Raw genomic sequence first — 56,847 nt, forward strand, 5'->3', positions numbered from 1 at the left:
GATCGACCGCGCCGAGTTCCCCGTGGTCCGCCCCGACCTCCAGGCCGGCGACCTGCTGATCTTCAACGGGCTGCTGGCGCACGGCGTGGCACCGAACCACTCCGCGGGCACTGTCCGGGCCGTCCAGTACCTGTCGATGATGCCCGCCCTGGAGGAGCACACGGAGCTGCGGAGGTCGCGCGTCGAGTCCTGGCGCACGCTCGGCACCCCCGACTGGAACGGCACGCTGCTCGGCGACGCGCGCAGGCCGGAGGCCCTCCGGTACGGCCCCGCCGAACTGGACGACCTGGGCCGCAAGCTGCTGGGCCTCGACTCCTGGGCGGCACGGTGAACCGGATCTGCCTGTGCCTGCCCACCAACCGGGCCTGCTCCGCCACCATCACCGCGATCCACCGGGAAGCCGCCTACGCCGCCGAGCAGTTCGGCGCGGACGTCCAGCTCCTGATCCTCGACTCCTCCTACGACCTCACCCGCGCCGAGCACGCCCGCGTCGTGGCGGCACTGCCCCCGGCGGCGAACGTCACCGTGCACCACCTCGGCGAGGACCCGCAGCGCGACTTCCTGCGCCGGGTGATCCGGCGGGCCGGCCTGGCAGAGCCGGACCGGATGTCGACCCTCCTGCTCCCCGACGGTGTCTCCTACGGCTCCTGCACCGACCGCGCCTTCCTGCTGGCCACCGCCCTCGGCTGCCACTCGGTGCACCGCAGGGACTCCGACAGCACCTACCAACTCCTGGACAGGCAGCCGGTCTTCCCCGTCCACCACGAACTCCCGTGGCTGGGCAGGCCCGCCGGGGAGGCCTCGGCCTCCGTCACCCGCACGGACCTCGACCCGGCCCACGCGGAGCGTCCGGTGTCGCTGGCCGGTGCCTCCTTCATCGGTGAACTCTCCGTCGACATAGCCGAGATACGGCGCCTGGACGAGGGCGTCTACCACGACGTGGTCGGCCTGTGGGCGCCCGCCGACGCGTCGCCGCAGGACCGGCGGCAGCTGGTCGAGGAGTCCTTCACCGGAGCGGGCACGGCCCCCTTCACCGGCGACCACGCCACACTGACCCTCGTGGACCCGATGCGGGTCGACATGTGCAACATCGCCTTCCACCGCGACGTGTACGAGCGGATCCCGCTGCCCCCGGCCACCGACACCATCGGCAGCGACTACTTCCTCATCCACCTCGTCCACGACGCCACGCTGCCCGGCATCCTGCACAACCGGCACATCGAGAACTTCTACACCCCCGAACGCCGTACCGACGCGGGCTTCCTGGCCTACCAGACCCGGTTCGTGAAGTTCCTGCTGTCGATGCACTACTTCCACCACGTCTACGACCGGATGACCGCCGAGGGCGCCCGGCTCCTCGACGACCGGCAGCACGTACGGGCCGACCGGATCGTGGAGTTCCTGCGCGAGAGCACCGCCCTGGACCGCGCCGAGAACGTGTGGCGCCTGGACCGCGTCGACACCGCCTACCGCAAACTGGGCGGCCGCTACGAGGAGTTCGCCGAGCGACTGGCCGGGCGCCGCCCGCAGCTGCTGGCCGAGGCCTGCCGGGACATCGAGGACTTCGCCCTGCTGACCGAGGCCTGGCCGCACCTGGTCGAGGCGGCCGGACACGAGGGCTGGTGAGCGTGGAGATCAGCCCGCGGCTGGCCGCCGCACTGGCCGCCGCCCCGGCGGACCGCATCGTCTACGACCTCGACGGCATCGAGGCCCAGTACGACCGGCTGCTGGCCGAACTGCCCGGCGTCCAGGTCCGCTTCGCCCTGAAGGCCTGCCCCGTGGACGAGGTGCTGCGGTGCCTCGCACGCCGGGGCGCCGGCTTCGACGCGGCCGGCCCCGCCGAGATCGTCCAGGCCCTGCACACCGGCGTGCCCGTGGACCGGATCCACTACGGCAACACCGTCAAGTCCGACACGGACATCGCCGCGGCCCACCGGCTGGGCGTGCGCACCTTCGCCACCGACAGCGTGCAGGACGTCCGGGCGATCGCCGAACACGCCCCCGGCGCCCGGGTGTTCTGCCGCCTCGCCACCAGCGGGGACGGCGCCCTGTGGGGCCTGAGCCGCAAGTTCGGCTGCTCGGCCGAGGACGCGGTCGAGGTCCTGACCACGGCTCGCGCGTCCGGACTCGTCCCGGCCGGCCTGTCCGTGCACGTCGGATCCCAGCAGCTGACCGGCGAGGCCTGGCAGCAGGCCCTCGACTCCATCGCCGAGGTGCTGGTGACGCTGGACGGGCTGGGGATCGTACCGGAGCACGTCAACCTCGGCGGCGGCCTGCCCGCGCTCGGCTACCTCGACCGCTACGGCAACCCCCTCGAACCGCCCCTGGACAAGATCTTCGCCGTGATCCGGGAGGGCATGGAGCGCCTGAGCGGCCTCAGCGCCGCCCCGCTCGACTTCGTCCTGGAACCGGGGCGGCACCTGGTCGCCGACCACGGTGCGGTCCGCGCGCACGTGTACCGGCTGACCGGCCGAGCACAGCCGGACGGGACGCACGCCCGCTGGCTGTACCTGAGCGTCGGAAAGTTCAACGGCCTCTACGAGATGGACCAGTTGAGCTACCGGCTGGTCTTCCCCACCCAGGCCGACGAGGACGAATCGGAGGGCGACGACGAGTACGTCTTTGCCGTCGTCGCGGGCCCGACCTGCGACAGCGACGACGCCTACGGCGGCGGCCGGCACCCGGTGCGCGTCCCGCGGGACCTCGTCTCCGGCGACCCGGTCTGGATCCTGTCCGCCGGCGCCTACGCCACCAGCTACACGACCCAGGGCTTCAACGGCATCCGCCCGCTGCCGTGCGTCTGCACCCGCGGCCCGGAAGGACAACACTGAGATGAGAGACCTCGTACGGGGCATCGCCGAGGCCGACTGGCCCCAGGTCGCCGCCCTGGAGGCCGGGGCGTACGCGGACACCGCGCTGACGGAGGGCGAGGCCGCGCTGCGGTCCCGCGCCGCGGCAGGCACCTGCTTCGTCCTGGACCTCGACGGCCGGATCGCGGGCTACGTCCTGGCCCTGCCGTACCCCATGTTCCGCTACCCGGACCTGACCCGGCCCGAGCGCGTGGCCCACCACTCGGCCAACCTCCACCTGCACGACCTCGTCATCAGCGCGCCCCTGCGGCGCAGGGGTCTGGGCAGCCGGCTGGTGCGCCACCTGACGGACGCGGCCGGCGCCCGCGGCTTCCGGACCATGTCGCTGATCGCGGTCGGCGGCAAGGAGCCCTTCTGGCGGGCCAACGGCTACCGGGCGCACCGCGAGGCCCGGCTGCCGTCGAGCTACGGCAGCGACGCGGTGTACATGTCGGCCCGGGTGGCCGCCTACCGGGAGGCGAGCTGATGGAGAACTCCGACTTCCGCCGCGCCAAGTGGGCGATCGCGGCGCTGTTCTGCTTCCTCGGCTTCCAGTACGCCACCTGGGCCGCCCGGCTGCCCGCCCTGAAGACCAGGCTGGACCTGGACGCAGGGGAACTCGGGCTGCTGCTGATGGCCTGCGGCGCGGGCGCGGCGGCCTCCTTCCCGCTCGTCGCCGTCCTGATGCGCAGACTCGGCTCCCGGCGGCTGTCCCTCGCCTCCGCCCTGTGCCTGGTGGCGCTGCTGGCGGCCCTCTCGGTGGTGCCGACCTACCCGCTCGCCCTGCTGGTCATCTGCGGTGACGGTGTCGCCGTCGGCTGCCTGAACGTGGCCATGAACGCCCAGGGCGCCGCCCTGGAGACGGCGTACGGCCGCACCGCCATGTCCCAGCTGCACGCCACGTTCAGCGCGGGCCTGCTCGCCGCCGCCCTGCTGGCCTCCGGCATCACCGCAGCCACGGCGTCCGTTCCGGCCCACTTCGCGGTGGCCGCCGTACTGTTGCTGCTCCTGCTGGGCTACGGGCGCCCGGGCCTCCTCCCGCACCCGGACGCCGGTCCCGCCGACCCGGAGAAGGCACCGAAACAGCGCGCACGCCTGACCCTGCCGTCCGGAAAGACCCTGCTGATGGGCTGCGCCATGGCGTTCGGCACCATCACCGAGGGCGCCATGAACGACTGGTCGACGCTTTACATGCGGGACGTCGTCAAGGCCTCCTCGACGGTGGCGCCGCTGGGCATCGCGGTCGTCTCGGTCATGATGCTGCTCGCCCGGGTGCGCGCGGACCGCTGGCGCAGCCGCTGGGGCGACGGACGCGTGGTGCGCACCGGCAGCGCCGTGGCCGGCCTCGGCCTGGCCCTGGCCCTGCCGGCCGGCGGGGTGGTGCCCACCCTGCTCGGATTCGCCTGCGTCGGACTCGGCGCGGCCACCGTGACGCCGTGCGTGTACGTCGCCGCCGCCGAACGCGGCTCGGACGCGCTGTCCCTGGTCGCCGCGATGGGGACGACGGGACTGCTGGCCGGCCCCGCCGTGATCGGCTTCGTCGCGGGCGCGGGCGGTCTGACCCTGGGCATGGCCACGGTCGCGGCCTCGGCGCTGATCGTCACCCTGGCCGCCACCCGCATCCCGTGGCGGGACCGGGTCCCGGTGCCGGCCGGGTGACGTACCGGGGTACCGGTCGGAGTGCCGGAACCGGCTCCGGTACTCCGTCGGTGTCGTGTCGAGCCAGCGGTGGAACGCGCGGATGAGCGTGTCGACGGTGTGGAAACCGCAGGCGGACGCGACGCGTTCGAGGGTGTCGTCCGTCGTCTCGAGCCGGTTGCGCGCCGCCTCGACGCGGGCGGACTCGACGTAGACCGCGGGGGTCATGCCGAGTTCGGTCCTGAAGATCCGGCTGAGCTGCCGCTCGCTGACGTGGGCGTGCTCGGCGAGGTCGGCGGGCCGGCTCCTGCCCGGCCTGCTTCAGCAGGCCGGGCCCGGAGTGACGAAGTGGCGCTACATGTCCGGGAGTTCCGCCCGTACCGGTTTGATGATCTCGTCCGTCAGCCACTGGGCGACGCCCTGCGGGTAGCCGCGGGGCAGGCTCAGGACGATGTGGTCGAGGCCGGCGTGGATGAGTTCGAGCACCTGCCGGCGGGAGGTCTCGATGTTGTCGTAGGACATGACTACCTGGACGGACCTGCTGATCTCCGACGGGTCCCGCCCGATGGCCGCGCAGTGCTCGTCCAGGACGCGGGAGCGTTCGGTGATGTAGTCGATCTGGTTGTGCGGCGGGCCGGGGATGTTCCAGATGTCGGCGTGCTCCGCCACGAGCCGCAGCGTCTTGTTGCCCCAGCCGCCGATGAGTAGCGGCGGACCCGACGGCTGGACGGGCTTGGGCTCGTTGCGGTTGCCCTTCAGCGTGTAGTAGCGGCCCTCGAAGTCGAACTCCTTCTCGGTCCACATCCGCTTCAGAATCGTGACGGTCTCCTCCAGCCGCTCGATGCCCTCACGCGGCGGCACCAGGGTGAGCCCGTACGCCTCGTACTCGGCGATGGCCGGGTTGTCACCGGCGATGCCGCCGGCGCCCGTGGGCTGGTGCGTCCCACCCACGCCGAGGCCCATCACCAGCCGGCCCCGAGACACCACGTCGACGGTGGTGGCGATCTTGCCGAGCACCGCCGGCTGGCGGATGCGGTTGCTGGTGACCAGAAGTCCGAGCCGCAGGCGCCGCGTCTGCGCGGCCAGCGCGGCCAGAAGCGTCCAGCCCTCGTAGATCTTGCCGTCCTTCGGGCCGGCCAGGGGCAGCATGTGGTCCCACAGCCAGGCGTGCTCGATCTCGGGAATCTCGTCCGCCTCGAGCCACACCCGCAGGATGTCGTCGTAATCGACATGCATGGGGGTGGTCTTGAGGCCGAAGCTCACTCGTTTGGGCTCACTCATCTGCACGTGCGTCTTTCATGTCAGGGCAGGGGGGCGGCAACTGCGGTGCGGTGTACCACGGTTACCGCGATTCCTGGTTGCTCGACCGATCACTTCCGGCCGGGGTGAACCCATTGGTCCGCGCGCTGCTGGACTCAAGCGGGAATGCACCGCTCGTGGGCGATCCCCTTTCTGAGGACTGCCGGATTGTGGTAGATCGAGATGTCGGACGGGTGGTTTCCGGCGGGCAGTTCGTCGTCCTCGGCGAGCTCGCAGCGGTGCAGGTCGTCGATCAGATCTTTGAGCGGACCGGTCGTGGTCGCCGACGACCCCGGCGGCATCTCGCCGCCGGACTCCGGCCAGTACGCGGTGTGCAGGTCCTCGATGACGTAGAAGCCGCCGGGCCGCACATAGGGGAACAGGGTCTCGTAACTGGCGCGAACGTGCTCGTTCACGTGGCTGCCGTCGTCCACGATATCGAACGGCTCCTCCTGCTCGGCGAGTTCACGCAGGAACGCCGGGCCGTTCTGGTCGCCGACCACGGCCCGGATGCGGGGACCCGTCACACCGGGCTTGGCGAAGATGCCGAGACCGTAGACCAGGCCGCGCGGGAAGTACCGCTGCCACATGTAGAGCGACTCGCGCCCAGCGTCTCCGAGTCGTACCCGCCGATGCCGATCTCCAGGATGCGGACCGGCTCGTGGCGCAGCGGACCGAAGTGGTTCGCGTAGTGCGGGGTGTAGAAGCGCAGGGCACCCCACTTGTCCGAGCCGTAGCGCGCGGCCAGTTCGTCGAGGCTCACCGGTCCGTTGGACGTGGCCGCGATCACCGCCTGCACCGCCCGGAACAGGATGGCCATCCGCGACATGCCGAGCGCCGCGCGCTGCTCCTGGGAGAGGGCGGCACGGTCGACGCCTCGGACCGCAGGACCCCGGTGGGAGCGGAGAGCGCACGCGCCGTCCTCCGGCAGGACGCCGGCGGCCTAGTCTCCTTCGGCCGACTGTTCGTCTCCAACCCCGACCTGCCGCGGCGCCTGCGCGACGGGCTCCCGCTGACGGACCCCGACCCCGCCACCTTCTACGGCGGCGACGCCCACGGCTACGTCGACTACCCCGCATACCCGGGGTAGTCGACCGAGGCACGGTCCGTACGGGTCACGGAGCCAGGGCATCCTCCTTGAGGATGTCCTGATGGATCCGCTGCAGGCCTCTCTCTCCCTACGGCGGCTCCTCCCGAGCCTCCCCCACGCTCGGCTGCGCTCGCGCGGGCGGTACCCCCACGCGGATCCGCTCGGCCAGCCCCTCGTCGTAGGTCATCGGACACCTCGGTGCCCTCGGCGACCGCGGTGTCACAGTCGGCGACATGGAAGACCGGATGTCAGTACGGCCGTCCGTGCGTGCATGTTGCCTTCGCCGATCATGTTGTCGTTCGCGGATGGTTGATTACAGGGCGGGCGATGAGTGTTTGGCGGTCCGGCGGTCGCCGGTCGACGTCACCGTTGGTGACATTACGGGACCCCACCGAGGCTCGATGGCACAAAGGAGCGGGATCCCCGAAATGAGATCCCGCTCAGCATCTGCCTTGTCAGTGCTTGAAAACGTCCTTCGTCTTCTCCTTGGCCTGACGGGCCGCACCCTTCGATTTCTTGGCCTGCCCTTCGGCCGCCATCCGCTCGTTGCCCACGGTACGGCCGACCGTCTCCTTGGCCTTTCCCGTGGCCTCTTCCATCTTGCCCTTTGCCTTTTGCTCTCCGGCCATTATCGTTCACTCTCCTACGCCCGTGGAAAATCGTGCACCCATTTCGAGTACCCCATATGGGGCAGTAAAACCGTTCCCAGCGGGCCGAGGTCCAGGTTGAGGTCCTCCATGGTCAGGCCGTAGCTGGCGCACAGGTCGGACATGCGGTCGTGGAGGATCATGAGGTGGAGCCCAGCCGGTCGTCGCCGACGCAGTAGCAGCTGTGGCTGGCCGAGTCTGGTGGGCGGGTAGTGGCCCTCTGAACTCGTGCTGCCCCGCCGTGCGCTCCGCTGCGGCAGCAACGGCTGATGAGTCACATGGATGTGCTCGGCGGCCGCAGGCTGGAAGGGTGTGCCGACGGCGGGCTACCCGGTGACGGCCGACCCCGAAGGCGCGGGCGAACGGAAAAGCCGCCGCATGCCGGCGGCCTTTCCGTCATGCCGTCCCGCGTGGCCAAGAACGCGGGTGCTCGAGAAGCGGCAACCGGCGGTCAGGCGACCGACGGTCAAGAGGCGTCTCCGGTCGGGACCTCGGGCTCGTCCTCATCCTTGGCCTTGTCCCGGACATCTCGCGGTGTGGGGGCGGTGACATTCCGCTGCTCCGCGGACCGTTGTCGCGTCTTGTCGTCGGCCGGAGGTCTGTTGTTTTCACCGGGGGTGTGCATGAGGTTCTCCTCTCTCGGGTTTGCGGCGCTTCTGGGACCGGATGAAGTGCTGGAACTTCATCGGATCCTTTACGAAGAAGATCGGCGTATTGTTGCCGACCATGTCGTAATTGCCTTCGCTGGTGTAGAACTTCACCGGAGCGCCCGAGTGGGTTGTGGTGGCGGTGTGGATCTCTGCCATGACGCTCCTCCTGTCGTCGGGTTTCGCAGTCGTCTCGCAGTCGTCATGCGGGACGGGCACCCGCCGGAGCGCCGGCCGGTACGGTGGCGCCGCGCCCTCGCCGACACGCGCCGCACATCGGGCAGACAAGCCGGCGTCGGTTTCGGTGGCCCTCTCGGCACCCACAAGGCGCGTGACCCCGAGCAGCCGCGTCAAACGTCGTCTGTGGGACAGACCCTCTGGAGGCATGCCGACCTCGGCCTGTCCGGCCCCGCGCCCCGACGGCCCTGGGCCGCTGCTCGCCGAAATTCTCTCCGTCGCGGTGGTCGTCGTGTTGATCGCCCTGGCCCTGGCTCTCTTCCGGCGACGCAGGGCTCAGCGTGAGCAGTTCGGCCTGGCCACGTCACGATGGAGCTGCGTAGCAGCGGATGGCGACCGTCTGATGCGGGCTCCATTGCTGCTCGACTGTAGCCATCAGCTCCCAGCCCAGCCGCTCGTACAAGGCTGCCGCGGCAGTATCGGATGTGACGACGTCGAGCACCGGATGCAGGCCACGACGCCGTGCTTCCTCCACTGCTTGGCCGATCAGCAGTGCACCGATCCGATGTCCCCTCGCCTGCGGGGCAACGAACAGTCTCCCGACCACGGCGGCCATGGCCCGCGTCGCCCCGTTCCGCTCGCTCCACAACGTCGGGGCCAGATCGCCTTCGCCGACGTGCGACAAACTGACATGCCCGACCAGGCGGCCTTCGAGGTCGGCAACCCAGGAGCCCAGCAGAGGACCGCGTGACAGCCACTCGCCGGGCTGATCGGGCCAGTTCACCGGATAGCCGTCAAACCGATGGACCTCCGCGAGGACGCACACACTCCTCAACATCGCCATCAGCCCTCTGCCGGACGCAGAGGCTCGGCCTCGCATCAGGCACCCCGGAGCTCTTGATGTTCACTCCGGAATAGAAACACAGGCCACAGAGCCACAACCAGGCACTTTCGATACACGCCCCAGGTCTTTGCGGGCAACACGGTCAGCAGCGGTTCCTTCAGCCCGGGCAGGGCTGCTGCTCGAACGGCGTATGACCAGGTCAGCGATGATGGGGCCACCCAAGCGTCAGCGCTTGCTTCGCGGCTCAACGTCGCTGCTTCCTCGCAGCTGGTACGGATGATCGGCTGTCCTGCCCGGTTTCAGGTGGGCGCCGCGCGGCACTCTCCTCCGGCCTGGGTGAGATGCGAGGGCATTCGAGTACGCGCACCATGGCCGTGACACCGCATGGCGGATGAAGACGTCAGCCGTGCCCGAGTGTTCCAGCCCTGTGCGAGCGCCGGTACGTACACAGGCAGGCGCTCCGAGTGCAGCTTGACGCGGCTGTGCGACACCTCGTCCGCCACCCACAGAAGGGGCTCCTCCGTGGCCGTCCGTCATCAGCTGATCCGGCGTCCCCCGCACGCGGTATGGGCGGTGCTGGCCGACCCGACTCGTTACGGAGAGTGGGTGGTAGGGCCCACCAGGTCCATCCCGCTCGACCGGACCTGGCCCGCTGTCGGATCCAGGCTCCGCTACACCCTGCGGCTGGGTCCCTGGTCGGCCGACGGGGTGACGACGGTCCGTCACCAGGAATCCGGAAGCGAGCTGGAACTGGAAGCTTCGTTCAAGCCGCTGGGCACTGCGAGGATCTTCCTCCAGCTCCGGCCGTGGGGCGAGGAGGAAACCCTCGTCATCTGTGACGAGCACCCCCTGCGCGGCCTGGGAGGCCCCCTCCACAACGCCGCGAGTGAGGCGGTGTTCCAGCTACGGCACCGCGGCATGCTGACCCGCCTGGCCAGACTCGTGGAACAGGATCCCGTCGGAAAGGATCACGCCGGGGCTCGCCATGCCTGACGCGGTGGTGATCGGTGCCGGACCCAATGGGCTGGTGGCTGCCAACCTGCTGGCGGACGCCGGGTGGGGCGTGGAAGTCCTGGAGGCTCAGCAGGAGCCCGGCGGCGCCGTGCGCAGTGACCGCGGTGTCCATCCCGACTACGTATCCGATCTCTTCAGCGCCTTCTACCCGCTGGCTGCCGTGTCGCCGGTCCTCGCCTGCCTCGATCTTGCGGCGGAGGGACTGCGATGGAGCCACGCCCCGCGCGTGCTGGCCCACCCGCTCAGGGACGGGAGGTGCGCCGTGCTGGAGCGTCGCGTGCAGGAGACCGCATCCGGGCTGGAGGAGTTCGCGTCGGGTGACGGTGATACCTGGCGGGACATGTACGAAGTGTGGAGCCGTATCGGGCGGGACCTGGTGCAGGCCATGTTCACGCCGTTCCCGCCGGTCCGCTCCGGGCTCCGTCTGGCGGCGAAGGTCCGGGCCGCGGGCGGACTGCGGCTGGCCCGGAAGCTGGCCCTGCCGGTGCGCCGCCTGGGCGACGAGGAGTTCCGGGGCGAGGGCGGACGGCTTCTGCTGGCCGGGAACGCCCTGCACGCCGACCTGGCTCCCGAGGCGGTGGGCAGCGGCGGATTCGGCTGGCTGATGTCGATGGTCGGACAGAGCCACGGCTTCCCGGTCCCCGTCGGCGGGGCCGGTGCCCTGACCGCGGCGCTCGTGAGCCGCCTTCGGCACCGTGGCGGCGTCCTGCGCTGTGGGGAGCGCGCCGTGTCCGTCGTCGTACGGGGTGGTAGGGCGGTGGGCGTCAGGACGGCCGGCGGCGAGACCGTCAGCGCGCGGCGCGCCGTGCTCGCGGACACGTCGGCGCCTGCGCTGTACCGGGAGCTTGTGGGCGAGGAACACCTTCCGTCCCGCCTCCTACGGGACCTGGAACGCTTCCAGTGGGATTTCGCGACCTTCAAGGTCGATTGGGCGCTGACCGGCCCGGTGCCGTGGACGGCCCCGCAAGCCGCCGACGCGGGCACGGTCCACGTGGCCGACGGCATGGACAGCCTGACCCGGTTCGCCTCGCAGATCGCCATGGGACATGTCCCCGACGAGCCGTTCGCCCTGTTCGGACAGATGACCACGGCGGATCCCAGCCGCTCACCCGTCGGCACGGAATCGGCGTGGGCCTACACCCACGTCCCACAGCACATCACCTCCGACGCCGGCCCCGACCGCATCACCGGCCGCTGGGACGCCCGCGAACAGGAAGCGATGGCGGACCGCATCGAGGCCCAGGTGGAGCGGTTCGCGCCCGGCTTCCGTACCCGGATCCTCGCCCGCCGGATCCTGGCCCCCACCACCCTCCAGGCCATGAACGAGAACCTCCACAACGGCGCCATCAACAACGGCACCGCCGCCCTGCACCAACAGGCCGTCTTCCGCCCTGTCCCCGGCACAGGCCGACCCGAGACCCCCCTCAAGGGCCTCTACCTCGCCTCAGCGGCCGCTCACCCCGGCGGAGGAGTCCACGGAGCTCCCGGAGCGAACGCCGCCCGAGCCGCGCTACGGCCCTACGCACTGCACACCCTCCTCCACCGCGCACAACGGATATGAACGAGGGGAATCGCTTGGCGGGCCGCGTCAGCGCTCGTCCCCGTCGGCCTCCTCGTCGTACTCGTCCTCTGGCTCCTCTTCGTCGTACTCCTCTTCCTCTTCCTCTTCGGGTGCCTCCGCGTCTTCTTCGTCGTACTCCTCCTGGTCCTCGTCCTCCCCTGCCGCTTCCTCCTCTTCCAGTGCCTCCTCGTGGCTGCGAACCACCTCGCCGTCGCGGATCTCTCCGCGCCAGCCCTCGACTTCCTCGTCGGCGAACGTGACGTAGCGCTGGAAGTTCTTGAAGTCCAGCCGCAAACGGCGGCCTTGGGCGCGCCACAGGTTGCCGGTCTTCTCGAAGAAGCCCGAGGGGTAGTACTCGACGACGAGCACGATGCGCGTCAGGGTGGGTGTGAGTTCGTGGAAGCTGACACAGCCGTGAGTGGTGCCTTTCGCGCCCTCGGAGCTCCATACGATGCGCTCGTCCGGCACTTGCTCCTCAACCGACGCCTTCCAGCCGCGAGTAGAGGGGCCGACCTTCACCTTCCAGGTGCTGGCAACCTCGTCGTTCTTGGACACACTGCGCACGCCTTTGGTGAAGCCGCTGAACTCCTCGTACTGGGTCCAGTAGTTGTACGCCGTGCGGATCGGGACACCCACGTCCAGCACTTCGATGATGTTCATGACCTTGGTGCTGCCGGCCTTGCCACCGCTCCCTCCGCCGAAAACGCTTTTGGCCTTGTCCATCACGCTGTCCTTGAGCCCCTTGGCCTTCTGACCCACGAACGCCTTCAGCGGGGAGTCGCCCTGGAGTATCCGACTGCCGACGCCGGCGAGTGTTCCCCCGTTCTCGGCCACGTCGAGAAGCTGGTCGGTGACATCCCCCAACTTGTCCCCTGCCTTGTCGACGAGATGTTCCATCTGAGCGCCGAGGTAGTCGATGAACTCTTCGCGCAGCAGGTCCAGACCCGAAGTTTCTTCGTGGTTGGTGTCACGCACTGTGCCGGCCATGATCTACCTCCGCCGCGCGGTCGTCTTCTTGGCAGTGGTCTTCCGCGCCGGGGCGGTCTTCCTGGCGGGGGCCTTCTTCGCGGCCGCCCTCTTCGTCGAAGTCTTCTTGGCAGTGGGCCTCTTCGCAGCGGCCTTCTTGGCAGTGGGCCTCTTCGCAGCAGCCTTCTTGGCGGGAGGCGGAGACTTCTTCGCAGTCTTCTTCGCCGCCGCCGCCTTCTTGGTGGCGGGCCTGCGCGCTGCGGTCTTCTTCGCCCGGGCCGCCTTCCTTCCAGGAGCAGCCTTCTTGGCGGCCGCCTTACGGGGAGCGGGTTCGGCCGGGCGCTTCCGCGCCGCGGTTCCCGTCCGCCGATGGCGACGCTGTGGCGCCGGCGGTTCCTCCTCGGCCTCTTCCTCAGTCTCTTCCTCTTCGGGTTCCTCCTCCTCGGGCTCTTCCTCCAGTTCGTCCTCCGGCTCTTCCTCCTCTCCCTCTTCTTCCTCCTCGTACTCGTCTTCGTCCTCTTCGTCCTCGTCCTTTTCCTGGCCAATGCGCAGCGTCCGCTCGTGGAGCGAGTCGGCGAGGTCGGCGAGGCGCCGATCGGCAGCGGCTGCCAGGGCTTGGCGGCCGGCGCCCAGCAGTTCGCCGCGCACCTGCTCGTTCAACTCGGCGACCCCTGGAACATCACCGATCTTGCGGAGTCCGGTCGTCAGCAGCTGCTGAGGGTCGAGCCCAAAGCGGCGGCCGGCAAGGTAAGTTGCGATGGTGAAGGCAAGGCGCGCCTTCTTCGTGCGTCCGAGCACATAGCCCGCTGCGACGGCGGCGGCGAGGCCGACCTTGGTCGTGTCGTTCATGAGCGGTTCCCTTCGGAAAGGGCAGATGAAAAACGCCCGCGTCCGGACCAACGCCCCGGTCCCGAACCTGCGATGGAGACAGAAGGCGGATCGCACGCACCGTGCCTCACAGCCCGCTGTGTCACAGACACACCATGCAACCACCGGGCAGGTCGCCGCGAAGTCGTCCACGCAAGGGCGATATATGTCCCTATGTGATGAAATTATAGGGTGCGTGGGTGAGATATGGCGCCCGCTCCGACCACCGGAGAGACCATGGCCGCACCAGAACCCCGAAGGCGATCCAGCGGTCGGAGCCGCGGCTCCGACCGGGACGGCACGAGCGGTTCCCGTCGCCGCTCCGGCAAGGGCAACGCCGGCTGGGCCATACGCTCCGCCGTCGGACAACTTCAGGAGTTGCTCGGCCGTGCTCCCGAGTCCGTCTCGGCAGTGAAACCGACCGAGACCGGTTGGGAGGCCGATGTCGAGGTACTCGAATTGGAGCGCGTCCCCGAAACCACCAGCGTGATGGCCACCTATCGAGTGACGCTCGACGAGGAAGGCGATCTGGTGGGTTACGAACGGAAGCGCCGCTATACGCGTGGCCAAATCGACCGGCGGGGCTGAGGCGGCACAGCCGGTGAAGGGAGGCGCCATGACAGTGGTGCCGCAAAGTGGAGGCGGTGTCGCTCGCGGTGGCGGGACCAGCAGCCTCTACGACGTTCTGGAACTCATTCTTGACCGCGGGCTTGTCATCGACGTGTTCGTCCGCGTGTCGTTGGTGGGGATCGAAATCCTCAAGATCGACGCTCGCATCGTCGTGGCCAGCGTCGACACCTATTTGCGCTTCGCCGAGGCGTGCAACCGCCTTGACCTCGAATCCGGGAGGAAGGCGCCCGCCCAGTTGACCGACATCGTCGGAGATACGGTCGAGAGCGGAGCCAAAGGCAAATCCAAGGGGGCCCTCTCCGGCGCGGCGGAAGCGGTCACCGATTCCCTCAAGGGGATCACCGGCCGTGACGACGCCGAGGAAGCCGAAGAAGAGCCCGAGGAAGAAGACGAGGGCAAGGAAAGGGAACCCGTGGAGAGGCGACGGCGGCCGGTTCGGCGCGCCTCCCGACGTGAGCGCGAATGAGGCTCGCCGCGCGAGAAGGAATGAGCCATGGGCGTATACATCTACTCCATCACCGGCAAGCAGCATCCGCTCCGCCTCGACGGTCTCAACGGCGTCGGTGAACCCCCGGCGGGCCTGCGGACAGTGACGGCCGGACCACTGTGTGCTGTGGTCAGCGACGCGCCAGAGGATCTGCGCCCCAAGCGCCGCGACGTCATCGCGCACCAGCAGGTACAGGAGCGCCTCATGGCCGACGGCACCGTGCTCCCCATGCGGTTCGGTCTCATCGCCGAGAACGACGAGGCCGTCCAGGTGGCCCTGGAGCAGAATGCCTCGGACTATACGGACCGGCTTCAGGCACTGGAGGGGTGCAGCGAGTACCACCTCAAGGCGTCGCAGGACGAGGACGCGCTGCTGCGGCAGATCCTGCGGGAGTCGGACGTGGCACGAGAGCTCAATGACGAGATCCGTGGCGGCACCGCTGCCCCCGACGCATCGCTGCGACTCGGTGAGCTGGTCGCCCAGGAGGTACAGGCACGGCAAGAGGCGCTGGCGGCGGGTGTGGTCGAAGCACTGCGGCCCTTCGCCCGGACGCTTGAATCATCCCAGCCGACGGGTTCGGACTTTCTCAACGTGTCGTTCCTGGTGACCGGGGACCAGGAAGAGGCTTTCCTCACCACGGAGTTGAGCGTCGCCCATCAGATGGGCGACGACGTCGACTTCCGGCTCAACGGCCCCCTGCCCCCCTACAGCTTCGTCTGAAGGAGTTCTCATGGGCCTGTTCACCCAGCTCGTCACCCTCCCCCTGGCCCCCGTGCGCGGCGTCGTATGGGTCGTGGAGCGGGTCCGGGAGGAAGCCGAGAACCAGTACTACGACCCCGCACCGGTGCACCGAGAACTCGCCGAGCTCGAGCGTCTCCTCGTCGCGGGGGACATCGACGAGGAGACGTTCGACCAGCGCGAGGACGAACTGCTCGACCGGCTGGAGGAGATCCGTGCCTACCGGCAGGGCTGACATTCCTGATCCGGTACGAGGGAATTCGAGGCCGCAACCGTGACTGAACCCCTGGCCAACAGGCTTGGTTCCTACCCGTCCCGAGCGGCGCAGCCCTACGGGCAGGGCTCCTCCGCCAATCTCGCCGACATCCTTGAACGGGTACTCGACAAGGGCATCGTCATCGCGGGCGACATACAGATCAACCTTCTCGACATCGAGCTGTTGACCATAAAACTGCGCCTCCTGGTCGCCTCCGTCGACAAGGCGAAGGAAATGGGCATCGACTGGTGGGAGCACGATCCCGCGCTCTCCTCCCGGGCCCGCGGTGAACGGTCACTGGCCGAGGAGAACCGCCGGTTGCGGGCCGAGATCGATGCTCTCCGCCAGGGCAAGGCCCTCCCCATGGAGGAGGAAGCGCCCCGGGCCACGGGCGGCCGTCGCCGGGAAAGTGCTCGCGATGAGTGACCTGCTGACGTACGCGTATGCGGTGCTAGGCGCCGCTGAGGGACTGCAGGAGGCGGCCGCTCCGCTCCGGGGCGTCGCCGACGCCCCGGTCGGCCTCGTCACCGACACCGGCGACGATCAGCTGGGGCTCGTGGTGAGTCATGTGCCGGCGCAGGACTTCGGGGAGGACGCTCTCAAGCAGCATCTCGAGGACCTGGAATGGCTGGAGGCGGTGGCCCGAGCCCACCACGGCGTCATCGAGGCCCTGGCAGAGCGCACCACCGTCCTTCCCCTGCGCCTGGCAACCGTCTACCTCGACGACCAGCGGGCCCGGGAGGTCCTGGAAGCCGGGCGGACCGTGTTCGCCGAGCGCCTGGCCCGGCTCTCCGAACAGGTCGAATGGGGGGTCAAGATCTATGTCGAGCCGTCCGCGGTCCCCGCGGCCCCGGCCGTTCCCGCGGCAGACCTGCCCCCCGGGCGCGCCTATCTGCGGAACCGCCGGCAGCAGCAGAGTGTGCGCGACACCGTGTACCAGGCGGCGCAGAAGGCCGCCGAGCGGGTGGAGACCGCGGGCCGCAAGCACGCCTCCGACCGGGTCCGGCACCGCGTACAACAGGGTTTTCTCGCAGAAGCCGCCGGCAGCGCCGCCGGTGGCGGCGAGAACGTCGTCAATGATGCGTACCTTGTGCCCCTGATCCGTTGCGACGACTTCCTGGCCGACGTGACGCGCGCCGCCGACGGGCTGGACGGGGTAAGGGTCGAGGTCACCGGCCCCTGGGCTCCGTACTCCTTCGCCATGCCACCCGGTGAGTCCGGCGGTACCGCGGAGGGAGCACCCCCGTGAGCACGCCCAGCCCGCCACCGCAAGCGGAGCGCCTGCCTCAGCGGCAGGTCGCTCTGATCGATCTGCTGGACCGGCTGCTGACCGGTGGGGTCGTCCTCACCGGTGACGTCGTGCTGTCCATCGCGGACATCGATCTGGTACGCGTCTCACTGCGTGCCCTGATCGTTTCCGTCAGCGAGCAGAACCCTTCGCCATGGACGAGCACCAGCCCGCTGCGAGGCGGCGACCATGACAGCTGAGGGTGAGAGCCGGCCGCCGTGCCGCGCCGACGAGGTCGCGGAGGCCGCCGCACGCGCCTTCCGGCTGCTGCCCGCCGCCCCGCGCGACCTGGACCCGCCGGCCGGCAAGGGCCCACGTTCCCCGGCTCGGCGGATCAGCTCCGACCGTGACACCGTCGAACGGGACCTCCTCAGGCTCGTCCTCACCCTCGTGGAACTGCTGCGCCAGCTCATGGAACGACAGGCCCTGCACCGCGTCGACCAAGGAGACCTCACCGACGAACAGGAAGAACGCCTGGGCGCGACACTCATGCTCCTCCACGACCGCATGAGCGATCTGTGCGCCCAGTACGGACTGACCATGGAGGACCTCAACCTCGACCTCGGGCCGCTGGGCACACTGCTTCCGCCCTCCGACTGAACCCCCGGCAACGCGGCAATACCGCTGTCCGTGCGGTGGATCGAGGGCGTAGAGGTGGAGGTACCACAGTTCACTCGGTGACCGTCGAGGGCCGAAAACGAGACAGCGCCTGAGCCGACCGAAGCCGAGTCGGGCGCTGCACGGCAGGTCGGAGGGGTACACCCGGCTACCCGCTCCGTAGGCCGTGTGGGACTTCCTGCCGCCCCTTGCCATCGGGGCAGGCGCGCGGGCACGTGGGGCGATCACCAGTAGTGGCGTCGACCGGCGACGGCGTGTCCCATCGCGCCGAGGATCCACAGGATGGCTCCGACGACCAACAGGATGATCCCGATGGTCCACAGGATGGATATCCCGGTGAGGAAGCCGACGACGAGCAGAATGATGCCGAGGATGATCATGGTCTCTCCCTTGGGGGAGTGGTGCCGATGCCCCTGTGAACTGCGAGAGAGCGCAAGGGAATCGCCTGAGCCATTCCCTCACCATACCCACAGGTGACCTGCGCAGGTGACGGTTCGATGACCAACGCCCCGCTCCTCCGGTGCACTTGGGCGCAGCGCTCATCCATATGTCATCGCCGGACGTCTTAGAGCGGTCATGCGCCCGGCCCGAGACTCGACGGCATGACAAGGACTCGCAGACTTCAGGCCACGGCCGCTGCGGGCGGATCCTCGGCCGCCCTCGGCACTGCCGCCGCGACGACCCACACCCCCTGGCTGTACGGACTGGCCGTCGTCAGCGCCGCCATGCCCTGGCTGGCGTCACTGACCTGGCGGATGGACTTCGCCGCGAAACCGCCGGCGGTACGCAAGGACCTGCTGGAACTCGCCCGGATCGAGGAGAAGAACTGAACCTGTCGGGTCGCGCCCCGGCCGGTGTCGGCACCGGCTGGGACCCACGGTCCACCTACCCGGTCCACAGGTGTTCCGGAAGAGACCAGTCCGTCCCGTGACCGGCCGCGCGGGCCACCATGAGAACGGCTAACGGCCGATGGAGAACCGGGCGTAGCACGGTGCTCGGCCTTTGCCGTGTGTAACGGTGTCATGCCGGCCGTCAGCAAGAGCGGTGGAGATGCCCACGTGGAGGCCACTGCGGCCAGCCAGTACCACCTTCGGTATGGCTGTTGTCCCGACGAACCGCGTTCGCTGAACCGCGGCGGACAAAATGAGGGCTCTGAAGTGTTTCGAGCAGATCCAGGAGGACGACGCGGACCCCTGGCGCGTTCTAGCGGAACGGCTGGAGACCGTGGGGCAGCCGAACACCCCGGTCCGGGTGGAACGCGCGGCCTGGACACTCAGCCGGCTCTACCTGAACGTTCCCTACGCCGAGAAGGACGAGATGCTTGCCGAACCGTCCTGACGGCGATTCCTGAGCGCGCATTCGACTTTGGCCGGCCGCGGTCAACTTGGAGCACATCGATCGAGGCCGGAAGGCCCTGAGAAATCCCAGAGACGCCGCCGCATCTGTCCCGACCCATGTTCGTGCTGGTCGGAATGGGTGCGGCGGCGCTCATCCGGAGGGGGCTCAGATGTCCCGGAAGATCTCGATCTGCGCCCCGATCGAGTTCAGGCGCTCCGCGAGGTCCTCGTAACCCCGGTTGATGACGTACACGTTGCGCAGCACCGACGTGCCCTCGGCCGCCATCATCGCCAGCAGGACGACCACGGCGGGCCGCAGCGCGGGCGGGCACATCATCTCGGCGGCGCGCCAGCGGGTCGGGCCCTCGACCAGGACCCGGTGCGGGTCGAGCAACTGCAGGCGGCCGCCGAGACGGTTGAGGTCGGTCAGGTAGATCGCGCGGTTGTCGTAGACCCAGTCGTGGATCAGCGTCTGGCCCTGCGCGACCGCCGCGATGGCCGCGAAGAAGGGGACGTTGTCGATGTTCAGGCCCGGGAAGGGCATGGGGTGGATCTTGTCGATGGGTGCCTCCAGCTTGGAGGGGCGGACCGTGAGGTCCACCAGGCGCGTACGGCCGTTGTCCGCGAAGTACTCGGGGCTACGGTCGTGGTCGAGGCCCATCTCCTCCAGGACCGCCAGCTCGATCTCCAGGAACTCGATGGGGACGCGGCGGACGGTCAGTTCCGACTCCGTGACGACCGCGGCGGCCAGCAGGCTCATCGCCTCGACCGGGTCCTCGGAGGGGGAGTAGTCGACGTCGACGTCGATGTTCGGCACGCCGTGCACGGTGAGCGTGGTGGTGCCGATGCCCTCGACCTTGACGCCGAGCGCCTCCAGGAAGAAGCACAGGTCCTGGACCATGTAGTTGGAGGAGGCGTTGCGGATGACCGTCACGCCGTCGTGCCGGGCGGCGGCCAGCAGCGCGTTCTCGGTCACGGTGTCGCCGCGCTCGGTCAGCACGATCGGGCGGTCGGGGCGGACCGTGCGGTCGACCTGCGCGTGGTACTGGCCCTCGGTGGCCGCGATGTCCAGGCCGAACCGGCGCAGCGCGATCATGTGCGGCTCGATGGTCCGGGTGCCGAGGTCGCAACCACCGGCGTACGGCAGCTTGAAGGCGTCCATACGGTGCAGCAGCGGGCCCAGGAACATGATGATCGAGCGGGTGCGTACGGCAGCCTCCGCGTCGATCGCCGCCATCTCCAGCTCGGCCGGCGGCACCAGTTCCAGGTCGACCCCGTCGTTGATCCAGCGGGTGCGCACGCCGATGGAGTTGAGCACCTCCAGCAGGCGGTACACCTCCTCGATCCGGGCCACCCGGCGCAGCACCGTGCGCCCCTTGTTCAGCAGTGACGCGCACAGCAGGGCGACGCACGCGTTCTTGCTGGTCTTCACGTCGATGGCGCCGGAGAGCCGACGGCCGCCGACCACCCGCAGATGCATCGGACCCGCATAGCCCAGGGACACGATCTCGCTGTCGAGGGCCTCACCGATGCGGGCGATCATCTCAAGGCTGATGTTCTGGTTCCCGCGCTCGATGCGATTGACCGCGCTCTGGCTGGTGCCGAGCGCCTCCGCGAGCTGCGTCTGTGTCCAGCCACGGTGTTGCCGGGCGTCACGGATGAGCTTGCCGATGCGTACGAGGTAGTCGTCTGCCATGAGGTTGAGGCTATCTCAGATATGAGATGGCGCCTGTTGGGGGGTCCATTCGGGTGACGGGACGTCAATGACCAGCGGAGATGCGGGTTATATGGGACTATGTGGGGGATTCGCTCGGTACTCGTCCACTGTCCTGGTTTCACCAACAATCACACGTTCGCCGCACACATCCTCGCGTACCCGTGGGCGAAGAACAGTGCCGGCTCGAAGTGGACCGCCGGTACGGGGTCCGTGGCGTGCACCGGCACGGCGGGTGCAACGGTGTAATGGACCCGCTCGACGCCGCCGTACTCGTCGCGCACCTCCAGCACTCCCGACTCCGGGCAGTGCCACACGAACTCCGTGACGTCCTCCTCCAGGGCGTTGGCCAGCGTGCCGGTGCCCCGCCCGTCGTCGAGGAACGCCAGCTCCGACGCCTCCATCACTCCGTAGTCGAAGGGGGAGCTGTCCCAGTGGCCGATCAGTGCGGTATCGAGTGGCATGTGGCGATCTTCGCCCATCGTCCTGTGGTCGACACCACCGAAAAACGGCAGGGCCGGGTCCGGTCGGACATGACCAGCCAGCCCCCATGTACTAGAGTTATCTCGACATCGAGATATCTGCCGAGGCGCACCGCAGCCGCCACCTTGGTAAGGGTTACCTAACTTAGCCTGACCTTAGCGGATCGGCCAAGATGACGTGGCGGCAGGATTGCGGTGGTACGCGCACATCAATGAAGGAGACTGTCGTGTCGGCGAACAGCTTCGACGCCCGCAGCACGCTGCAGGTGGGCGACGAGTCGTACGAGATCTTCCGGCTGGACAAGGTGGAGGGCTCCGCTCGCCTGCCGTACAGCCTCAAGGTCCTGCTGGAGAACCTGCTCCGCACGGAGGACGGCGCGAACATCACCGCCGACCACATCCGCGCCCTCGGCAACTGGGACTCGCAGGCCCAGCCCTCGCAGGAGATCCAGTTCACGCCGGCCCGCGTGATCATGCAGGACTTCACCGGCGTTCCCTGTGTCGTGGACCTCGCGACCATGCGTGAGGCCGTCGCGGCGCTCGGCGGTGACCCGGCGAAGATCAACCCGCTCTCCCCGGCCGAGATGGTCATCGACCACTCCGTCATCGCCGACAAGTTCGGCACGAGCGACGCCTTCAAGCAGAACGTCGAGCTGGAGTACGGTCGCAACCGCGAGCGCTACCAGTTCCTGCGCTGGGGCCAGACCGCGTTCGACGACTTCAAGGTCGTCCCGCCGGGCACCGGCATCGTCCACCAGGTGAACATCGAGCACCTGGCCCGGACCGTTATGGTCCGTAACGGGCAGGCGTACCCCGACACCCTCGTCGGCACCGACTCGCACACCACCATGGTCAACGGCCTCGGCGTCCTCGGCTGGGGCGTCGGCGGCATCGAGGCCGAGGCCGCCATGCTCGGCCAGCCGGTCTCCATGCTGATCCCGCGCGTCGTCGGCTTCAAGCTGACCGGCGAGCTGCCCACCGGCACCACCGCCACCGACCTCGTGCTCACGATCACCGAGATGCTGCGCAAGCACGGTGTCGTCGGCAAGTTCGTCGAGTTCTACGGCGAGGGTGTGTCGGCCACCTCCCTGGCCAACCGCGCCACCATCGGCAACATGTCGCCGGAGTTCGGCTCCACCGCCGCGATCTTCCCGATCGACGACGAGACCATCAAGTACCTGAAGCTGACCGGCCGCTCCGAGCAGCAGCTCGCGCTCGTCGAGGCCTACGCCAAGGAGCAGGGCCTCTGGCTGGACCCGAAGGCCGAGCCGGACTTCTCCGAGAAGCTCGAGCTGGACCTGTCGACGGTCGTCCCGTCCATCGCCGGCCCGAAGCGCCCGCAGGACCGCATCGTCCTCGCCAACGCCGCCCAGCAGTTCACCCAGGACGTCCGCAACTACGTCGACACCGTGGACGAGGCGGGCCAGGAGTCCTTCCCGGCCTCCGACGCCCCGGCCATCCACCCCAACGGCGCCCCGTCGAACCCGGTCACCGTGACCGCCCCCGACGGCACGACCTACACCATCGACCACGGTGCGGTGACGGTCGCGGCCATCACCTCCTGCACCAACACCTCGAACCCGTACGTCATGGTCGCCGCCGCGCTCGTCGCGAAGAAGGCCGTGGAGAAGGGCCTGACCCGCAAGCCGTGGGTCAAGACCACCCTCGCCCCGGGCTCCAAGGTCGTCACCGACTACTTCGACAAGGCGGGCCTGACCCCGTACCTCGACAAGGTCGGCTTCAACCTGGTCGGTTACGGCTGCACCACCTGCATCGGCAACTCCGGCCCGCTGCCGGAGGAGGTCTCCAAGGCCGTCAACGACCACGACCTCGCGGTCACCTCGGTGCTCTCCGGCAACCGGAACTTCGAGGGCCGGATCAACCCCGACGTCAAGATGAACTACCTGGCCTCCCCGCCGCTGGTCGTCGCGTACGCCATCGCGGGCTCCATGAAGGTGGACATCACCAAGGACGCCCTCGGCACCGACCAGGACGGCAACCCGGTCTACCTGACCGACATCTGGCCGACCGAGGCCGAGGTCAACGACGTCGTGGCGAACGCCATCGGCGAGGACATGTTCAGCAAGTCCTACCAGGACGTCTTCGCGGGCGACGCCCAGTGGCAGTCCCTCCCGGTCCCGACCGGCAACACCTTCGAGTGGGACGCCGAGTCCACCTACGTCCGCAAGCCCCCGTACTTCGAGGGCATGACCATGGACCCGGCCCCGGTCGCCGACATCACCGGCGCCCGCGTCCTGGCCAAGCTGGGCGACTCGGTCACCACCGACCACATCTCCCCGGCCGGCGCCATCAAGGCCGACACCCCGGCGGGCAAGTACCTGACCGAGCACGGTGTCGAGCGTCGTGACTTCAACTCCTACGGCTCCCGCCGAGGCAACCACGAGGTCATGATCCGCGGTACGTTCGCCAACATCCGCCTGCGCAACCAGATCGCGCCGGGCACCGAGGGCGGCTACACCCGCGACTTCACCCAGGCCGACGGCCCGGTGTCGTTCATCTACGACGCCTCCCGCAACTACATCGAGCAGGGCATCCCGCTGGTCGTCCTGGCCGGCAAGGAGTACGGCTCCGGCTCGTCCCGCGACTGGGCCGCCAAGGGCACCGCGCTGCTCGGCGTCAAGGCCGTCATCGCCGAGTCGTACGAGCGCATCCACCGCTCGAACCTCATCGGCATGGGCGTCCTGCCGCTGCAGTTCCCGGAGGGCGCCTCCGCCGAGTCCCTCGGCCTGACCGGTGAGGAGACCTTCTCCTTCGCCGGCGTCACCGAGCTGAACAACGGCACCACGCCGCGCACGGTCAAGGTCACCACCGACACCGGTGTCGAGTTCGACGCGGTCGTCCGCATCGACACCCCCGGTGAGGCCGACTACTACCGCAACGGCGGCATCATGCAGTACGTCCTGCGCAACCTGATCCGCAAGTAAGCGGCAGCGCACGGCGGTACAGGGCCGCATCCCCGGTGACGGGGGTGCGGCCCTTCGCCGTGCCCTGACCAGGTACGGCGAAGGGCATCACCAAGGGCGTCACGAAGGTCATCAGCCACCCTCAGACGGAACACAGGCTTCCCCCAGCGAACCGGGACAGGATCGGTACATGAGCCGCCGCCCGTGGGCCCGCTCGCTGCGCACACGCCTGCTGGTCCTCATCACCGTCACCCTCGCGGGTGTGTGCGCCGCGCTCGCCCTCACCACCGTCCTCGCCCAGCGCGCCTATCTCATGGGCACCCTGGACGACCGGGTGAGCGACGCCGCCGAACGCAGCGTGGGCGGAGCCGCACTCCACCCCGAACGCCCCGCCGACCTCGCCTTCCTCGGCGAGGGCGGCCACACCGAGGGGCTGCTCGCCGCCCGGCTGGATGCCGCGGGGCACCTCGTCTCCGCCGCGGTCGTCACCCGGGACGCGGCCCCGCGCACCCTCACCTCCGCCCAGCGCGCCGCCCTCACCGGCATCCGGGCCGACGGCTCGGTGCACACCCGGACGGTGCCCGGACTCGGCACCTACCGCGTCACCGCCCTCGACGCGAGCGGCATCCGCGTCCTCACCGGCCTGCCCATGGACGACGTCCGGGCCACGCTCGGCCGGCTGGTCGAGATCGAGGCGATCGTCGGGGCCGCCGGACTCGCGCTCGCCGGCGGCGTCTGCGCGGTCGTCATCCGCAGGCAGCTGCGCCCGCTCGACCGGGTCGCCGCCACCGCCGTCGAGGTCGCCCGGGTCCCGCTCGGCCACGGACAGGTCAGCGCGCTGCCCCGGGTGCCCGCACGCGACACCGACCCCGGCAGCGAGGCCGGCCAGGTCGGCGCCGCCCTCAACCGGATGATCGACCACGTGGAGGCCTCGCTCGCCGAACGCCGGCGCGGCGAGGAACGCATGCGCCGCTTCGTCGCCGACGCCAGCCACGAACTGCGCACCCCGCTCACCTCCATCGCCGGATACGCGGAGCTGATGAACCGCGTCGCCCCCGACCTCGCATGGCGCAGCGTCCTCGCCGAGTCGGCCCGTATGACGGACCTGGTCGAGGACCTGCTGCTGCTCGCCCGCCTCGACGAGGGACGCCCGCTGCAGACCGCCGAGGTGGACCTCGCCGCCGTGGTCGCCGAGGCCGTGTGGGATGCCCGGGCGGCCGGCGCCGATCACGTCTGGCGGCTCGAACTGCGACCGGACACCCCGGCCTCGGTCGCCGGGGACGCGGCCCGGCTGCACCAGGTGGTGGCCCACCTGCTGGCCAACGCGCGCACGCACACCCCGCCCGGTACGACCGTCACCGCCACCGTCGAGTCCACCGCCGGCCGCCACCTGATCCGCGTCCGCGACGACGGCCCCGGAATCCCGCCCGACCTGCTGCCGACCGTCTTCGAACGCTTCACCCGGGCCGACACCTCACGGTCCCGGGCGCCCGGCTCCCAGGGCGGTTCGGGCCTCGGGCTCGCGATCGCCGCGGGGATCACCGCGGCACACGGCGGCGACATCAGCGTGACCAGCGCCCCGGGCCGGACCGAGTTCACGGTCGAACTCCCCGCGACCGCTCGGCAGCTCCACGTCGAGCCCCTCACTCCTCAAACAGCGTGAAGTCCGGCAGCGCCACCTCGGCCCAGATCACCTTGCCCTGGGGTGTGTACCGGGTGCCCCAGCGCTCGGTCATCTGCGAGACCAGGAACAGGCCCCGGCCGCCCTCGTCGGTGGTCGCGGCGTAGCGCAGATGCGGCGAGGTGCTGCTGCCGTCGGCCACCTCGCAGACCAGCGTGCGGTCACGGATCAGCCGGACATGGATCGGGTCGGAGCCGTAGCGGATGGCGTTGGTGATCAGCTCGCTCAGCACCAGTTCCATGCCGAAGCCCAGCTCGGCCAGGCCCCACTCCTCCAGCTTCTCGGACACGGCGCCACGCATCCCCGAGACGGCGGCCGGGTCGCGCGGCACGTCCCAGTCGGCCACGTTCTCGGGCGGCAGCGCCCGGGTACGCGCGATGAGCAGGGCGACGTCGTCCTTGGGCCGCTCGGGCAGCAGCTCGTCCAGCACCGCCTGGCAGCTGTCCTCCGGCGTCCGGTCGGGGTGCCCCGCCAGCGCCTGGCGCAGCAGCTCCATGCCCACGTCCAGGTCGCGCCTGCGGTCCTCGATGAGCCCGTCGGTATACAGGACGAGCTGGGTGCCCTCGGCCAGCTCCAGCTCGGCCGTCCGGAACGGCATGCCGCCGAGGCCCAGCGGCGGGCCGCCCGGCAGGTCGGGGAAGGAGACGCTGCCGTCGGGGTGGACCAGCGCGGGCGCCAGGTGCCCCGCACGCGACATGACACAGCGGCGCGTCACCGGGTCGTAGATCGCGTACAGACAGGTGGCGCCGACAATGTCCCCGGACGGCTCCGCGCACGCCGACTCGTCCTGGTCGATGCGGCCCACCAGGTCGTCCAGATGGCTGAGCAGCTCGTCGGGCGGCAGGTCGAGCGTGGAGAAGTTGTGCACCGCGGTCCGCAGCCGGCCCATCGTCGCGGCCGCGTGCAGACCGTGCCCGACCACGTCGCCGACGGCCAGCGCCACCCGGCTCCCCGGCAGGGGGATCACATCGAACCAGTCGCCGCTCACGCCCGAATGGGCCGGGAGGTAGCGGGAGCCGACCTCCAGGGCGCTCTGCTCGGGCAGCGCCCGCGGCAGCAGGCTGCGCTGGAGGGTGACCGCCAGGGCGTGCTCGCGGGTGTACCGGCGGGCGTTGTCGATGCTGACGGCGGCCCGGGCCACCAGCTCCTCGGCGAGCGACAGCTCCTCCTCGTCGAAGGCGTCCTGCTTGGACCGCCAGAAGTTGACCACGCCCAGGACGACACCGCCGGCCTTGATCGGGGCGGCGATGAGCGAGTGGATGCCGAAGTCGATGATCTGCCGGGCCCGCTTCGGGTCCTGTGCCTGCCAGCCCAGTGCGGCCGACAGGTCGGTCACCAGCTCGGAGCGGCCGGCGCCATAGCCGCGCGCCTGCGGGGTGGAGGGCAGGAAGTCGATCAACCGGCCCTTCTCGTAGAGCGGGTGGTCGTCCCGGATGCCGTTCACGGCGACGCGCCGCATGTCCGTAGCGGTGGGGGCCGGCTCCTCTCCGTGCAGCACGGGGTCGGCCACGTCCACGGTGACGAAGTCGGCGAAGCGCGGGACGGCGAGCTGCGCCAGCTCCTCGGCCGTACGGACCACGTCGAGGGTGGTGCCGACGCCCAGTCCCGCGTCGTACAGCAGCTCCAGCCGCTCCCGGGCGGCCTCCGCCCTGCCGGACACCGCCTGCAGCTCGGTGGAGTCCCGGAGCGTCACCACGGTTCCCCTGGGGCCTCCCGCGCGGTCCGTCGGCCGCTGGTTGACCGCCAGCAGCCGTCCTTCGGCGAAGTGCACCTCGTCGGTGGCCTCGCGCCCGGAGACCAGCAGCTCCACCATCTCCGGGTCGAGGACCGACAGCTCCCGCACGTTGCGCCCCTCGGCCTCGGGGGGCAGCTCCAGCAGCCGCCTGGCCTCGTCGTTGGCCAGCAGCAGACGCCCGTCCTCGGTGACGATCAGCACGCCTTCCCGCACCGAGTGCAGCACCGTGTCGTGGTGCTCGTACATCCGGGTCATCTCGGCCGGAGCCAGGCTGTGGGTCTGCCGCCGCAGCCGCCTGCCCACCAGGGCCGTCCCGCCGGTCGACACCACGAGTGCTCCGGCCCCGGCGGCCAGGATGATCGGCAGCTGCCGGTTCACCTGGCTGGTCACGTTCTTGACCTTCAGCCCGGCGGAGACGAGGGCGACCACCTTGCCGTGGTCGTCCCTGATCGGCACGGTCGCCTGCACCTCGTGGCCGAGCGGGCCGTGGACGCTCTCGGTGTAGACCTTCCCGGCCAGGGACGGTGCGATCTCGCCCACGAACCGATGGCCGATCTTGCTCGGCAACGGGTGGGTGTAGCGGATCCCCTTGGTGTCCATGACGACGATGAAGTCGACGCCGGCGCTCTTGCGCCCCGCCTCGGTGAGCGGCTGCAGCACCTTCGAGGGTTCGGTGGTCTGCAGGGCCTGGAGGACGCCAGGCGAGTGCGCGAAGGTCTGTGCGACGGCGATGGACCGCCGCTTGGCCTCCGTGCTGGTGTCACGCTCCGACTGCAGGACAAGGGCGATGACGGCGCAGACCACGAGCACCACCACCAGCGCCACCTGGAGGACGAAGACCTGCCCGGCGACGCTACGAGGGCTCTTGCCGACCATCGCACGCCTTGAGAGGTGCCTGAATCGGGCCAAAAGGTCCCACATGCGATATTTCTAGCACCGGCCTCTCCGGGTGACTACGGCTGGTTCGAGCGATGGACATCACATTCCGGCCGGTATGCCGGTCCGTGTGTCGCGGCGCCGACGGCAGACGTTTACACCTGACGCCGTGCGCGCCAGCTTTCACGCACAAGGGGTGGGAGCGCTCCCATAGGTCTGAGGGTCCTGGCGCGGCCCGGGTGGACCGGAACCCGCCCGGATCGCGCGCGGACGCTCCCGCCCTGTCCTCCTACGGTACGACTGAGACCATCAAGAGGTAGTTGCGTCATGTCTGCGACAACCGATGTGAGCCTCCCGAAGCGCCCCGCGATTACCGCGCCTCACCCGAGGCAGAGCCCTCCTCCTGATACTGCTGGCCCTGCTCACCACCCTCCCCGCCGTCGGCCTGAACCTCGCCACCGGCACCCCGGCCTCGGCCCACGGCACCCCCATGAAGCCCGGCAGCCGGACCTTCCTGTGCTGGCAGGACGCGCTCACCGACACCGGGGAGATCAAGGCCGTCAACCCGGCCTGCAAGGCGGCCCAGCAGACGGGCGGTACCACGCCGTTCCACAACTGGTTCTCGGTGCTCCGATCTGACGGCGCCGGCCGCACCCGCGGCTTCGTGCCGGACGGCAAGCTGTGCGGCGGCGGCAACCCCAACTTCACCGGCTTCGACCTGGCCCGCGACGACTGGCCGGTGACCCATCTGACCGCGGGCGCCACGGTCGACTTCTCCTACAACGCCTGGGCGGCGCACCCGGGCTGGTTCCACGTCTACGTCACCAAGGACACCTACGGCCCGACCGAGCCGCTCACCTGGGACGAGATGGAGGACCAGCCGTTCCTGACCGTCGAGCACCCGCCTCTGAACGGCACCCCGGGTACGGTCGAGGCCCACTACTCCTGGACCGGAAAGCTCCCGTCGGACAAGACGGGGCGGCACATCATCTACATGGTCTGGCAGCGCTCGGACAGCACGGAGACCTTCTACTCCTGCTCCGACGTCGTCTTCGACGGCGGCAACGGAGAGGTCACGGGCGTCCACGACCCGGGCAACCCCACCGAACCCCCGCCCGGCACCTGCACCGCGACCCGGCGGACCACCGGCACCTGGCCCGGCGGTCACCAGTCCGAGGTGACGGTCACCAGCAGCGGTGACGTCCCGATGCTCGGCTGGATGGTCGACTGGACGCTGCCCGCCGCGCAGTCGGTGGCCGGCCTCTGGAACGGCAACGCCACCTGCACCGGACAGGACGTGATGGTCCACAACGCCGACTGGAACGGCTCGCTGAGTCCGGGGCAGAGCACGACGTTCGGCTACGTCGTCCAGGGCTCCGGCGGTGACGACTCCATGACCCTTCCCTGTCAGGTCGGTTGAGTCGCTCTGGGCGGACCCGGTGGCCGTGCACACCGGGTCCGCGAGCCGGGCAGGCGAGGGGGTGAGGCCCTGCCCGGGTGGTGCTGGCTTGTGGTGGTGAGGCCGTGGGCGGGCCTCGACCGTGTGGGGCGCGACAACGTTGTCGTATGGTCTGTACATGACTCTACCGCCTCAACCGACAACGATGTCAAGGTACTTGAGGTAGCCCGACCGGGTGATCCAGGCGCGCGCCGGCCGGGGCGTACGCGGTCTTCCGTGTTACCGGTGGCGCACGTTACTGTCCCTGCGGCTTGTGCGACCTGTGGTGCGCGACCCGTCCGTCAGGAGGAAGGGCCGCGCCATGCGATTCCGTCCCACGTCCCTACTGCTGGCCGCGGTGCTCGCGACCGGCGGCGCCACCCCCGCCCTCGCGGCGACCGCAGCTCCCCCCAACCTCGTCAAGGACCCGACCCCGTACGTCGATCCGCTGATCGGCACCAGGAACGGCGGCAACGTCTTCCCGGGCGCCGTCATGCCGTTCGGCATGTTCTCCTTCAGCCCGGAGAACACCAGAGGCGACGCCACCCGCACCGCCGCGCCCGGCGGTTACCAGTACGACGCCACCCGCACCCGCGGCTTCAGCCTGACCCACATGTCCGGCACCGGCTGCGCGGGCGGCAGCGGCGACATCCCGCTCTTCCCGTACGCGGGCGAGGTCACCTCCTCCCCGGCGAGCGACACCAAGGACGCCGTCTACGCAGCGGACTTCCGCCACACCGACGAAACCGCCGAGCCCGGCCACTACAAGGTGGGCCTCGCCTCCGGCGTCACCGCCGACCTCACCGCGACCACCCGCACCGGCTCGGCCCGCTTCACCTACCCGGGGGACAAGCCCGCCTCGCTGCTCGTGCGCACCGCCAACTCCGAGGTGGGCTCGGCGGACTCGACGGTCACCGTCGACCCGGCGACCCGCACCGTCTCCGGCTCCGTCACCTCCGGGAACTTCTGCGGCTACCTCGACCCCGAGGGCCAACGCTCCTACTACACCCTGTACTTCACCGCCCGCTTCGACCGGGCCTTCACGGCCACCGGCACCTGGCAGGACGACAAGCTGAGCCCCGGCTCCCTGCGGGTCTCCGGCGGCACGGGCGGCTTCTCGCACGGGGGCCGGCCGGTCGCGGGCAAGGGCGCCGGGGCGTATGTGCAGTTCGCGCCCGGCACCGGCCCGGTGAACGTCAAGGTCGGCATCTCCTACGTCAGCCGGGCGGGCGCCGAGGCGAACCTCGCCGCGGAGAACCCGCCGGGCCGCTCCTTCGACGCCGTCGCGGACGCGGCGCGGCGGGCCTGGCGCGACCGGCTGGGCGCGGTCCGGGTCGGCGGCGGGACCGACGCCGAACGCACCACCTTCTACACGGCGCTGTACCACTCCCTGCTGCATCCGAACGTCATCAGCGACGCCGACCGCAGATACCGCGGTGCGGACGGCCGGCCGCACACCGTCGACCGCCGCCATCACGCGCAGTACGGCACCTTCTCAGGCTGGGACGTCTACCGCGACCAGGTGCAGCTGCTCACTCTCCTCGATCCGCGCACCGGCTCCGACATCGCCCAGTCGCTGTACGAACTCGCCGGGCAGAACGGCGGGATCTGGGACCGCTGGCTGCACGGCGCGAGCGGCACCCATGTCATGAACGGCGACCCGTCGCCCACCGCTCTGGCCGGCATCCACGCCTTCGGCGGCACCGGCTTCGACCTCAAGGGCGCCCTGGACTCCCTGGTCCGGGCGGCGACCGTACCCACGCAGCAGGACCTGTCCGCGGCGGGCAAGCCGGTGCTGTCGGTGGGCCAGCGTCCGTCGCTCGACAAGTACCTCAAGCTGCACTACATGCCCAGCGTCTCCAACGCCTGGGGCGGCGCCGCCGAGACCCTGGAGATGTCCACCGCCGACTTCTCCCTCGCCCAACTCGCCACGGCGGCAGGGGAGAAGGACACCGCGGCCGTCTTTGCCCGCCGCGCCCAGTGGTGGCAGAACAACTTCAACATCGCGGCGGACCGGAGCGGTGGCTACGTCGCCAACCGCAAGGCCGACGGCAGCTGGGTCACCGGCTTCACCCCCGACACCGGCAACGGCTTCGTGGAGGGCACGGCCGCCCAGTACACCTGGATGGTCCAGCACGACCCGGCGGGCCTGTTCGCGGCGATGGGCGGCAAGGACAAGGCGCTGGCCCGGCTCGACGACTTCTTCCACACCGGCGACGGCGGCTGGGCCTTCACCGGCCAGGGCGGCACCAAGTCCGAGCTGGACAACGAGCCGTCCGTCAACGTGCCCTACCTGTACGACTACGCGGGCGCCCCCTACAAGACGCAGGAGACCGTCCGCGCGGCGATGCGGCAGCTCTGGTCGACCGAGCCCGGCGGCATCCCCGGCAACGACGACCTGGGTGCGATGTCGTCCTGGTACGTCTTCTCCGCGCTCGGCATGTACCCGCAGGTGCCCTCCCGGGCCGAACTCGTCCTCACCTCACCGCTGTTCGAGCGCATCGAGATCGACCGCCCGCAGGGCAACGACATCTCCGTGCACGCGAGCGGGGCGGCGGCCGACGCGCCGTACATCCAGTCCCTGAAGGTCAATGGGCGCTCCGGCGACCGGCCTTGGCTGCCCGCCTCCTTCGTGCGCGACGGCGGGCGCCTCGACTACACCCTCTCCACCACGGCGAACCGCACCTGGGGCGCGGCCTCCCCGCCGCCGTCCTTCCGGGAGGGCGAGCAGCCGTACCAGATCGGCGTCGGCCCCACCGCCGCCACGGTCGCACCCGGTGACCGTACGAAGATCGGCATCCGGGCCCTCGCGCTCGGCGGCGGCACCGGGCCGGAGGTGCGCTTCCGGGTCGAAACCCCCTCCGGTGTCACCGCCACGCCCGCCGAGGGCACGGTCACCGACGGCTCCCAGGAGATCACCCTCACCGCGGCCGGGGACGCCACCCAGGGCTTCTACGCCGTGAAGGTCACGGTGACCTCCGGCGACACCTCCTACGAGCAGCCGGTCTCCCTCACCGTGGCCGCACCGGGCACCCTGCTCGCCGCCTACAACAACACCGGCGTCTCCGACGACGAGGGCGAGCACGACGAGGCCGACTACGACGGCGGCGGCTGGAGCTACTCCCGCCAGGCCCTCGCCGCGGCCGGCCTCACCCCGGGCGGGCAGGGCACGGCCGGCGGCCTGACCTTCACCTGGCCGAACTCGCCCGCGGCCCGCCCCGACAACGCCTCGGCCACCGGCCAGACCATCGAACTCGCCAAGCCCGCGAACAAGCTGTCCTTCATCGGCAGCGCGGTCAACGGCAACCAGCAGACCAAGGCGACCGTCACCTACACCGACGGGACCACCGACACCGTCGACCTCTCCTTCACCGACTGGACCGTCGGCGGCGGAGGCGGCACCGTCCAGTACGGCAACGAGGTCGTCGCCAAGACCGCGTACCGCAACGTCGCGGGCGCCGACAAGGATCCGGTGGCGACGTACGTCTTCGCCACCAAGCCGTTCGCGGCACCGGACGGCAGGACCATCCGGAGCGTCCGGCTCCCTGAGAACACGGACCTGCACGTGTTCACCCTCGCCACCGGCTGAGCGCACACACGACAGGGGGGCGGACCCGAGCGGGCCCGCCCCCCTCTTGCGTGCCGCGGTCAGGCCACCAGCTCCACCTCCGCCAGCGTCGACTCGCCGTCGAGGACCAGGCGGTACTTCGCGTACGAGCCCGGCGTGGCGACGGTGAAGGCCCGGGTCTGGCGGTCCCAGGTGAACGACTCGCCGGAGCGGTGGTCCAGGGTCTTCCAGGCCGTGCCGTCCGTGGAACCCTGCAAGGTCCAGCCGGTCGGCGCCTTGGTGTGGTCGGCCGACGAGGTCAGGGTGTACTGGACGGCCCGGGTGGCGGCGCCCGCCGGCAGGTCCACCGAGGTGACCGTGGCGCTCGTCGCCGACGTGTCGTCGAACAGGGCGCCGTCACCCTTCAGAACGTCCGCGCGGGGCGTCGGCACCTTGTCGTCCTGGGTGATGGACACCGGCGCCGCGTTCTCGCCCGTGCCCCAGGTCGAGGGCTTGGACCCCATGAAGAACTCCAGCACCCCGCCCTTGGCCAGCAGCGAGTGGGGGAGCGAAGTCGACGTCCAGGGGCGGCCGTTGACCTTCAGGCCCTGCACGTACACGTTCCGCGCGCTGTTGCGCGGCGCCTTGATCACCAGGTCCCGGCCGTTCTCCAGGTGCACGGTCGCCTTCGTGAACAGCGGGGAGCCGATGGCGTACTCGCCGCTGCCCATGACCAGCGGGTAGAAGCCCAGCGAGGAGAAGAGGTACCAGGCCGACTGCTCGCCGTTGTCCTCGTCGCCGTGGTAGCCCTGCCCGATCTCGCTGCCGGTGTACAGCCGGGACAGCGCCTCGCGGACGTTCGCTTGCGCCTTCCACGGCTCGGCGGCCGCGTCGTACATGTAGATCACGTGGTGCGCGACCTGGTTGGAGTGGCCGTACATGCCCATCCGGACGTCCCGGGCCTCGGTCATCTCGTGGATGACACCGCCGTAGGAGCCGACGAAGTCGGGCGAGGCGGTCTCCGGGGTGCCGAAGTAGTCGTCGAGCTTCTCCGCGAGGCCGGTGCGGCCGCCGTACAGGTTGGCCAGGCCCCGGCTGTCCTGCGGGGCGGTGAAGGCGTAGCCCCAGCCGTTGGTCTCCGTGTAGTCGTAGCCCCACATGCGCGGGTCGTACTTCGCGGAGTCCATGCGCCAGGCCCCCTTGGCGTCCCGGCCCTGGAAGAAGCCCGCCTTGGGGTCGAAGAGGTTCACGTAGTCCCGGGCGCGGTTGAGGAAGTACTGCGACTCCTCCTGGTAGCGCTTCTCGCCCGTCTTCTTGTAGAGGGCCTCGCCCATCTTCGCGATGCCGTAGTCGTTGACGTAGCCCTCCATCGCCCACGACAGGCCCTCGTGCGTGTCGGTGCTGGTGTAGCCGAGGAACGGCGAGGTGCTCATGCCCTTGCGGCCCACGCCCGAGGACGGCGGAACGACCGTCGCGTTCTTGACCGCCGCGTCGTACGCCGCCTTCGCATCGAAGTGCACGCCCTTGACGTACGCGTCGGCGAACGCCACGTCCGAGGAGGTGCCGGTCATCAGGTCGGCGTAACCGGGGGAGGACCAACGGGAGGTCCAGCCGCCGTCCTTGTACTGCTGCACGAACCCGTCGACCATCTCGCCCGCCTGGGACGGCGTCAGGAAGGAGTACGCCGGCCAGGTGGTCCGGTAGGTGTCCCAGAAGCCGTTGTTGACGTACACCTTGCCGTCGACGATCTTCGCGCCGGTGTGCGTCGGGGTGTCCGGACCCGGCATGGGGGAGAAGGGCGAGGCGTACTGGTCCTTGCCGCCGACCTTCTCGAAGCCGGAGTTCGGGTACAGGTACAGCCGGTACATGCTGGAGTACAGCGTGGTCAGCTGGTCCGGGGTCGCGCCCTCCACCTCGACCTTGCCGAGCAGCCCGTCCCAGGCCCGCTGGGCCTGCTTCTTCACCGTGTCGAAGGACGTGCCGTCCGGGATCTCCTGGCGCAGGTTGTCCTTCGCCTGGTCGACGCTGATCAGGGAGGTGGCCAGGCGCAGGGTGACCGTGCGGTCGGCGCCCGCGTCGAAGCGCAGATAGCCCTTGACCCCGGTGGCGGAGCCGTCCGTCACCGGCTTGTCGAACACGCCGTACACGAACAGCCGGGTGGCGCCTGTGGAGAGGCCCGACTTCACGTCCGAGTAGCCGGTGACGATCCCGTGTTCCTTGTCCAGGGTCAGGCCCGCCTGCTCGGTGACGTTGTCGAACAGCACGCTCGCGTCGTCGCCCGGGTAGGTGAAGCGCAGCGCGGCCGCGTGGTCGGTCGGCGTTATCTCCGCCTTCAGGCCGTTCTCGAACCTGACGCCGTAGTAGTAGGGCCGCGCGGTCTCGTTCTCGTGCCGGAAGGCCAGCTCCCGTGTCTCACGGTCGGTGTCCGGGGTGCCGGGCACGGCGGACGGCATCAGCTGGAAGGTCTGCCGGTCGCCCATCCACGGGCTCGGTTCATGGCTCGCGCTGAAGGCCTGGATCGTCGGCAGGTTGTCGTCGTTGTTCGCACGTGCGTACTCGTACAGCCAGCTCAGCGAAGACGCGTTGGTCACCGGCGTCCAGAAGTTGAAGCCGTGCGGGAGGGCCGTGGCCGGGAAGTCGTTTCCGCGCGAGAAGCTGCCGCTGGAGTTGGTGCCACGCGTGGTCAGCGCGTAGTCCGACAGATGCGCCTTCGGCTTCTCGGGAGCCACCGGCCTGAGCGCCAGGTCGTCTATCCAGCCCCGGAACTTCGCCGGGCCGCCCGGGGAGTCGTAGGCCACCAGGATCCGGTCGACGGTCTTGCCGGCCGCCACCGAGCCGATCCGCGAGAGCACGTTGTTCCACTGGTTGACGTAGAGCACCTTCGCCGCGCCCTGCCCGCGCGGCGACAGCGGGAAGCCGTGCTGGTCCCGCGCGCCCAGGTCGCTCAGATAGGTGCCGTCGGTGAAGGCCAGGTCCACGGAGACATGGGTGGCGTCGTAGTCGCGGTCGCCGTCGGCCATCGACGGGAAGATGCGGTACGACAGCTGTGTGTCGGCGCCGACCTTCACGTTCACGTCGAAGACCTTGTTGTACGAGTACGCCCGGCCGGCCGCCGTGTGCCGCCCGGCGTAGCGCAGAGCCCGTTTGCCGGTGAAGCCGGCCCGGGCCTTGGCCGTGGGCGAGCCGCTCGGGCCCTTGTCGACCAGCGACAGCATGTCCTGCGGCACCGGGCCGCCCCCGCCGCCGGTCGAGAACTGCATGTCGGCGAGCTGCAGGATGTCCGAGGCGCCGTTGTTCTTCGTCACGTCGAGCCGGAAGAACTGGTACTCGCCCGGCTCGGCCAGGTCGTACGACTTCGTCTGGAAGCGCTCCGAGAAGGACTCGCCGGAGCGGGTGTCGATCGTCTTCCAGTCCCTGCCGTCCGTCGAGCCCCTGAGCGTCCAGTCCTTCGGGTCGCGCTCGTCGAAGTCGTTGGCGGAGGTGAGCGCGTACGTCACCAACTTGATGGGCTTGTCCAGGTCGAACTCGACCCAGCCGGTGGGCTGGAAGGTCAGCCACTTGGTGCCGGGCTCGCCGTCGACGAGGTTCTCCTTCACCTCGCCGGCGCCCTCGTTCTCGCCGCTGGCCCGGACCTCGGTCACATGGTCGGTGACATTGCCCGGAATGCCCGTGCTGTAGCCGCCGTCCACGCCCGCGGAGCGCTTGCTTCCGTCCGGCGTCGTGTCGACGGTGTTCAGCCAGTCCGGCGCCGGGTCACCGGCCTCGAACGAGGATGCGAACTCCCGGTCGGCGGCCGCGGCTCTGGCCGGCTGGGCGACCGCGGCGCCCTGCGCGCCGACGGCCATGACAAAGGCGGCCGTGAGGACGACCGCCGGACCGTATCTGTGCCGAGTTCTCCGCTGCCTCTTGCGCTGCATCTACGGATTCCCCTCCTGCGCCCGCTCTGGACAACGTTGTCAACTTAGATGCGCAGGAACCAGTAGGTGGTCAAGTGGCCCTTGATGTCAAGGGTGTTGGGTGTGGCATTCAGGGGCCCATGTCGCCGGTTTTTCGGCCACGGCACGCACAGGTCGCTCATATTTCCGAGAGGTCTCAACTCGGAAAAGACCCATCGCCAACCTTGCATTCGATCTTGCTCCGCTGGCGGGAAGTGGACTATACCTGTCGGCGTTTCCCGCATGACCCTGCACTACCCGACAGCGGTGCCGGGGAGGATCCGGTTCACCGCCTGAGTCCTGGAGAAGGCGAGGACTTGAGCATGGGATCCACTGCGCACCACGGTGGCGAGGGCGTCGGCCGCCGCGACCTGATCAAGCGTTCGGCCGCACTCGGTCTGGTGGCGGCCCCCGGAATGGGTCTGCTGTCCGCCTGCGCGAGCAGCGGCGGCGACGGCCAGGACAAGGCGAAGGCGGGCAAGAAGACCGCGAAGAACCCGCTCGGCGTCAACGAGTCGGCGAAGATGGAATTCGTCCTGTTCGACGGCGGCTTCGGCAAGGAGTACGCCCAGGACGCCGTGAAGATCTACCAGAAGGACTTCCCCAAGGCGACGGTGAAGTTCTCCGCCACCCAGAAGATCCAGTCCACCCTGCAGCCCCGCTTCAACCAGGGCAACCCGCCGGACCTCATCGACAACTCCGGCGCCGAGCAGATGGACATGGGCGTCCTCGTCGGCAAGAACCAGCTGGCGGACCTCACCCCGCTGCTGGACGCGCCGTCGTACGACGACCCGAGCAAGAAGGTCCGCGACACGCTGCGCCCCGGCATCGTGGAGATGGGGCAGTTCGACGGCAAGCCGGTCTGGATCCTGTACTACGCCTACACGGTCTACGGCGTCTGGTACTCGCAGAAGGCGCTGGACTCCCTCGATGCGGAGTACCCCGAGACCTGGGACCAGATGCTCGCCGTGTGCGAGAAGGCCAAGAAGAAGGGCATGGCGGGCTGGACGTACGCGGGCAAGTACCCGTACTACCTCCCCTTCTCGCTGTACCCGATGATCGGTAAGGTCGGCGGCCGCGAGGTGCTCGACGCCATCGACAACCTGGAGCCGAACGCCTGGAAGCACCCGGCGGTCAAGGCGTGCTTCGAGGCCTACTACGAGCTCTACAAGAAGGGCTACATCCTCAAGGGCACCCCGGGCCTGGACCACATCCAGTCGCAGACCGCCTGGGCCAAGGGCAAGGCGCTGTTCATCCCGAACGGCTCCTGGGTGGAGAACGAGTCGGCCAACGTCATCCCGGCCGACTTCAACCTCGCGGTCTCCGCGCCCACCGGCATCGACGGTTCGGACAAGATGCCGTTCGGCACCATCTGGGCCTCCGGCGGTGAGCCCTTCGTCGTGCCGGCCAAGGCGGCCAACGCCGAGGGCGGCATGGAGCAGCTGCGCATCATGCTCTCCGAGGCGTCCTCGAAGAACTTCACCGCCAAGGTGAAGTCGCTGACCGCGTACAACGGCGGCACCAGCGGCATCAGCCTCACCCCGGGTCTGAAGTCGGGTGTGGCGGCGCTGGAAAAGGCCGGATCCAACGTGGTGAACCCGCGGCTGCAGGACTGGTACGTGCAGCTGCAGAAGGAGAAGATCGGTGTGGCCGGTCTCGGCGAGATGATGGCCGGCCGGCTCACCCCGGCCGAGGCCATCAAGAAGATCCAGGGCTTTGCCGACGAGGCGGCCAAGGACACCTCCATCAAGCACTACAAGCACCAGTAACCAGCACCTTTACCGCACCGGAGTGGCGATGCAGCACGGCAAGTACCGGTTCATCGTGGGGTTTCTGGCAGCGCCCCTGGGACTGTACGCGCTATTCGTGGTGTGGCCGTTCATCCAGTCCATCTACTACTCGTTCACGGACTGGACCGGCCTCAGCCCCGAATTCAAGATGGTCGGCTTCGACAACTACAAGAGGATGTTCCACGACGACATCTTCTGGAAGTCGTTGCAGCACAGTCTGCTCTTCGCCCTGGTGCTGCCACTGGTGACACTCGGTCTGGCGCTGTTCTTCGCCTTCATGATCAATGTGGGCGGACGGCGGAGAAGGGGCGGCCCCGTGATCTCGGGTGTCCGGGGCTCGTCCTTCTACAAGATCGTCTACTTCTTCCCGCAGGTCCTGTCGATCGCGATCGTGTCGCTGCTGTTCGCCTTCGCGTACAACCCGGACAGCGGCGCGATCAACTCACTCCTGCGCGGCATCGGCCTCGACAGCGTTCAGCCGCTGTGGCTCGGCGACCCGAGCCTCGCACTGTGGTGCGTGATGGCGGTGCTCGTGTGGTCCACGGTCGGCTTCTTCGTGGTCCTGTTCTCGGCGGGCATGGCGTCGATCCCGGCCGAGCTGTACGAGGCGGCGCTGCTGGACGGCGCGAGCCGCTCCACCACGTTCTTCCGCGTCACCCTGCCGCTGCTGTGGGACACGGTGCAGTCCGGCTGGGTCTACATGGGCATTCTCGCGCTCGGCGCCGAGTCGTTCGCGGTCGTACAGATCATGACGACCGGGCCGGGCGGTCCCGACTACTCGACCACCGTGATGGTCCTGTACGTGTACCAGAAGGCGTTCCGGGACGGTCAGGCCGCCTACGCCACCACCATCGGCGTCGCCCTGCTCGTCGTCACGCTCGCGTTCGCCGCGATCGTGATGCGGCTGGGCCGTCGCGAGCGGCTGGAGTACTGAAGCGATGAAGACGACCGAGACCTCCGCTCCGCTGCCGGCCGAGTCCGGTGCGACCGTCTCCAAGGTCGACGTGCCGCCGGCGAAGCCGGCCGCCGAGAAGAAAGAGGGCAGCGTCCTCAACGTCTTCTCCCACGGCATCCTGATCCTGTGGGCGATCATGGTGGTCATGCCGCTGCTGTGGGCGGTGATGACGTCCTTCAAGGACGACAGCGCCATCTTCGGCTCGCCCTGGTCCCTGCCGACCAAGCTGCACTTCGACAACTGGTCGCGCGCCTGGACCCAGGCCAACATGAGCGACTACTTCCTGAACACCATCCTGGTGGTCGGCGGCTCGCTGATCGGCACCCTGGTGCTCGGCTCGATGGCGGCCTACGTACTGGCCCGTTTCGACTTCCCCGGGAACCGCTTCATCTACTTCCTCTTCATCGGCGGCATGAGCTTCCCGATCATGCTGGCGCTGGTCCCGCTGTTCTACGTGGTGAACAACATGGGGCTGCTGAACACGATCCACGGCCTGATCCTGGTCTACATCGCGTACTCGCTGCCGTTCACGGTGTTCTTCCTGACCGCCTTCTTCCGCACGCTGCCGACCTCGGTGGCAGAGGCGGCCTTCGTCGACGGCGCCTCGCACACGCGTACGTTCTTCCAGATCATGCTGCCGATGGCCAAGCCGGGCCTGATCAGCGTGGGCATCTTCAACTTCCTGGGCCAGTGGAACCAGTACATGCTCCCGACGGTCCTCAACACCGACCCCGACAAGCGCGTCCTCACCCAGGGCCTGGTCCAGCTGGCGGTCAGCCAGGGCTACAAGGGCGACTGGTCCGGCCTCTTCGCGGGTCTGGTCATGGCGATGCTGCCCGTCCTGGCGGCCTACATCGTCTTCCAGCGCCAGGTGGTCGCGGGCCTGACCGCCGGCGCGCTGAAGTAGGAAGCGCCCTCACGAGCGGGCCCAGCTCAGCTGGGCCTCACTCAGCGGGGGAGTGAAGCCGTCCGGAAACATCAGCATGCGCGGATCCGGCCACAGGTTCTCGGGCCCGTGCTCCGCGCAGTGCAGCTCGATCAGATGGGCTCCTTCCCCGCAGGCCTCGTGCAGGTAGGGCCGCCCGTGCGCCCGGCAGACGTACCAGACCCTCACACAGTCGTCCTCGTCATCCGGCTCGTAGAACCCGGGATCACGAACGATCACGGTCACCGGTTCCTGCCGGTTGAACCGGGGGATGGGCCGCGGGTCGCACCACAACAGTCGCTCCGGAAGCACCGTCCCATCCCGCCGCACACCCGGTCCACCCGGCTCCTGTGGCCTCGCCGCCTGGCGGCCTCCCGCCCCCCCCGCAGCCGACGCCCGCCGCCCCGCTGAGGCGCCTGTGGACCGAATTCGGGCACAGCAGTGCTTCGCAGTCGCGACTCGCCCGGGGTCTGACCGGCTTCGGTCACGGCACAGTCACGGACCGCCCCCGGATTCTGCGGCCGAACGACCTGCCGATTCCCTTGAGGCGTCCGAGTGGTGTGCCTCGCACCCCGTCCCCCAACCCCGTGCGGGTCGCCTTTCGCCCTGCTCAGGGTGGCATTCATGTGTCCGTGAGGTGTCCGGGGCGGACCACGGAAGTGACAGCGATTTCCGTCAAGTACTTGACTGCGGTAACCCATACAGCCGAGCTTGGAGTTCATAACTTGTAAGTGGCCCGGTTCCGCAGATGTGACCTGGGCCACGGGCGGCACAGGAGCCGCCCGGCCGATGGCGGGAGTGGATGGGTCGATGGAGACTCCGGGGTCGCAGTCGTCGCTGCACCGAGCCAACCTGGAACGAGTCGTACGGGCAGTGCGGCTGGCCGGGTCGCTCACGCAGGCGGAGATCGCACGGACGACCGGCCTGTCCGCCGCGACGGTCTCCAACATCGTGCGGGAGCTGAAGGACGGCGGGACGGTCGAGGTCACGCCCACGTCGGCGGGCGGGCGACGGGCCCGCAGCGTGTCGCTGAGCGGGGACGCCGGCATCGTGATCGGCGTCGACTTCGGGCATACGCACCTGCGCGTTGCGATCGGGAACCTCGCGCACCAGGTACTGGCCGAGGAGTCCGAGCCGCTGGACGTCGACGCCTCCGCGACCCAGGGCTTCGACCGGGCGGAAGAGCTGGTCAACCGCCTGATCGCGGCAACCGGCGTGGACCGGACCAAGGTGGCCGGAGTGGGGCTGGGCGTGCCCGGCCCGATCGACGTCGAATCGGGGACCCTGGGGTCCACCGCGATCCTGCCCGGCTGGGGCGGCACCAAGCCCGCCGAGGAGATGCGCGAGCGCCTCGGCGTGCCCGTGCACGTGGACAACGACGCCAACCTCGGCGCCCTGGGCGAGCTGGTCTGGGGCAGCGGCAAGGGCGTGCGTGATCTTGCCTACATCAAGGTCGCGAGCGGTGTCGGCGCCGGCCTGGTGATCAACGGGAAGATCTATCGCGGCCCGGGTGGCACCGCCGGTGAAATCGGACATATTACACTCGATGAATCCGGCCCGGTCTGCCGCTGCGGCAACCGCGGCTGCCTGGAGACCTTCGCGGCCGCGCGGTACGTGCTCCCGCTGCTCCAGTCCAGTCACGGCACCGATCTGACCATGGAAGGCGTCGTACGGCTGGCCAGGGACGGAGACCCGGGCTGTCGTCGGGTGATCGCCGACGTCGGCCGCCACATCGGCAGTGGAGTGGCCAATCTCTGCAACCTTCTGAACCCGAGCCGGGTGGTCCTCGGCGGTGATCTCGCCGAGGCCGGAGAACTCGTTCTCGGGCCCATCAGGGAGTCTGTCGGCCGCTATGCCATCCCCAGTGCGGCGCGCCAACTGTCCGTTCTCCCGGGGGCACTTGGAGGCCGTGCGGAGGTGCTCGGAGCGCTCGCTCTCGCGCTCAGCGAGATGGGCGATTCGACCCTTTTGGACGGTTCTGTGGTCGGCTCGCTGTCCGCGGCCACGCCTGCCTTCACTTAGAGAACGGATGGCACCGTTGCCATCTCGTTAAGGATTTACTTCTTGACGTCGCACGTGTGGCCGAGTTGACTTCCAGCCACCTCGGCCGCAACGACGCGGCCTCGTCAGGGAGGTTTCAAAGAGTGAACATGCGTATGCGTCGTGCGGCCTTCGCCGTTGCTGCTGGTGCCATGGCCGTCTCGCTGGCCGCCTGTGGCAGCGCCAAGGAGTCCAAGGGCAGCGACAGCTCTTCCTCGGCGTCCGCCAAGAAGGGCGACAACATCAAGGTCGGTCTCCTGCTTCCGGAGAACAAGACCGCCCGCTACGAGAAGTTCGACAAGCCGCTGATCGAGAAGAAGATCAAGGAGCTGACGAACGGCAAGGCGGAGTTCCAGTACAACAACGCCCGCCAGGACGCGAACCTGCAGGCGCAGCAGGTCGACACCATGGTCACCAACAAGGTGGACGTCCTGATCCTGGACGCGGTGGACGCCAAGGCGATCCAGAACTCCGTCCAGAAGGCCGTGGACGCCGGCATCAAGGTCGTCGCGTACGACCGCCTCGCCGAGGGCCCGATCAGCGCCTACACCTCGTTCGACAACGAGGAGGTCGGCAAGACCCAGGGCGAGGCCCTGCTGAAGGCGCTGGGCAGCAAGGCCACCAAGTCCTCCAAGATCGTCATGGTCAACGGCTCGGTGACCGACCCGAACGCCGCCATGTTCAAGAAGGGCGCGCACTCCGTCCTCGACGGCAAGGTCACCATCGCCAAGGAGTACGACACCAAGGAGTGGTCGCCGGACAACGCCAACTCCGAGATGGAGTCGGCGATCTCCGCGGTCGGCAAGGGCAAGATCGCGGGTGTCTACTCCGCGAACGACGGCATGGCCGGCGGTATCATCACCGCCCTGAAGGCCGCGGGCCTCTCCGTCCCGGTCACCGGCCAGGACGCCGAGCTGGCCGGTGTGCAGCGCATCGTCGCCGGTGAGCAGTACATGAGCGTCTACAAGCCGTACGCCCCCGAGGCCGACGCCGCCGCCGAGATGGCCGTCGCGCTCGCCCAGGGCAAGTCGCTCGACTCGGTCGCCAAGGACAAGGTCTCCTCCGGCTCCGCCAAGGACGTCCCGTCGGTCCTGGTCCCGGTCACCTCGCTGACCAAGGACAACATCAAGGACACCGTCATCAAGGACGGCGTCTACACGGCCGCCGACATCTGCACGGGCAAGTACAAGGCCGACTGCACCAAGCTCGGCATCAACTAAGCAGTCCCCAAGTCCCCTCCCGGTCACGGGCATTCGCACCCCGAACGCCCGTCCGGGACCGGACGGACTGCCCAAGGCCCCTCCGGTGCCCCGCGCATCAGACAGCCCCGCAAGCTCGGCGCGGGGCGCCGGACGGAACTCCCGCAGGGTTGCTCCCAACCCACCCACCCAGATTTCTGCACAACCTCCCGCCGGGTCAGGCGGCGAAGGAGATGGTTCACGTGTCCGCTACGCCCGTGCTGGCGTTGCGCGGGGTCTCCAAGCGGTTCGGTGCCGTTCAGGCGCTCACCGACGTAGAGCTTGAGATCCACGCCGGTGAGGTGGTCGCCCTCGTGGGCGACAACGGTGCCGGAAAGTCCACGCTGGTCAAGACGATCGCCGGCGTGCACCCCATCGATGAGGGCGTCATCGAATGGGACGGCAAGGCTGTTTCGATCAGCAGGCCGCACGACGCCCAGGCCCTGGGCATCGCGACGGTGTACCAGGACCTCGCGCTGTGCGACAACATCGACGTCGTCGGCAACCTGTTCCTCGGCCGCGAGCTGCGGAAGTGGGGCGTCCTCGACGAGGTCGAGATGGAGCGCCGCTCGCGCGAGCTGCTCACCACGCTGTCGATCCGCATCCCGAGCGTCCGCATCCCGATCGCCTCGCTCTCCGGCGGTCAGCGCCAGACCGTGGCCATCGCCCGTTCGATGCTCGGCGACCCCAAGCTGGTCATCCTGGACGAGCCCACCGCCGCCCTCGGTGTCGAGCAGACCGCCCAGGTTCTCGACCTCGTGGAGCGTCTGCGCGAGCGCGGTCACGCCGTCATCCTCATCAGCCACAACATGGCGGACGTGAAGGCGGTGGCCGACAAGGTCGCCGTTCTGCGCCTCGGCCGCAACAACGGCGTCTTCGAGGTCAAGTCGACCTCGCAGGAGGAGATCATCTCCGCCATCACCGGCGCCACCGACAACGCCGTGACCCGCCGTGCGGCGCGCACGTCCGGGGAGGTTTCCAAGTGAGCATCGACAAGACTTCCGCGAACGTCGACGAGGCTCCCGAGGCCCCCAAGGACGTCGTGAACCCCGAGGCCGCGGCCGCCGCGGTCACCGCGGTCGACCCGCGCCTGCTGGTGCGCGAGCAGGGCCTGCTCGGCTACTGGACCGAGTTCAAGCGCAAGATGAAGGCCGGTGAGCTGGGTTCCCTCCCGGTCGTCCTGGGCCTCGCGATCATCTGCATCATCTTCCAGGTCCTGAACTCCGAGTTCCTCTCGGCGCAGAACATCAGCAACATCACGGTCACGATGGTCGGCACGGGCATGATCTCCGTGGGCATCGTCTTCGTGCTGCTGCTCGGTGAGATCGACCTGTCGGTCGGCTCGGTCAGCGGCGCGGCCAGCGCCCTCGCGGCCGTCCTCACGGTCAACCAGGGCTGGCCCGAGTGGCTCGCCGTGCTCGTCGCCATCGCCGTCGGTGCCGCCATCGGCTCGCTGCACGGCTTCTTCTTCGCGGTGCTCGGCGCGCCCGCCTTCGCCGTGACCCTGGCCGGTCTGCTGTTCTGGCTCGGCTTCATGCTCAAGGTGCTGGGCGAGGACGGCACGATCAACCTCGACAGCGACGGTCTGATCGGCAAGCTGACCACGTACACCTTCACGGACGTGGCCGCCGCCTACGGGCTCGCGGTCGTCGTGGTGGCGCTGTTCTTCATCAGCTCCTTCCTCGGCAACCGCCGCCGGGAGGCCGCGGGCGTCCCGTCCCGGCCGCTCAGCGACACGGTCCTGCGCACGGTCCTGCTGGCCGTGGTCTCCTTCGCCGGCGCCTACATGTACAACCAGTACAAGGGCCTGCCGCTGGCCACCGTGATCTTCCTCGCGTTCCTGGTCGCCACCGACTTCGTCCTGCGGCGCACCGCCTACGGTCGCAAGATCTTCGCGCTCGGTGGCAGCGTCGAGGCCTCGCGGCGTGCGGGTATCAACGTCACCGCGGTGCGGATCTCCGTGTTCGCCATCTCCGGTGGGTTCGCGGCGATCGGCGGCCTCTTCCTGGCCTCGAAGATCGCCTCCGCCAACCAGAGCGCCGGTACGGGTGACCTGCTGATGAACGCGATCGCCGCGGCCGTCATCGGTGGTACGTCGCTCTTCGGCGGCCGGGGTCGTACCTGGAACGCCCTGCTCGGTGTGCTGGTGATCGTGTCGATCCAGTACGGTCTCCAGCTGGAGTCCATCGCGGAGCCGGTGAAGTACATGATCACCGCCGCGGTGCTGCTGACCACCGTGGTCATCGACTCCATCACCCGGAAGACGCAGAAGACCGCGGGTCGCGCGTAGCGCCCCTTAGGGTTGGACAGTTGCCCGGTGCCTCAAAGGTGCCGGGCACTGTCGTGTCCCGCAAAGCCGGAACATTAGACTCGTCAAGCCCGGCAACAGCTCGATCAGCTCTACTTGCAAGGAGGCACGGGTGCCGCTGCTGACCCGCATCAGGGGACCGCGCGATCTGGACCGGCTCAGCCTGGAGGAGCTGGACCAGCTGGCAGGGGAGATCCGGACCTTCCTCGTCGACGCCGTCTCCAAGACAGGCGGACACCTCGGCCCCAACCTGGGCGTGGTCGAGCTCACCATCGCCCTGCACCGCGTCTTCGAGTCCCCGAAGGACAAGGTGCTGTGGGACACGGGCCACCAGTCCTACGTGCACAAGCTGCTCACCGGCCGGCAGGACTTCTCCCGGCTGAAGATGAAGGGCGGTCTGTCCGGTTACCCCGCGCAGGCCGAGTCCGAGCACGACGTCATCGAGAACAGCCACGCGTCCACCGTGCTCGGCTGGGCCGACGGCATCGCCAAGGCCAACCAGCTGAAGAAGCGGGACAGCCACGTCGTCGCCGTGATCGGTGACGGTGCGCTGACCGGCGGCATGGCCTGGGAGGCGCTGAACAACATCGCCGAGGCCAAGGACCGCCCGCTCGTCATCGTCGTCAACGACAACGAGCGCTCCTACGCCCCGACCATCGGCGGCCTCGCCAACCATCTGGCGACCCTGCGCACGACCGACGGCTACGAGCGCTTCCTGGCCCGGACGAAGGACATCCTCGACCGCACCCCGGTCGTCGGGAAGCCGCTGTACGAGACCCTGCACGGCGCCAAGAAGGGGCTGAAGGACTTCATCGCCCCGCAGGGCATGTTCGAGGACCTGGGTCTGAAGTACGTCGGTCCCATCGACGGCCACGACATCGAGGCGCTGGAGTCCGCGCTGGCGCGGGCCAAGCGGTTCGGCGGACCGGTCATCGTGCACTGCTTGACCGAGAAGGGCCGCGGCTACCAGCCCGCCCTCCAGGACGAGGCCGACCGATTCCACGCCGTCGGCAAGATCCACCCGGACACCGGCCTGCCCATCGCGTCCTCGGGCGCCGACTGGACCTCCGTGTTCGGCGAGGAGATGGTCAGGCTCGGCGAGGAGCGCGAGGACATCGTCGCCATCACCGCGGCCATGCTCCAGCCGGTCGGCCTGGACCGGTTCGCCAAGCGCTTCCCCGATCGCGTGTACGACGTCGGGATCGCCGAGCAGCACGGCGCCGTCTCCGCGGCCGGCCTGGCCCACGCCGGTGTGCACCCGGTGTTCGCCGTCTACGCCACCTTCCTCAACCGCGCCTTCGACCAGGTCCTGATGGACGTGGCCCTGCACAAGTGCGGGGTGACCTTCGTACTGGACCGGGCCGGCGTCACGGGCACCGACGGCGCTTCCCACAACGGCATGTGGGACATGTCGATCCTCCAGGTCGTGCCGGGGCTCCGGCTGGCCGCCCCGCGCGACGCCGACCAGGTGCGGGCGCAGCTGCGCGAGGCCGTCGCCGTCGAGGACGCGCCGACCGTGGTGCGCTTCTCCAAGGGCGCCGTGGGCCCCGCCGTACCGGCCGTGGGCCGGGTCGGCGGCATGGACGTGCTGCGCGAGCCGGGCACCGAACGCCCGGACGTGCTGCTGGTCTCCGTGGGCGCCCTCGCCCCGATGTGCCTGGAGATCGCCGGCCTGCTCGACAAGCAGGGCATCTCCACCACCGTCGTCGACCCGCGCTGGGTCAAGCCCGTCGACGAGGCGATGGCCCCGCTCGCCGAGCGGCACCGGGTCGTCGTCACCGTCGAGGACAACAGCCGCGTCGGCGGTGTCGGCTCCGCGATCGCCCAGGCCCTCAGGGACGCGGGCGTGGACGTGCCGCTGCGTGACTTCGGCATCCCGCCGCGCTTCCTCGACCACGCCTCCCGCGCGGAGGTCATGGCCGAGATCGGGCTGACCGCGCCCGACATCGCCCGTCAGGTCACCGGGCTGGTCGCCAAGCTGGACGGCCGGTTCGACCGCACGGCCGACGAGGTCGACTCCGTGGAACCCGCGCGCGACTAGGCATTTTCGGGAAAGCCCCGTATGGCCGGTTTCGCCCCCTTCTCAGGTGGCGGAGCCGGCCCTTTTGCGTGAATCTGCCAGTGCCGGGGCATACGCATCCCCAGCCCTCTCGATCATGTCGAGGACGACGAGCGTGTGGGAGGTAGCCCCGTGAGCAGCAGCCTCTTCCGAACGAAGAAGGTCGAGCAGTCCATTCTGGATACCGAGGAGCCAGAACACGCGCTCAAGAAGTCCCTGACCGCGCTGGATCTGACGGTCTTCGGCGTCGGTGTCATCATCGGCACGGGCATCTTCGTCCTCACCGGCAAGGTCGCGAAGGAGACCGCGGGTCCCGCGGTCTCCCTGGGCTTCGTGGTGGCCGGCATCGTCTGCGCCCTCGCCGCACTGTGCTATGCGGAGTTCGCCTCCACGGTCCCGGTGGCCGGGTCCGCGTACACCTTCTCGTACGCCTCCATCGGTGAACTGCCCGCCTGGATCATCGGCTGGGACCTGGTCCTGGAGTTCGCGCTCGGCACCGCGGTGGTCGCCGTCGGCTGGTCCGGATACATGCGCTCCCTGCTGGACAACGCGGGCTGGCACCTGCCCGACTACCTCGCCGGCCGGGACGGGGCCACGGGCTTCGGCTTCGACATCCTCGCGGCCGCGCTGGTCCTGGTGCTCACCGCCATCCTCGTCATCGGCATGAAGCTGTCCGCGCGGGTCACCGAGGTCGTCGTCGCCATCAAGGTGACGGTCGTCCTGATCGTGATCATCGCCGGCGCCTTCTTCATCAACAGCGACAACTACAAGCCATTCATCCCCAAGGCTCAGACGGTGGAGGCCGGTGGCAGTCTCAAGGCGCCGCTCATCCAGCTGATCGCCGGCTGGGCGCCGTCCAACTTCGGCGTGATGGGCATCTTCACCGCCGCCTCCGTGGTCTTCTTCGCCTTCATCGGCTTCGACGTCGTGGCCACCGCCGCCGAGGAGACCAAGAACCCGCAGCGGGACATGCCGCGCGGCATCCTCGGCTCCCTGTTCATCTGCACGGCGCTGTACGTGCTGGTGTCCATCGTCGTCACCGGCATGCAGCACTACACCAAGCTGTCCGTCGACGCCCCGCTCGCCGACGCCTTCAAGGCCAACGGCCACCCCTGGTACGCGGGTGCGATCAGCTTCGGCGCCGTCATCGGCCTGACCACGGTCTGCATGATCCTGCTGCTCGGCCAGACCCGGGTCTTCTTCGCGATGAGCCGCGACGGCCTGCTGCCCCGCTTCTTCTCCATCGTCCACCCGCGCTTCCGCACCCCGCACCGGCCGACCATCCTGCTCGGCGTGCTCATCGCCGTCATCGCGGGCTTCACCAGCCTGAGCGAGCTGGCCGAACTGGTGAACATCGGCACGCTGTTCGCCTTCGTCGTCGTCGCGGTCGGCGTGGTCGTCCTGCGTCGCACCCGCCCGGACCTGCACCGGGCCTTCCGCACCCCGTGGGTGCCGTTCATCCCGATCCTGTCCGTCGCCGCCACCCTGTGGCTGATGCTGAACCTGCCCGCCGAGACCTGGCTCCGGTTCGCGATCTGGATGGTCATCGGCTGTTTCGTCTACTTCCTCTACGGTCGCTCGCACAGCCGCCTCGGCCGGCACGAGGAGACCACCATCGACCAGGTCATGCACCCGCCGAAGGGCGACAACAAGTAACCACCCCCGTCACTGATCCGGCCCGGTATGTCCTGCTTCGGCAGGAACTGCCGGGCCGGATAACGTGCTCCCCATGCTTGCCGCCCCGCTCGCCCCCGCACGGTCCGTGACGACCCGGAGGGCGTACTGGACGCGGCTGCTGCCCGCCCTCGCGGTCCTGGCCTGCGTCACCCGGGTGCCCTCCTTCGTCCGGCCGGTGTGGAACCCCGACGAGGGCTATCTCGCCGTACAGGCCCGCCTTCTCGCCCACGGCGGGCATCTGTACGAGACGGTCGTGGACCGCAAACCCCCGCTGGTGCCCTGGCTGTACGAGGCCGCCTTCGCGGTCTGCGGCTCCGGCTCCCTCGCCCCGGTCCGGGTGCTGGCGGTCCTGGCGCAGACGCTCACCGCCGTCCTGCTCGCCTCCCTGGCGCGGCGCCGCTGGGGTGACACCGCGGGCCGTACCGCGGGGGTGCTGTACCTGCTGGTGTCCGTCGGCCTCAACCCCGAGGACGCGCAGGCCGCCACCTTCGAGGTGTTCATACTGCCCGCCACGGCGGCCGCCCTGTGGTGCGCGGACCGCAGTCGCTGGGGCGCGGCCGGGACCGCCGTCGCCTGCGCCTTCCTCACCAAGCAGACCGGCGGCGCGGTACTGCTGCCGGTGGCCTGGCTGCTCAACCGCGCCGGCACCCCGGGCGCGGGCGCGCTACGGCTCGGGGCCGGGTTCGCCGTACCGGTGCTGTGCGCGGCCCTGGTCACGGACCCCGCCGGATTCCTGTTCTGGACGGTCACCGGCTCTGCCGCCTACGCCTCCTTCACCGGCTCCGAACTCCACGTCCTCGGCCGTGGCCTGGCAAACACCGCCCTCCTGGCCGTGGCCTGCGCGGGCCTGATCCCGCCGGTCGTACGGTCCCTGCGCACCGCCCGCACCGCCCGCGCCGGCGTGGCCGACGCAGCCGACCTGTGGCTGTGGCTGGCGTCCTCGGCCGTCGCCGTCACCGTCGGCTTCCACTTCTTCGGCCACTACTACCTGCAACTCACCCCGCCCGCGGCCCTGCTGGCCACGGCCGCGCTGCGGGCATCGCCCCGCGAACGCCTGTCGGCCGCCGTCTTCACCTCGGCCTGCTGCTGCGCCCTGTTCCTCGCCTGGGGTCTGCTCGCGCCACACCCCGAACTCGCCCACGCCCAGCGCCTCGCCGCCGCCCTCGCCCAGCGCACCGGGCCCGCCGACCGTGTCCTGGTGTGGGGCATGCACCCGGAGACGTACTGGCTGGCCCGCCGCACCCCCGCCACCCGCTACCTCACCGCGGGCCTGCTCACCAACTACAGCGGCGGCCGCGACGGCCCCCAGGTCGGCGAGAAGTACGCGGTCGAGGGCGCCTGGCCGGTCTTCCGGGCGGAGCTGACCGCACACGCCCCCGCCCTGGTCGTGGACGACTCCCGCGGCGAGCCGTACGCCGCCGACCGCATCCCGAGTCTGCGTCGGCTGCTGGCCGGCCGGTACGAGGAGGTGGGGAGGGTGGACGGGGCCGTGATCTACGCCCGGACTCCGCCCGAGTGAAGGGGAGTTGGCCCGCGGCTGTCCGCACGCTGCTGCTATGCTCGCGGTAGAGATTTGAACACGTTCAAATGAGGGGGATCCGCATGACCACGCCGACCACGCCGGCCCGGAACGACGACTCACCCGCCGTCGCCCTCGGGCCCCTCGCACTCATCCTCGGGGCTGTCTCGACCGTGGGCGCATGGCCCACCATCTGGTTCGTCGGGTTCCCATGGACGTTCCTCGCCGGCTGCTTCGCCGTCACCTTCGGCGCCATGGGGATCCACTACGCCCGTCAGGGCACCGGCCGCCTGTGGACGGCAACCGCCGGAGCCGTCCTCGGAGGCGCAGGACTGGGCGTCTACCTCACCCTGCTCATGGCGTACGCCGCCTAGGGCGGAACCGGACCCTCAGCCGAGGACCGTGCGCGGTCCGGCCACCTCCGCGCCCAGTTCGGTCACCCGGCGCCGCAGTTCACGGTCGGCCGTGACCACGAGACGGGCCCGGTCGGGGTTCTCGGCGGCCAGCTCCACGATCCGGTCGTCCCCGCTGCCGGACGCCTCCGCGACCCGTACCCCCGGCACCGACTCCACCCCACGGGCGGCGCCTTCGACGACGAGCACCAGCTCCACGGCGCCCGCATGACCCGGCAGCCCCTCGCGGGCCAGCCGGTCCCGCAGCCGCTCGGCGGCGCCCCTGCGGTCCCGCCACCAGCCGTCGGGCCGCGACCCGACGACGTTCGCGCCGTCGACGATCACGAGCAGCGGGCCGTCCGGGTCCGGGGAGCCGAGGGGGTCGTCCATGGGGCAAGGGTCCCACGCCACCGGAGAGGGGGCGGGCCCCGGCCTGCGACCAGGGCCGCTTAAAGTGAACTGGTGAACGGCGACTGGCTCCTACGCGGCCGCGACGGCCGGCTCAGTGTCTACCAGCTGTCGGGCGACGCCGTCCTGTGCCGGGCGGAGCGTGGCCCGGACGGCCCCTGGAGCGACCCGCACAAGGTGGGCGGCGACCAGAAGCTCCACCGCGTCCTCGCCGTCGGCCAGGGCACCGACGGCTACGCCCACCTGGTCTCCTGGCGGCCCACCACCAAGGGCGAGTCGGGCCTGGTGCACTCCACCCACTTCCGCCCCCGCCTCGCGGCCCTGGACTGGAACCCGATCGGCCACCCGGACAAGAAGGGCGACCGCACCGGCACCCCCGCCGTCGCCGTGGACGCGCAGGGCCGCGCCCATGTCTTCGTACGGAACAAGGCCGGCGGGGTGAGCCTGCTGGCGCAGAAGGAGAAGGGCGGCTGGGACCCCTGGCGGGACCTGAAGGGCCGTGAGGTCCAGGAGGGCCTCGCAGCGGTGACGGGGGAGTCCGGCAGGGTCGAGCTGTACGCGGCCGCCCCGGGTGCCGTCCTGCACTGGCGTCAGGAGGAGCCGGGCGCCCAGCCGGTGCTCCAGGAGACCCTGGAGACGGCGGTGCGCCCCGGCACCCTGCACGCCCTGGCCACGTCCCCCGAGAGCACGACCGTCTACTACACCGACGACTCGGGCGACCTGTGCTCCTGGCGCCCCGGCACCAAGCCGGTCACGCTCCTGCCCGCGGCGGGCTCCGGCCCGGTCGCGGCGGTCCGCTGCGAGCTGGACGGCCACGACTGCACGCTGCTGGCCCAGCGCTCGGCGAGCGGTCGCGTCGCCTTCGCCGCCTACCCGACCGAGCTGGAGTCGGCGGGCGCGTGGTGGACGGAGTCGGGTCCGCAGCTGCCGGTGGACGCGCTGGTGTCTCTGGCCGTGGACGAGGACGAGCGGGTGGTGGCGGCAACGTTGTCCCCGTCGACCGGCCAACTCCTGCTGACCAGACGCAAGGACGAACCCGGGCTGGCGCTACAGGCGTGGCGCCCGCTCTGACCACGCAGAAGGGCCCCGCCGAAGCGGGGCCCTTCGTCATGTCACCGGGTGTTACGCGGGAACGCTTGCCACGCCGGGAGCGAGGAACTTCTTGCCGTTCACACGCTCCGAGACGCCCTCACGGTCCAGGTACGGCGTGATGCCGCCCAGGTGGAAGGGCCAGCCGGCGCCCGTGATGAGGCAGAGGTCGATGTCCTGGGCCTCGGCGACGACGCCCTCGTCGAGCATGAGCCCGATCTCCTGCGCCACCGCGTCGAGCACGCGCTCGCGCACCTGCTCCTCGGTCAGGACGGAGTCGCCCTGCTGCAGCAGCGCCGCGACCTCGGGGTCCAGCTCCGGCTTGCCGCTGTCGTAGACGTAGAAGCCGCGCTTGCCCGCCTTGACGACGGCCGCGAGGTTCGGGGAGACCGTGAAGCGGTCCGGGAAGGCCCGGTTGAGGGTCTCCGAGACGTGCAGACCGATCGCGGGGCCGACCAGCTCCAGCAGCACCAGCGGGGACATCGGCAGACCGAGCGGCTCGACGGCCTTCTCGGCGACCTCGACCGGGGTGCCCTCGTCGATGACGTTCTGGATCTCGCCCATGAAGCGGGTCAGGATGCGGTTCACGACGAACGCCGGGGCGTCCTTGACCAGAACCGCGGTCTTCTTCAGCTTCTTGGCGACGCCGAAGGCCGTGGCCAGGGAGGCGTCGTCCGTCTTCTCGCCGCGGACGATCTCCAGCAGCGGCAGGACCGCGACCGGGTTGAAGAAGTGGAAGCCGACGACCCGCTCGGGGTGCTGCAGCTTCGACGCCATCTCCGTGACCGACAGCGAGGAGGTGTTGGTGGCGAGGATCGCGTGCGCCGGGGCGACCGCCTCGACCTCCGCGAACACCTGCTGCTTGACGCCGATCTCCTCGAAGACCGCCTCGATGATGAAGTCGGCGTCCGAGAAGCCCTCGGCCTTGTCCAGGACACCGGTCACCAGCGCCTTGAGGCGGTTGGCCTTGTCCTGGTTGATCCGGCCCTTGCCGAGCAGCTTGTCGATCTCGGCGTGGACGTAGCCCACACCCTTGTCGACGCGCTCCTGGTCGATGTCGGTCAGGACGACCGGCACCTCCAGGCGGCGCAGGAAGAGCAGCGCGAGCTGGCTGGCCATCAGACCGGCGCCGACGACGCCGACCTTGGTGACCGGGCGGGCCAGGTTCTTGTCCGGGGCGCCCGCGGGACGCTTGCCGCGCTTCTGCACCAGGTTGAACGCGTAGATGCCGGAGCGCAGTTCGCCGCCCATGATCAGGTCGGCGAGGGCGACGTCCTCGGCGTCGTAACCCTGCTGCAGGTCGCCGTTCTTGGCGGCCGCGATGATGTCCAGGGCGCGGTAGGCGGCCGGAGCGGCCCCGTGCACCTTGGAGTCCGCGACGAAGCGGCCCTTGGCGACGGCCTGGTCCCAGGCCTCGCCGCGGTCGATCACCGGACGCTCGACCTCGATGTCGCCCTTGAGGACGTTCGCGGTCCAGATCAGCGACTGCTCCAGGAAGTCGGCGCCCTCGAAGATCGCGTCCGCGATGCCGAGGTCGAAGACCTGCTGGCCCTTGAGCTGCTTGTTCTGGTTGAGGCTGTTCTCGATGATCACCGAGACGGCCTTGTCGGCGCCGATCAGGTTCGGCAGCAGCGCGCAGCCGCCCCAGCCCGGGACCAGGCCCAGGAAGACCTCGGGGAGGGAGAACGCCGGGATCGCCTTGGAGACGGTCCGGTAGGAGCAGTGCAGGCCGACCTCGACGCCGCCGCCCATGGCCGCGCCGTTGTAGTACGCGAAGGTCGGGACCGCGAGGGCCGCGAGGCGCTTGAAGACCTCGTGGCCGCCCTTGCCGATGGCGAGCGCGTCCTCGTGCTTCTTCAGCAGCTCGACGCCCTTGAGGTCGGCGCCGACCGCGAAGATGAACGGCTTGCCGGTGATGCCGACACCGACGATGTCGCCGGCCGCGGCCTCCGCCTCGACCTGGTCGATGGCGGTGTTGAGGTTCGCCAGCGAGGCCGGACCGAAGGTGGTCGGCTTGGTGTGGTCGAAGCCGTTGTCAAGGGTGATGAGGGCAAAACGCCCAGCACCGAACGGCAGGTCGAGGTGGCGTACGTGCGCGGACGTCACGACCTCGTCGGGGAACAGCTCGGCCGCGCCCTTCAGAAGCTCAGCGGTGGTGCTCACTTGTCCCCCTCGAAATGCGGGTTCTCCCAGATGACCGTCGCGCCCATGCCGAAGCCGACGCACATGGTGTTCAGGCCGTAGCGGACGTGCGGCTGCTCCTCGAACTGGCGGGCCAGCTGCGTCATCAGACGCACACCGGAGGAGGCCAGCGGGTGGCCGTAGGCGATGGCGCCGCCGTACTGGTTGACGCGCGCGTCGTCGTCGGCGATGCCGTAGTGCTCCAGGAAGGCGAGGACCTGGACGGCGAAGGCCTCGTTGATCTCGAAGAGACCGATGTCGGAGATGGACAGGCCCGCCTGGGCGAGGGCCTTCTCCGTGGCCGGGATCGGGCCGTAGCCCATGACCTCGGGCTCGACGCCGGCGAAGGCGTAGGAGACCAGGCGCATCTTGACCGGCAGGTTGTTCTCGCGGGCGAAGTCCTCGCTCGCGATGATCGAGGCGGTGGCGCCGTCGTTCAGCCCGGCCGCGTTACCGGCGGTGACCCGGCCGTGGACGCGGAACGGGGTCTTGAGGCCCTGCAGGTTCTCCAGGGTCGTGCCCGGGCGCATCGGCTCGTCGGCCGTGACCAGGCCCCAACCGGTCTCGCCGGCCTCGGGGTTGGTGCGGCGCACCGAGATCGGCACCAGGTCCTGCTGGATCTTGCCGTCGGCGTACGCCTTGGCGGCCTTCTCCTGCGAGCGCACCGCGTACTCGTCGGCGCGCTGCTTGGTGATCGTCGGGTAGCGGTCGTGCAGGTTCTCCGCGGTCATGCCCATGAACAGGGCGGACTCGTCGACCAGCTTCTCGCTGACGAAGCGCGGGTTCGGGTCCACGCCCTCGCCCATCGGGTGGCGGCCCATGTGCTCGACACCACCGGCGATGACGGCGTCGTAGGCGCCGAACGCGATCGAACCGGCGGTGGTCGTCACGGCGGTCAGGGCGCCGGCGCACATGCGGTCGATCGAGTAGCCCGGGACGGACTGCGGCAGACCGGCGAGGATGCCGGCCGTACGACCGAGG

49 protein-coding genes and 4 pseudogenes (2 of these 53 only partly in view) are annotated in these 56,847 nt (G+C 69.5%); 34 read left to right on the top strand and 19 right to left on the bottom strand.

All coding sequences use genetic code 11. The features are described 5' to 3' along the window. The 5 genes in view from ACFY3C_RS24740 to ACFY3C_RS24760 are tightly spaced (at most 1 nt apart) and all read left to right on the top strand, a layout consistent with a single transcriptional unit that may run on beyond the window. Positions 1-331, top strand: partial view of a phytanoyl-CoA dioxygenase family protein gene (locus ACFY3C_RS24740; RefSeq protein ID WP_390772264.1) — the 3' portion only. The gene continues 689 nt to the left of window position 1, outside the view; the window shows 331 of its 1,020 coding nt (coding positions 690-1,020); the start codon falls outside the window, past its left edge; its stop codon occupies positions 329-331. Beyond that, complete coding sequence (locus ACFY3C_RS24745) at positions 328-1,626, top strand: DUF6271 family protein (protein WP_390772265.1); 1,299 nt, start codon at positions 328-330, stop codon at positions 1,624-1,626. Before ACFY3C_RS24740 ends, ACFY3C_RS24745 begins: the two co-directional genes overlap by 4 nt. Next, the gene (locus ACFY3C_RS24750) at positions 1,623-2,831 is read left to right on the top strand and encodes a type III PLP-dependent enzyme (RefSeq protein ID WP_390772266.1); all 1,209 of its coding nucleotides are present in this window, start codon (positions 1,623-1,625) and stop codon (positions 2,829-2,831) included. Before ACFY3C_RS24745 ends, ACFY3C_RS24750 begins: the two co-directional genes overlap by 4 nt. A gap of 1 nt (position 2,832) precedes the next feature. Further along, a complete protein-coding gene (locus ACFY3C_RS24755) occupies positions 2,833-3,336 on the top strand; it encodes a GNAT family N-acetyltransferase (RefSeq protein ID WP_390772267.1) in 504 nt (167 codons plus the stop codon). After that, positions 3,336-4,508, top strand: a complete 1,173-nt coding sequence (locus ACFY3C_RS24760; protein ID WP_390772268.1) for an MFS transporter — start codon at positions 3,336-3,338, stop codon at positions 4,506-4,508. The genes ACFY3C_RS24755 and ACFY3C_RS24760 overlap by 1 nt, the downstream gene beginning before the upstream one ends. A 24-nt stretch (positions 4,509-4,532) precedes the next feature. On the opposite strand, the pseudogene ACFY3C_RS24765 reads toward ACFY3C_RS24760, so the two are convergent. From ACFY3C_RS24765 to ACFY3C_RS24780, 4 genes and pseudogenes are all read right to left on the bottom strand, one after another. Further along, positions 4,533-4,784 (bottom strand): annotated as a pseudogene (locus ACFY3C_RS24765) (helix-turn-helix domain-containing protein); the annotation flags it as partial. A 57-nt stretch (positions 4,785-4,841) separates the two neighbouring features. Beyond that, positions 4,842-5,768 carry an LLM class flavin-dependent oxidoreductase gene (locus ACFY3C_RS24770; protein WP_386575708.1) on the bottom strand — a complete coding sequence of 309 codons (927 nt, stop codon included), beginning with the start codon at positions 5,766-5,768 and terminating at the stop codon, positions 4,842-4,844. A 134-nt stretch (positions 5,769-5,902) separates the two neighbouring features. After that, on the bottom strand, positions 5,903-6,376 hold the full coding sequence (locus ACFY3C_RS24775) for a hypothetical protein (protein WP_390772269.1): 474 nt from the start codon (positions 6,374-6,376) through the stop codon (positions 5,903-5,905). Continuing rightward, positions 6,310-6,606 (bottom strand): hypothetical protein, encoded by a 297-nt coding sequence (locus ACFY3C_RS24780; protein WP_390772270.1) that lies wholly within the window; start codon positions 6,604-6,606, stop codon positions 6,310-6,312. Before ACFY3C_RS24780 ends, ACFY3C_RS24775 begins: the two co-directional genes overlap by 67 nt. Before the next feature lie 75 nt (positions 6,607-6,681). Between ACFY3C_RS24780 and ACFY3C_RS24785 the strand changes: the two genes are divergently transcribed. Continuing rightward, complete coding sequence (locus tag ACFY3C_RS24785) at positions 6,682-6,876, top strand: hypothetical protein (protein WP_390772271.1); 195 nt, start codon at positions 6,682-6,684, stop codon at positions 6,874-6,876. 455 nt (positions 6,877-7,331) lie between these two features. On the opposite strand, the gene ACFY3C_RS24790 is transcribed toward ACFY3C_RS24785, so the two are convergent. The 4 genes and pseudogenes from ACFY3C_RS24790 to ACFY3C_RS24805 form a co-directional block, all read right to left on the bottom strand. After that, on the bottom strand, positions 7,332-7,505 hold the full coding sequence (locus ACFY3C_RS24790; RefSeq protein ID WP_386575705.1) for a CsbD family protein: 174 nt from the start codon (positions 7,503-7,505) through the stop codon (positions 7,332-7,334). Between the two features lie 14 nt (positions 7,506-7,519). After that, positions 7,520-7,678: pseudogene (gvpK, locus tag ACFY3C_RS24795) on the bottom strand (gas vesicle protein GvpK); the annotation flags it as partial. A 468-nt stretch (positions 7,679-8,146) separates the two neighbouring features. Further along, a pseudogene (locus ACFY3C_RS24800) lies at positions 8,147-8,293 on the bottom strand (catalase); the annotation flags it as partial. A 418-nt stretch (positions 8,294-8,711) separates the two neighbouring features. Next, a pseudogene (locus tag ACFY3C_RS24805) lies at positions 8,712-9,255 on the bottom strand (GNAT family N-acetyltransferase). 458 nt (positions 9,256-9,713) lie between these two features. Between ACFY3C_RS24805 and ACFY3C_RS24810 the strand changes: the two are divergent. After that, positions 9,714-10,184: an SRPBCC family protein gene (locus tag ACFY3C_RS24810; protein ID WP_390772272.1), complete on the top strand. Its 471-nt coding sequence runs from the start codon at positions 9,714-9,716 to the stop codon at positions 10,182-10,184. Beyond that, positions 10,177-11,766, top strand: coding sequence for a phytoene desaturase family protein (locus ACFY3C_RS24815; RefSeq protein ID WP_390772273.1), 1,590 nt, complete (start codon positions 10,177-10,179; stop codon positions 11,764-11,766). The genes ACFY3C_RS24810 and ACFY3C_RS24815 overlap by 8 nt, the downstream gene beginning before the upstream one ends. 27 nt (positions 11,767-11,793) lie before the next feature. Here ACFY3C_RS24815 and ACFY3C_RS24820 read toward each other — a convergent pair whose 3' ends face one another. Both ACFY3C_RS24820 and ACFY3C_RS24825 read right to left on the bottom strand, forming a co-directional pair. Then, positions 11,794-12,753, bottom strand: coding sequence for an SRPBCC family protein (locus ACFY3C_RS24820; protein ID WP_390772274.1), 960 nt, complete (start codon positions 12,751-12,753; stop codon positions 11,794-11,796). Between the two features lie 3 nt (positions 12,754-12,756). Continuing rightward, complete coding sequence (locus ACFY3C_RS24825) at positions 12,757-13,581, bottom strand: histone H1-like repetitive region-containing protein (protein ID WP_390772275.1); 825 nt, start codon at positions 13,579-13,581, stop codon at positions 12,757-12,759. A gap of 255 nt (positions 13,582-13,836) precedes the next feature. Here ACFY3C_RS24825 and ACFY3C_RS24830 point away from each other — a divergent pair, with 255 nt between their 5' ends. From ACFY3C_RS24830 to ACFY3C_RS24865, 8 genes are read left to right on the top strand one after another with little or no spacing between them, the layout of a single operon-like run. Next, positions 13,837-14,187: a gas vesicle protein gene (locus ACFY3C_RS24830; protein WP_386575699.1), complete on the top strand. Its 351-nt coding sequence runs from the start codon at positions 13,837-13,839 to the stop codon at positions 14,185-14,187. A gap of 28 nt (positions 14,188-14,215) precedes the next feature. Next, complete coding sequence (locus ACFY3C_RS24835; protein ID WP_390772276.1) at positions 14,216-14,695, top strand: gas vesicle structural protein GvpA; 480 nt, start codon at positions 14,216-14,218, stop codon at positions 14,693-14,695. Positions 14,696-14,722: 27 nt separating this feature from the next. After that, positions 14,723-15,436 carry a GvpL/GvpF family gas vesicle protein gene (locus ACFY3C_RS24840; protein ID WP_390772277.1) on the top strand — a complete coding sequence of 238 codons (714 nt, stop codon included), beginning with the start codon at positions 14,723-14,725 and terminating at the stop codon, positions 15,434-15,436. Between the two features lie 10 nt (positions 15,437-15,446). Continuing rightward, positions 15,447-15,689 carry a gas vesicle protein GvpG gene (locus tag ACFY3C_RS24845; RefSeq protein ID WP_067306907.1) on the top strand — a complete coding sequence of 81 codons (243 nt, stop codon included), beginning with the start codon at positions 15,447-15,449 and terminating at the stop codon, positions 15,687-15,689. Positions 15,690-15,728: 39 nt separating this feature from the next. Then, a complete protein-coding gene (locus ACFY3C_RS24850; RefSeq protein ID WP_386575696.1) occupies positions 15,729-16,136 on the top strand; it encodes a gas vesicle protein in 408 nt (135 codons plus the stop codon). Beyond that, complete coding sequence (locus ACFY3C_RS24855; RefSeq protein ID WP_390772278.1) at positions 16,129-16,959, top strand: GvpL/GvpF family gas vesicle protein; 831 nt, start codon at positions 16,129-16,131, stop codon at positions 16,957-16,959. The genes ACFY3C_RS24850 and ACFY3C_RS24855 overlap by 8 nt, the downstream gene beginning before the upstream one ends. Continuing rightward, positions 16,956-17,198: a gas vesicle protein gene (locus ACFY3C_RS24860; RefSeq protein WP_390772279.1), complete on the top strand. Its 243-nt coding sequence runs from the start codon at positions 16,956-16,958 to the stop codon at positions 17,196-17,198. The genes ACFY3C_RS24855 and ACFY3C_RS24860 overlap by 4 nt, the downstream gene beginning before the upstream one ends. After that, the gene (locus ACFY3C_RS24865; protein WP_217548036.1) at positions 17,188-17,598 is read left to right on the top strand and encodes a gas vesicle protein K; all 411 of its coding nucleotides are present in this window, start codon (positions 17,188-17,190) and stop codon (positions 17,596-17,598) included. Before ACFY3C_RS24860 ends, ACFY3C_RS24865 begins: the two co-directional genes overlap by 11 nt. A 242-nt stretch (positions 17,599-17,840) precedes the next feature. On the opposite strand, the gene ACFY3C_RS24870 is transcribed toward ACFY3C_RS24865, so the two are convergent. Then, on the bottom strand, positions 17,841-17,996 hold the full coding sequence (locus ACFY3C_RS24870) for a DUF6131 family protein (RefSeq protein ID WP_351495678.1): 156 nt from the start codon (positions 17,994-17,996) through the stop codon (positions 17,841-17,843). A 222-nt stretch (positions 17,997-18,218) separates the two neighbouring features. Here ACFY3C_RS24870 and ACFY3C_RS24875 point away from each other — a divergent pair, with 222 nt between their 5' ends. Both ACFY3C_RS24875 and ACFY3C_RS24880 read left to right on the top strand, forming a co-directional pair. Continuing rightward, entirely contained in the window at positions 18,219-18,446 is a 228-nt protein-coding gene (locus tag ACFY3C_RS24875) for a hypothetical protein (protein WP_390772280.1), read from the top strand. A gap of 313 nt (positions 18,447-18,759) precedes the next feature. Then, positions 18,760-18,954, top strand: a complete 195-nt coding sequence (locus ACFY3C_RS24880; RefSeq protein ID WP_386575691.1) for a hypothetical protein — start codon at positions 18,760-18,762, stop codon at positions 18,952-18,954. 165 nt (positions 18,955-19,119) lie between these two features. On the opposite strand, the gene ACFY3C_RS24885 is transcribed toward ACFY3C_RS24880, so the two are convergent. Then, positions 19,120-20,649 (bottom strand): UDP-N-acetylglucosamine 1-carboxyvinyltransferase, encoded by a 1,530-nt coding sequence (locus ACFY3C_RS24885; RefSeq protein ID WP_145884138.1) that lies wholly within the window; start codon positions 20,647-20,649, stop codon positions 19,120-19,122. 149 nt (positions 20,650-20,798) lie between these two features. Next, a complete protein-coding gene (locus ACFY3C_RS24890; protein WP_390772281.1) occupies positions 20,799-21,131 on the bottom strand; it encodes a hypothetical protein in 333 nt (110 codons plus the stop codon). A gap of 245 nt (positions 21,132-21,376) precedes the next feature. Between ACFY3C_RS24890 and acnA the strand changes: the two genes are divergently transcribed. Then, positions 21,377-24,094 (top strand): aconitate hydratase AcnA, encoded by a 2,718-nt coding sequence (acnA, locus tag ACFY3C_RS24895; protein WP_390772282.1) that lies wholly within the window; start codon positions 21,377-21,379, stop codon positions 24,092-24,094. A gap of 169 nt (positions 24,095-24,263) precedes the next feature. Continuing rightward, positions 24,264-25,736: an ATP-binding protein gene (locus ACFY3C_RS24900; protein ID WP_390772283.1), complete on the top strand. Its 1,473-nt coding sequence runs from the start codon at positions 24,264-24,266 to the stop codon at positions 25,734-25,736. On the opposite strand, the gene ACFY3C_RS24905 is transcribed toward ACFY3C_RS24900, so the two are convergent. After that, a complete protein-coding gene (locus ACFY3C_RS24905; RefSeq protein ID WP_390772284.1) occupies positions 25,717-28,365 on the bottom strand; it encodes a SpoIIE family protein phosphatase in 2,649 nt (882 codons plus the stop codon). The two genes, ACFY3C_RS24900 and ACFY3C_RS24905, sit on opposite strands and share 20 nt — an antisense overlap. Positions 28,366-28,855: 490 nt before the next feature. Here ACFY3C_RS24905 and ACFY3C_RS24910 point away from each other — a divergent pair, with 490 nt between their 5' ends. After that, positions 28,856-29,785 carry a lytic polysaccharide monooxygenase gene (locus ACFY3C_RS24910; protein ID WP_390772285.1) on the top strand — a complete coding sequence of 310 codons (930 nt, stop codon included), beginning with the start codon at positions 28,856-28,858 and terminating at the stop codon, positions 29,783-29,785. 340 nt (positions 29,786-30,125) lie between these two features. Beyond that, the gene (locus tag ACFY3C_RS24915; RefSeq protein ID WP_390772286.1) at positions 30,126-33,392 is read left to right on the top strand and encodes a GH92 family glycosyl hydrolase; all 3,267 of its coding nucleotides are present in this window, start codon (positions 30,126-30,128) and stop codon (positions 33,390-33,392) included. A gap of 59 nt (positions 33,393-33,451) precedes the next feature. Here ACFY3C_RS24915 and ACFY3C_RS24920 read toward each other — a convergent pair whose 3' ends face one another. Next, positions 33,452-37,195 carry a GH92 family glycosyl hydrolase gene (locus ACFY3C_RS24920; RefSeq protein WP_390772411.1) on the bottom strand — a complete coding sequence of 1,248 codons (3,744 nt, stop codon included), beginning with the start codon at positions 37,193-37,195 and terminating at the stop codon, positions 33,452-33,454. 413 nt (positions 37,196-37,608) lie between these two features. On the opposite strand from ACFY3C_RS24920, the gene ngcE reads away from it, so the two are divergent. Genes ngcE through ACFY3C_RS24935 form a run of 3 tightly spaced genes read left to right on the top strand, consistent with a single transcriptional unit; the run spans position 37,609 to position 40,937 of the window. Then, on the top strand, positions 37,609-39,054 hold the full coding sequence (gene ngcE, locus ACFY3C_RS24925) for an N-acetylglucosamine/diacetylchitobiose ABC transporter substrate-binding protein (RefSeq protein WP_390772287.1): 1,446 nt from the start codon (positions 37,609-37,611) through the stop codon (positions 39,052-39,054). A 28-nt stretch (positions 39,055-39,082) separates the two neighbouring features. Further along, entirely contained in the window at positions 39,083-40,009 is a 927-nt protein-coding gene (locus ACFY3C_RS24930; protein ID WP_390772288.1) for a carbohydrate ABC transporter permease, read from the top strand. Between the two features lie 4 nt (positions 40,010-40,013). Continuing rightward, positions 40,014-40,937, top strand: coding sequence for a carbohydrate ABC transporter permease (locus ACFY3C_RS24935; protein WP_390772289.1), 924 nt, complete (start codon positions 40,014-40,016; stop codon positions 40,935-40,937). Positions 40,938-40,946: 9 nt separating this feature from the next. Here ACFY3C_RS24935 and ACFY3C_RS24940 read toward each other — a convergent pair whose 3' ends face one another. Then, on the bottom strand, positions 40,947-41,201 hold the full coding sequence (locus tag ACFY3C_RS24940; RefSeq protein ID WP_390772290.1) for a hypothetical protein: 255 nt from the start codon (positions 41,199-41,201) through the stop codon (positions 40,947-40,949). A gap of 564 nt (positions 41,202-41,765) precedes the next feature. Between ACFY3C_RS24940 and ACFY3C_RS24945 the strand changes: the two genes are divergently transcribed. From ACFY3C_RS24945 to ACFY3C_RS24980, 8 genes are all read left to right on the top strand, one after another. Continuing rightward, positions 41,766-42,977 carry an ROK family transcriptional regulator gene (locus tag ACFY3C_RS24945; protein WP_390772291.1) on the top strand — a complete coding sequence of 404 codons (1,212 nt, stop codon included), beginning with the start codon at positions 41,766-41,768 and terminating at the stop codon, positions 42,975-42,977. A gap of 134 nt (positions 42,978-43,111) precedes the next feature. Then, a complete protein-coding gene (locus tag ACFY3C_RS24950; RefSeq protein WP_386575943.1) occupies positions 43,112-44,215 on the top strand; it encodes a sugar ABC transporter substrate-binding protein in 1,104 nt (367 codons plus the stop codon). A 212-nt stretch (positions 44,216-44,427) separates the two neighbouring features. Continuing rightward, positions 44,428-45,219: an ATP-binding cassette domain-containing protein gene (locus tag ACFY3C_RS24955; protein WP_386575680.1), complete on the top strand. Its 792-nt coding sequence runs from the start codon at positions 44,428-44,430 to the stop codon at positions 45,217-45,219. Beyond that, positions 45,216-46,523, top strand: coding sequence for a sugar ABC transporter permease (locus ACFY3C_RS24960; RefSeq protein ID WP_390772292.1), 1,308 nt, complete (start codon positions 45,216-45,218; stop codon positions 46,521-46,523). The genes ACFY3C_RS24955 and ACFY3C_RS24960 overlap by 4 nt, the downstream gene beginning before the upstream one ends. A 130-nt stretch (positions 46,524-46,653) precedes the next feature. Further along, positions 46,654-48,582 carry a 1-deoxy-D-xylulose-5-phosphate synthase gene (gene dxs, locus ACFY3C_RS24965; RefSeq protein ID WP_386575678.1) on the top strand — a complete coding sequence of 643 codons (1,929 nt, stop codon included), beginning with the start codon at positions 46,654-46,656 and terminating at the stop codon, positions 48,580-48,582. Between the two features lie 150 nt (positions 48,583-48,732). Beyond that, on the top strand, positions 48,733-50,256 hold the full coding sequence (locus tag ACFY3C_RS24970) for an amino acid permease (protein WP_390772293.1): 1,524 nt from the start codon (positions 48,733-48,735) through the stop codon (positions 50,254-50,256). Positions 50,257-50,329: 73 nt separating this feature from the next. After that, positions 50,330-51,796: an ArnT family glycosyltransferase gene (locus tag ACFY3C_RS24975; protein ID WP_390772294.1), complete on the top strand. Its 1,467-nt coding sequence runs from the start codon at positions 50,330-50,332 to the stop codon at positions 51,794-51,796. A gap of 83 nt (positions 51,797-51,879) precedes the next feature. Continuing rightward, positions 51,880-52,170, top strand: a complete 291-nt coding sequence (locus tag ACFY3C_RS24980) for a hypothetical protein (protein WP_386575675.1) — start codon at positions 51,880-51,882, stop codon at positions 52,168-52,170. Positions 52,171-52,185: 15 nt separating this feature from the next. On the opposite strand, the gene ACFY3C_RS24985 is transcribed toward ACFY3C_RS24980, so the two are convergent. Beyond that, on the bottom strand, positions 52,186-52,578 hold the full coding sequence (locus ACFY3C_RS24985) for an NTP pyrophosphohydrolase (protein ID WP_389169993.1): 393 nt from the start codon (positions 52,576-52,578) through the stop codon (positions 52,186-52,188). A 72-nt stretch (positions 52,579-52,650) separates the two neighbouring features. Between ACFY3C_RS24985 and ACFY3C_RS24990 the strand changes: the two genes are divergently transcribed. Then, positions 52,651-53,667 carry a hypothetical protein gene (locus tag ACFY3C_RS24990; RefSeq protein WP_386575673.1) on the top strand — a complete coding sequence of 339 codons (1,017 nt, stop codon included), beginning with the start codon at positions 52,651-52,653 and terminating at the stop codon, positions 53,665-53,667. 51 nt (positions 53,668-53,718) lie between these two features. Here ACFY3C_RS24990 and ACFY3C_RS24995 read toward each other — a convergent pair whose 3' ends face one another. Continuing rightward, positions 53,719-55,848, bottom strand: a complete 2,130-nt coding sequence (locus ACFY3C_RS24995) for a 3-hydroxyacyl-CoA dehydrogenase NAD-binding domain-containing protein (protein ID WP_386575672.1) — start codon at positions 55,846-55,848, stop codon at positions 53,719-53,721. Continuing rightward, positions 55,845-56,847, bottom strand: the 3' portion of a protein-coding gene (locus tag ACFY3C_RS25000; RefSeq protein ID WP_263213749.1) for an acetyl-CoA C-acyltransferase. 215 nt of this gene lie beyond the right edge of the window; only the last 1,003 of its 1,218 coding nucleotides appear in the window; its start codon lies off the right edge, out of view — the gene reads right to left on this strand; the stop codon is at positions 55,845-55,847. The genes ACFY3C_RS24995 and ACFY3C_RS25000 overlap by 4 nt, the downstream gene beginning before the upstream one ends.

It is taken from the genome of Streptomyces sp. NPDC001410 (assembly GCF_042895235.1).
Classification (GTDB): Bacteria; Actinomycetota; Actinomycetes; order Streptomycetales; family Streptomycetaceae; genus Streptomyces.

Bases quoted from the DNA above. Each gene is read 5' to 3' on its own strand.
- ACFY3C_RS24760 (WP_390772268.1), top strand. From the start codon at position 3,336: ATGGAGAACTCCGACTTCCGCCGCGCCAAGTGGGCGATCGCGGCGCTG.
- ACFY3C_RS24855 (WP_390772278.1), top strand. From the start codon at position 16,129: ATGAGTGACCTGCTGACGTACGCGTATGCGGTGCTAGGCGCCGCTGAG.
- ACFY3C_RS24935 (WP_390772289.1), top strand. From the start codon at position 40,014: ATGAAGACGACCGAGACCTCCGCTCCGCTGCCGGCCGAGTCCGGTGCG.
- ACFY3C_RS24870 (WP_351495678.1), bottom strand. From the start codon at position 17,996: ATGATCATCCTCGGCATCATTCTGCTCGTCGTCGGCTTCCTCACCGGG.
- ACFY3C_RS24950 (WP_386575943.1), top strand. From the start codon at position 43,112: ATGCGTCGTGCGGCCTTCGCCGTTGCTGCTGGTGCCATGGCCGTCTCG.
- ACFY3C_RS24945 (WP_390772291.1), top strand. From the start codon at position 41,766: ATGGAGACTCCGGGGTCGCAGTCGTCGCTGCACCGAGCCAACCTGGAA.
- ACFY3C_RS24790 (WP_386575705.1), bottom strand. From the start codon at position 7,505: ATGGCCGGAGAGCAAAAGGCAAAGGGCAAGATGGAAGAGGCCACGGGA.
- ACFY3C_RS24780 (WP_390772270.1), bottom strand. From the start codon at position 6,606: ATGGCCATCCTGTTCCGGGCGGTGCAGGCGGTGATCGCGGCCACGTCC.
- ACFY3C_RS24815 (WP_390772273.1), top strand. From the start codon at position 10,177: ATGCCTGACGCGGTGGTGATCGGTGCCGGACCCAATGGGCTGGTGGCT.
- ACFY3C_RS24915 (WP_390772286.1), top strand. From the start codon at position 30,126: ATGCGATTCCGTCCCACGTCCCTACTGCTGGCCGCGGTGCTCGCGACC.
- ACFY3C_RS24910 (WP_390772285.1), top strand. From the start codon at position 28,856: ATGAAGCCCGGCAGCCGGACCTTCCTGTGCTGGCAGGACGCGCTCACC.
- ACFY3C_RS24980 (WP_386575675.1), top strand. From the start codon at position 51,880: ATGACCACGCCGACCACGCCGGCCCGGAACGACGACTCACCCGCCGTC.
- ACFY3C_RS24775 (WP_390772269.1), bottom strand. From the start codon at position 6,376: ATGTGGCAGCGGTACTTCCCGCGCGGCCTGGTCTACGGTCTCGGCATC.
- ACFY3C_RS24835 (WP_390772276.1), top strand. From the start codon at position 14,216: ATGACAGTGGTGCCGCAAAGTGGAGGCGGTGTCGCTCGCGGTGGCGGG.
- ACFY3C_RS24845 (WP_067306907.1), top strand. From the start codon at position 15,447: ATGGGCCTGTTCACCCAGCTCGTCACCCTCCCCCTGGCCCCCGTGCGC.
- ACFY3C_RS24755 (WP_390772267.1), top strand. From the start codon at position 2,833: ATGAGAGACCTCGTACGGGGCATCGCCGAGGCCGACTGGCCCCAGGTC.
- ACFY3C_RS24900 (WP_390772283.1), top strand. From the start codon at position 24,264: ATGAGCCGCCGCCCGTGGGCCCGCTCGCTGCGCACACGCCTGCTGGTC.
- ACFY3C_RS24955 (WP_386575680.1), top strand. From the start codon at position 44,428: ATGGTTCACGTGTCCGCTACGCCCGTGCTGGCGTTGCGCGGGGTCTCC.
- ACFY3C_RS24985 (WP_389169993.1), bottom strand. From the start codon at position 52,578: ATGGACGACCCCCTCGGCTCCCCGGACCCGGACGGCCCGCTGCTCGTG.
- ACFY3C_RS24920 (WP_390772411.1), bottom strand. From the start codon at position 37,195: ATGGCCGTCGGCGCGCAGGGCGCCGCGGTCGCCCAGCCGGCCAGAGCC.
- ACFY3C_RS24885 (WP_145884138.1), bottom strand. From the start codon at position 20,649: ATGGCAGACGACTACCTCGTACGCATCGGCAAGCTCATCCGTGACGCC.
- ACFY3C_RS24890 (WP_390772281.1), bottom strand. From the start codon at position 21,131: ATGCCACTCGATACCGCACTGATCGGCCACTGGGACAGCTCCCCCTTC.
- ACFY3C_RS24880 (WP_386575691.1), top strand. From the start codon at position 18,760: ATGAGGGCTCTGAAGTGTTTCGAGCAGATCCAGGAGGACGACGCGGAC.
- ACFY3C_RS24930 (WP_390772288.1), top strand. From the start codon at position 39,083: ATGCAGCACGGCAAGTACCGGTTCATCGTGGGGTTTCTGGCAGCGCCC.
- ACFY3C_RS24830 (WP_386575699.1), top strand. From the start codon at position 13,837: ATGGCCGCACCAGAACCCCGAAGGCGATCCAGCGGTCGGAGCCGCGGC.
- ACFY3C_RS24825 (WP_390772275.1), bottom strand. From the start codon at position 13,581: ATGAACGACACGACCAAGGTCGGCCTCGCCGCCGCCGTCGCAGCGGGC.
- ACFY3C_RS24820 (WP_390772274.1), bottom strand. From the start codon at position 12,753: ATGGCCGGCACAGTGCGTGACACCAACCACGAAGAAACTTCGGGTCTG.
- ACFY3C_RS24975 (WP_390772294.1), top strand. From the start codon at position 50,330: ATGCTTGCCGCCCCGCTCGCCCCCGCACGGTCCGTGACGACCCGGAGG.
- ACFY3C_RS24865 (WP_217548036.1), top strand. From the start codon at position 17,188: ATGACAGCTGAGGGTGAGAGCCGGCCGCCGTGCCGCGCCGACGAGGTC.
- ngcE (WP_390772287.1), top strand. From the start codon at position 37,609: ATGGGATCCACTGCGCACCACGGTGGCGAGGGCGTCGGCCGCCGCGAC.
- ACFY3C_RS24905 (WP_390772284.1), bottom strand. From the start codon at position 28,365: ATGGTCGGCAAGAGCCCTCGTAGCGTCGCCGGGCAGGTCTTCGTCCTC.
- ACFY3C_RS24840 (WP_390772277.1), top strand. From the start codon at position 14,723: ATGGGCGTATACATCTACTCCATCACCGGCAAGCAGCATCCGCTCCGC.
- ACFY3C_RS24875 (WP_390772280.1), top strand. From the start codon at position 18,219: ATGACAAGGACTCGCAGACTTCAGGCCACGGCCGCTGCGGGCGGATCC.
- ACFY3C_RS24770 (WP_386575708.1), bottom strand. From the start codon at position 5,768: ATGAGTGAGCCCAAACGAGTGAGCTTCGGCCTCAAGACCACCCCCATG.